This window comes from Actinokineospora auranticolor, from assembly GCF_002934265.1.
Lineage (GTDB): Bacteria > Actinomycetota > Actinomycetes > Mycobacteriales > Pseudonocardiaceae > Actinokineospora > Actinokineospora auranticolor.
In genome coordinates this window covers 1-55114 of sequence record NZ_PTIX01000019.1, presented here as the reverse complement: position 1 = coordinate 55114, position 55114 = coordinate 1, and the positions used below count along the sequence as shown (strand labels likewise).

General features: G+C 70.8%; 57 protein-coding genes, 1 tRNA gene and 1 pseudogene (1 of these 59 cut by a window edge). 35 read left to right on the top strand and 24 right to left on the bottom strand.

Annotated features, from left to right (window positions below):
• Together CLV40_RS27345 and CLV40_RS27340 are read left to right on the top strand one after the other, a co-directional pair.
• A protein-coding gene (locus CLV40_RS27345; protein ID WP_104481873.1) for a L,D-transpeptidase crosses the window boundary here: on the top strand, positions 1–945 show its 3' portion. 276 nt of this gene lie to the left of the window's left edge; the window shows 945 of its 1221 coding nt (coding positions 277–1221); its start codon lies off the left edge, out of view; it ends in the stop codon at positions 943–945.
• A 74-nt stretch (positions 946–1019) separates the two neighbouring features.
• Positions 1020–1826: a helix-turn-helix transcriptional regulator gene (locus CLV40_RS27340; RefSeq protein WP_104481872.1), complete on the top strand. Its 807-nt coding sequence runs from the start codon at positions 1020–1022 to the stop codon at positions 1824–1826.
• On the opposite strand, the gene CLV40_RS27335 is transcribed toward CLV40_RS27340, so the two are convergent.
• Genes CLV40_RS27335 through CLV40_RS27310 form a run of 6 tightly spaced genes read right to left on the bottom strand, consistent with a single transcriptional unit; the run spans position 1823 to position 5260 of the window.
• Positions 1823–2362 carry a hypothetical protein gene (locus tag CLV40_RS27335; RefSeq protein ID WP_104481871.1) on the bottom strand — a complete coding sequence of 180 codons (540 nt, stop codon included), beginning with the start codon at positions 2360–2362 and terminating at the stop codon, positions 1823–1825. The genes CLV40_RS27340 and CLV40_RS27335 overlap by 4 nt on opposite strands.
• Positions 2359–3108 carry a hypothetical protein gene (locus CLV40_RS27330; RefSeq protein WP_104481870.1) on the bottom strand — a complete coding sequence of 250 codons (750 nt, stop codon included), beginning with the start codon at positions 3106–3108 and terminating at the stop codon, positions 2359–2361. The genes CLV40_RS27335 and CLV40_RS27330 overlap by 4 nt, the downstream gene beginning before the upstream one ends.
• The gene (locus CLV40_RS27325) at positions 3105–3287 is read right to left on the bottom strand and encodes a hypothetical protein (RefSeq protein ID WP_104481869.1); all 183 of its coding nucleotides are present in this window, start codon (positions 3285–3287) and stop codon (positions 3105–3107) included. Before CLV40_RS27325 ends, CLV40_RS27330 begins: the two co-directional genes overlap by 4 nt.
• Positions 3284–3559 carry a hypothetical protein gene (locus CLV40_RS27320; RefSeq protein WP_104481868.1) on the bottom strand — a complete coding sequence of 92 codons (276 nt, stop codon included), beginning with the start codon at positions 3557–3559 and terminating at the stop codon, positions 3284–3286. Before CLV40_RS27320 ends, CLV40_RS27325 begins: the two co-directional genes overlap by 4 nt.
• On the bottom strand, positions 3556–4809 hold the full coding sequence (locus CLV40_RS27315) for a WXG100 family type VII secretion target (protein ID WP_104481867.1): 1254 nt from the start codon (positions 4807–4809) through the stop codon (positions 3556–3558). The genes CLV40_RS27320 and CLV40_RS27315 overlap by 4 nt, the downstream gene beginning before the upstream one ends.
• 1 nt (position 4810) lies before the next feature.
• Positions 4811–5260: a type VII secretion target gene (locus CLV40_RS27310; RefSeq protein ID WP_104481866.1), complete on the bottom strand. Its 450-nt coding sequence runs from the start codon at positions 5258–5260 to the stop codon at positions 4811–4813.
• 155 nt (positions 5261–5415) lie between these two features.
• On the opposite strand from CLV40_RS27310, the gene CLV40_RS27305 reads away from it, so the two are divergent.
• Entirely contained in the window at positions 5416–6777 is a 1362-nt protein-coding gene (locus tag CLV40_RS27305) for an MFS transporter (protein ID WP_245931599.1), read from the top strand.
• Here CLV40_RS27305 and CLV40_RS38380 read toward each other — a convergent pair.
• Positions 6737–6904, bottom strand: a complete 168-nt coding sequence (locus CLV40_RS38380; RefSeq protein ID WP_181043767.1) for a hypothetical protein — start codon at positions 6902–6904, stop codon at positions 6737–6739. The genes CLV40_RS27305 and CLV40_RS38380 overlap by 41 nt on opposite strands.
• 127 nt (positions 6905–7031) lie before the next feature.
• Here CLV40_RS38380 and CLV40_RS27295 point away from each other — a divergent pair, with 127 nt between their 5' ends.
• On the top strand, positions 7032–7610 hold the full coding sequence (locus tag CLV40_RS27295; protein WP_245931598.1) for a PaaI family thioesterase: 579 nt from the start codon (positions 7032–7034) through the stop codon (positions 7608–7610).
• Positions 7611–7652: 42 nt separating this feature from the next.
• Here CLV40_RS27295 and CLV40_RS27290 read toward each other — a convergent pair whose 3' ends face one another.
• Both CLV40_RS27290 and CLV40_RS27285 read right to left on the bottom strand, forming a co-directional pair.
• Entirely contained in the window at positions 7653–7844 is a 192-nt protein-coding gene (locus tag CLV40_RS27290; RefSeq protein WP_104481863.1) for a DUF397 domain-containing protein, read from the bottom strand.
• Between the two features lie 13 nt (positions 7845–7857).
• Positions 7858–8688: a helix-turn-helix domain-containing protein gene (locus tag CLV40_RS27285; RefSeq protein WP_146108265.1), complete on the bottom strand. Its 831-nt coding sequence runs from the start codon at positions 8686–8688 to the stop codon at positions 7858–7860.
• 263 nt (positions 8689–8951) lie between these two features.
• On the opposite strand from CLV40_RS27285, the gene CLV40_RS27280 reads away from it, so the two are divergent.
• Positions 8952–10160: a metallophosphoesterase gene (locus tag CLV40_RS27280; protein ID WP_104481861.1), complete on the top strand. Its 1209-nt coding sequence runs from the start codon at positions 8952–8954 to the stop codon at positions 10158–10160.
• On the opposite strand, the gene CLV40_RS27275 is transcribed toward CLV40_RS27280, so the two are convergent.
• The 3 genes from CLV40_RS27275 to CLV40_RS27265 form a co-directional block, all read right to left on the bottom strand.
• Positions 10157–12631, bottom strand: coding sequence for a serine/threonine-protein kinase (locus tag CLV40_RS27275; protein WP_374066619.1), 2475 nt, complete (start codon positions 12629–12631; stop codon positions 10157–10159). The two genes, CLV40_RS27280 and CLV40_RS27275, sit on opposite strands and share 4 nt — an antisense overlap.
• A 1317-nt stretch (positions 12632–13948) precedes the next feature.
• Positions 13949–14950, bottom strand: a complete 1002-nt coding sequence (locus tag CLV40_RS27270) for a glutamate ABC transporter substrate-binding protein (RefSeq protein ID WP_104481860.1) — start codon at positions 14948–14950, stop codon at positions 13949–13951.
• The gene (locus CLV40_RS27265) at positions 14947–16275 is read right to left on the bottom strand and encodes a hypothetical protein (protein ID WP_104481859.1); all 1329 of its coding nucleotides are present in this window, start codon (positions 16273–16275) and stop codon (positions 14947–14949) included. The genes CLV40_RS27270 and CLV40_RS27265 overlap by 4 nt, the downstream gene beginning before the upstream one ends.
• A gap of 194 nt (positions 16276–16469) precedes the next feature.
• Between CLV40_RS27265 and CLV40_RS27260 the strand changes: the two genes are divergently transcribed.
• Entirely contained in the window at positions 16470–16691 is a 222-nt protein-coding gene (locus CLV40_RS27260; protein WP_104481858.1) for a hypothetical protein, read from the top strand.
• Positions 16692–16701: 10 nt separating this feature from the next.
• Complete coding sequence (locus CLV40_RS39900; RefSeq protein ID WP_146108264.1) at positions 16702–17298, top strand: DUF5134 domain-containing protein; 597 nt, start codon at positions 16702–16704, stop codon at positions 17296–17298.
• A 105-nt stretch (positions 17299–17403) separates the two neighbouring features.
• Here CLV40_RS39900 and CLV40_RS27255 read toward each other — a convergent pair.
• A pseudogene (locus CLV40_RS27255) lies at positions 17404–18405 on the bottom strand (MFS transporter); the annotation flags it as partial.
• A gap of 132 nt (positions 18406–18537) precedes the next feature.
• Between CLV40_RS27255 and CLV40_RS27250 the strand changes: the two are divergent.
• The 5 genes from CLV40_RS27250 to CLV40_RS27235 all read left to right on the top strand — a co-directional run bounded on the left by CLV40_RS27250 (position 18538) and on the right by CLV40_RS27235 (position 24426).
• Positions 18538–18918 carry a hypothetical protein gene (locus CLV40_RS27250; RefSeq protein ID WP_104481856.1) on the top strand — a complete coding sequence of 127 codons (381 nt, stop codon included), beginning with the start codon at positions 18538–18540 and terminating at the stop codon, positions 18916–18918.
• On the top strand, positions 18918–19079 hold the full coding sequence (locus CLV40_RS38375; RefSeq protein ID WP_181043766.1) for a hypothetical protein: 162 nt from the start codon (positions 18918–18920) through the stop codon (positions 19077–19079). Before CLV40_RS27250 ends, CLV40_RS38375 begins: the two co-directional genes overlap by 1 nt.
• A gap of 107 nt (positions 19080–19186) precedes the next feature.
• Entirely contained in the window at positions 19187–19864 is a 678-nt protein-coding gene (locus CLV40_RS27245; RefSeq protein WP_104481855.1) for a response regulator transcription factor, read from the top strand.
• A 161-nt stretch (positions 19865–20025) separates the two neighbouring features.
• Positions 20026–21390 (top strand): sensor histidine kinase, encoded by a 1365-nt coding sequence (locus CLV40_RS27240; protein WP_104481854.1) that lies wholly within the window; start codon positions 20026–20028, stop codon positions 21388–21390.
• Positions 21391–22611: 1221 nt separating this feature from the next.
• The gene (locus CLV40_RS27235; protein WP_104481853.1) at positions 22612–24426 is read left to right on the top strand and encodes an AAA family ATPase; all 1815 of its coding nucleotides are present in this window, start codon (positions 22612–22614) and stop codon (positions 24424–24426) included.
• Positions 24427–24474: 48 nt separating this feature from the next.
• Here the strand turns inward: CLV40_RS27235 and CLV40_RS27230 are convergent, their stop codons facing one another.
• Both CLV40_RS27230 and CLV40_RS27225 read right to left on the bottom strand, forming a co-directional pair.
• Positions 24475–24951 (bottom strand): XRE family transcriptional regulator, encoded by a 477-nt coding sequence (locus CLV40_RS27230; RefSeq protein WP_181043765.1) that lies wholly within the window; start codon positions 24949–24951, stop codon positions 24475–24477.
• Between the two features lie 2 nt (positions 24952–24953).
• The gene (locus CLV40_RS27225; RefSeq protein ID WP_104481852.1) at positions 24954–26297 is read right to left on the bottom strand and encodes a helix-turn-helix domain-containing protein; all 1344 of its coding nucleotides are present in this window, start codon (positions 26295–26297) and stop codon (positions 24954–24956) included.
• A 220-nt stretch (positions 26298–26517) separates the two neighbouring features.
• On the opposite strand from CLV40_RS27225, the gene CLV40_RS27220 reads away from it, so the two are divergent.
• Together CLV40_RS27220 and CLV40_RS27215 are read left to right on the top strand one after the other, a co-directional pair.
• Entirely contained in the window at positions 26518–26814 is a 297-nt protein-coding gene (locus tag CLV40_RS27220) for a hypothetical protein (protein ID WP_104481851.1), read from the top strand.
• A gap of 4 nt (positions 26815–26818) precedes the next feature.
• Positions 26819–27091 (top strand): hypothetical protein, encoded by a 273-nt coding sequence (locus CLV40_RS27215; RefSeq protein WP_104481850.1) that lies wholly within the window; start codon positions 26819–26821, stop codon positions 27089–27091.
• A gap of 10 nt (positions 27092–27101) precedes the next feature.
• Here the strand turns inward: CLV40_RS27215 and CLV40_RS27210 are convergent, their stop codons facing one another.
• Positions 27102–27566: an NUDIX hydrolase gene (locus CLV40_RS27210; protein WP_104481849.1), complete on the bottom strand. Its 465-nt coding sequence runs from the start codon at positions 27564–27566 to the stop codon at positions 27102–27104.
• Positions 27567–27574: 8 nt separating this feature from the next.
• Positions 27575–28318, bottom strand: a complete 744-nt coding sequence (locus tag CLV40_RS27205) for a DUF5919 domain-containing protein (protein WP_104481848.1) — start codon at positions 28316–28318, stop codon at positions 27575–27577.
• A gap of 149 nt (positions 28319–28467) precedes the next feature.
• Between CLV40_RS27205 and CLV40_RS27200 the strand changes: the two genes are divergently transcribed.
• From CLV40_RS27200 to CLV40_RS27190, 3 genes are read left to right on the top strand one after another with little or no spacing between them, the layout of a single operon-like run.
• Positions 28468–28887 (top strand): plasmid replication, integration and excision activator, encoded by a 420-nt coding sequence (locus tag CLV40_RS27200; protein WP_104481847.1) that lies wholly within the window; start codon positions 28468–28470, stop codon positions 28885–28887.
• A gap of 16 nt (positions 28888–28903) precedes the next feature.
• Positions 28904–29128: a hypothetical protein gene (locus CLV40_RS27195; RefSeq protein ID WP_104481846.1), complete on the top strand. Its 225-nt coding sequence runs from the start codon at positions 28904–28906 to the stop codon at positions 29126–29128.
• Positions 29128–29451: an AMED_5909 family protein gene (locus CLV40_RS27190; protein WP_104481845.1), complete on the top strand. Its 324-nt coding sequence runs from the start codon at positions 29128–29130 to the stop codon at positions 29449–29451. The genes CLV40_RS27195 and CLV40_RS27190 overlap by 1 nt, the downstream gene beginning before the upstream one ends.
• Before the next feature lie 201 nt (positions 29452–29652).
• Here the strand turns inward: CLV40_RS27190 and CLV40_RS39895 are convergent, their stop codons facing one another.
• Positions 29653–29889 (bottom strand): hypothetical protein, encoded by a 237-nt coding sequence (locus tag CLV40_RS39895; RefSeq protein WP_245931597.1) that lies wholly within the window; start codon positions 29887–29889, stop codon positions 29653–29655.
• 262 nt (positions 29890–30151) lie between these two features.
• Here CLV40_RS39895 and CLV40_RS27185 point away from each other — a divergent pair, with 262 nt between their 5' ends.
• Genes CLV40_RS27185 through CLV40_RS27165 form a run of 6 tightly spaced genes read left to right on the top strand, consistent with a single transcriptional unit; the run spans position 30152 to position 34460 of the window.
• Entirely contained in the window at positions 30152–31123 is a 972-nt protein-coding gene (locus tag CLV40_RS27185) for an FtsK/SpoIIIE domain-containing protein (RefSeq protein WP_245931615.1), read from the top strand.
• Positions 31120–31506 carry a hypothetical protein gene (locus CLV40_RS27180; protein WP_104481844.1) on the top strand — a complete coding sequence of 129 codons (387 nt, stop codon included), beginning with the start codon at positions 31120–31122 and terminating at the stop codon, positions 31504–31506. Before CLV40_RS27185 ends, CLV40_RS27180 begins: the two co-directional genes overlap by 4 nt.
• A complete protein-coding gene (locus CLV40_RS27175) occupies positions 31503–33083 on the top strand; it encodes a replication initiator (RefSeq protein WP_104481843.1) in 1581 nt (526 codons plus the stop codon). Before CLV40_RS27180 ends, CLV40_RS27175 begins: the two co-directional genes overlap by 4 nt.
• Positions 33084–33097: 14 nt before the next feature.
• The gene (locus CLV40_RS27170; RefSeq protein ID WP_104481842.1) at positions 33098–33292 is read left to right on the top strand and encodes a helix-turn-helix transcriptional regulator; all 195 of its coding nucleotides are present in this window, start codon (positions 33098–33100) and stop codon (positions 33290–33292) included.
• A gap of 53 nt (positions 33293–33345) precedes the next feature.
• Entirely contained in the window at positions 33346–34278 is a 933-nt protein-coding gene (locus CLV40_RS39890) for a tyrosine-type recombinase/integrase (RefSeq protein ID WP_245931596.1), read from the top strand.
• Positions 34275–34460, top strand: a complete 186-nt coding sequence (locus tag CLV40_RS27165) for a site-specific integrase (RefSeq protein WP_342752311.1) — start codon at positions 34275–34277, stop codon at positions 34458–34460. The genes CLV40_RS39890 and CLV40_RS27165 overlap by 4 nt, the downstream gene beginning before the upstream one ends.
• A gap of 48 nt (positions 34461–34508) precedes the next feature.
• Here CLV40_RS27165 and CLV40_RS27160 read toward each other — a convergent pair.
• A tRNA-Lys gene (locus CLV40_RS27160) sits at positions 34509–34581 on the bottom strand.
• Positions 34582–35122: 541 nt separating this feature from the next.
• Here CLV40_RS27160 and CLV40_RS27155 point away from each other — a divergent pair.
• The 5 genes from CLV40_RS27155 (at position 35123) to CLV40_RS27135 (ending at position 39681) form a co-directional block, all read left to right on the top strand.
• The gene (locus tag CLV40_RS27155; RefSeq protein WP_104481840.1) at positions 35123–35506 is read left to right on the top strand and encodes a hypothetical protein; all 384 of its coding nucleotides are present in this window, start codon (positions 35123–35125) and stop codon (positions 35504–35506) included.
• Between the two features lie 215 nt (positions 35507–35721).
• Entirely contained in the window at positions 35722–36618 is an 897-nt protein-coding gene (locus CLV40_RS27150; protein WP_104481839.1) for a DMT family transporter, read from the top strand.
• Positions 36619–36707: 89 nt separating this feature from the next.
• Positions 36708–37550 carry an isocitrate lyase/PEP mutase family protein gene (locus CLV40_RS27145; RefSeq protein WP_104481838.1) on the top strand — a complete coding sequence of 281 codons (843 nt, stop codon included), beginning with the start codon at positions 36708–36710 and terminating at the stop codon, positions 37548–37550.
• Entirely contained in the window at positions 37547–38569 is a 1023-nt protein-coding gene (locus CLV40_RS27140) for a saccharopine dehydrogenase (protein WP_104481837.1), read from the top strand. Before CLV40_RS27145 ends, CLV40_RS27140 begins: the two co-directional genes overlap by 4 nt.
• Entirely contained in the window at positions 38566–39681 is a 1116-nt protein-coding gene (locus CLV40_RS27135) for a saccharopine dehydrogenase C-terminal domain-containing protein (RefSeq protein WP_219824126.1), read from the top strand. The genes CLV40_RS27140 and CLV40_RS27135 overlap by 4 nt, the downstream gene beginning before the upstream one ends.
• 304 nt (positions 39682–39985) lie before the next feature.
• Here CLV40_RS27135 and CLV40_RS27130 read toward each other — a convergent pair whose 3' ends face one another.
• Positions 39986–41527, bottom strand: coding sequence for an FAD-dependent oxidoreductase (locus tag CLV40_RS27130; RefSeq protein ID WP_104481835.1), 1542 nt, complete (start codon positions 41525–41527; stop codon positions 39986–39988).
• Between the two features lie 96 nt (positions 41528–41623).
• Between CLV40_RS27130 and CLV40_RS27125 the strand changes: the two genes are divergently transcribed.
• Together CLV40_RS27125 and CLV40_RS27120 are read left to right on the top strand one after the other, a co-directional pair.
• Entirely contained in the window at positions 41624–42232 is a 609-nt protein-coding gene (locus CLV40_RS27125; protein WP_104481834.1) for a TetR/AcrR family transcriptional regulator, read from the top strand.
• An 86-nt stretch (positions 42233–42318) separates the two neighbouring features.
• Positions 42319–43887, top strand: a complete 1569-nt coding sequence (locus CLV40_RS27120) for a methyl-accepting chemotaxis protein (RefSeq protein WP_181043763.1) — start codon at positions 42319–42321, stop codon at positions 43885–43887.
• 48 nt (positions 43888–43935) lie between these two features.
• On the opposite strand, the gene CLV40_RS27115 is transcribed toward CLV40_RS27120, so the two are convergent.
• Positions 43936–44538, bottom strand: coding sequence for a nitroreductase family protein (locus CLV40_RS27115; RefSeq protein ID WP_104481832.1), 603 nt, complete (start codon positions 44536–44538; stop codon positions 43936–43938).
• Between the two features lie 27 nt (positions 44539–44565).
• Between CLV40_RS27115 and CLV40_RS27110 the strand changes: the two genes are divergently transcribed.
• The 4 genes from CLV40_RS27110 to CLV40_RS27095 all read left to right on the top strand — a co-directional run bounded on the left by CLV40_RS27110 (position 44566) and on the right by CLV40_RS27095 (position 48496).
• Positions 44566–45435, top strand: a complete 870-nt coding sequence (locus CLV40_RS27110) for an exodeoxyribonuclease III (protein WP_104481831.1) — start codon at positions 44566–44568, stop codon at positions 45433–45435.
• 168 nt (positions 45436–45603) lie between these two features.
• The gene (locus CLV40_RS27105; protein WP_146108262.1) at positions 45604–46323 is read left to right on the top strand and encodes a Crp/Fnr family transcriptional regulator; all 720 of its coding nucleotides are present in this window, start codon (positions 45604–45606) and stop codon (positions 46321–46323) included.
• Positions 46324–46379: 56 nt separating this feature from the next.
• Positions 46380–47009, top strand: a complete 630-nt coding sequence (locus CLV40_RS38370) for a hypothetical protein (RefSeq protein ID WP_181043761.1) — start codon at positions 46380–46382, stop codon at positions 47007–47009.
• 227 nt (positions 47010–47236) lie between these two features.
• Positions 47237–48496, top strand: a complete 1260-nt coding sequence (locus CLV40_RS27095) for a CHAT domain-containing protein (RefSeq protein ID WP_104481828.1) — start codon at positions 47237–47239, stop codon at positions 48494–48496.
• Here the strand turns inward: CLV40_RS27095 and CLV40_RS27090 are convergent.
• The 3 genes from CLV40_RS27090 to CLV40_RS27080 are packed head-to-tail and all read right to left on the bottom strand — an operon-like array spanning position 48481 to position 50746.
• Positions 48481–49611: a hypothetical protein gene (locus tag CLV40_RS27090; RefSeq protein ID WP_104481827.1), complete on the bottom strand. Its 1131-nt coding sequence runs from the start codon at positions 49609–49611 to the stop codon at positions 48481–48483. The genes CLV40_RS27095 and CLV40_RS27090 overlap by 16 nt on opposite strands.
• 18 nt (positions 49612–49629) lie before the next feature.
• Positions 49630–50322 carry an SMODS-associated NUDIX domain-containing protein gene (locus CLV40_RS27085; protein WP_146108261.1) on the bottom strand — a complete coding sequence of 231 codons (693 nt, stop codon included), beginning with the start codon at positions 50320–50322 and terminating at the stop codon, positions 49630–49632.
• 4 nt (positions 50323–50326) lie between these two features.
• Positions 50327–50746, bottom strand: a complete 420-nt coding sequence (locus CLV40_RS27080; protein ID WP_104481825.1) for a hypothetical protein — start codon at positions 50744–50746, stop codon at positions 50327–50329.
• A 26-nt stretch (positions 50747–50772) separates the two neighbouring features.
• Here CLV40_RS27080 and CLV40_RS27075 point away from each other — a divergent pair, with 26 nt between their 5' ends.
• The gene (locus tag CLV40_RS27075; RefSeq protein WP_104481824.1) at positions 50773–54843 is read left to right on the top strand and encodes a hypothetical protein; all 4071 of its coding nucleotides are present in this window, start codon (positions 50773–50775) and stop codon (positions 54841–54843) included.
• Positions 54844–55114 lie beyond the last annotated feature (271 nt).

Here is a 55114-nt window from a genome sequence, read left to right as displayed (position 1 = left end):
CTGACCAACGCGGAGGGCAAGCAGGTCAAGGGGGAGCTGGCCGCGGACAAGTCCACCTGGACGGTCACCGAGCACCTCGGCTACGGCAAGACCTACACCTGGGCGGGCAGCGCGGTCGGCGCCGACGGCGCGACCAAGCAGCTCAACGGCTCGTTCACCACGGTCAAGCCGAAGCGGCAGATGGGCGCGAGCCTGAACACCGGCGACGGCAAGACCTACGGCATCGCGATGCCGATCGCGGTCGCGTTCGACGCCCCGGTCAAGGACAGGGTCGCCGCGCAGAAGGCGATGAAGGTGGCCACCACGCCGGAGACCGAAGGCGCCTGGGCCTGGCTGGACGACCGCACCGCGCACTGGCGGCCGAAGGAGTACTACAAGCCCGGTACCACCGTCCGGGTCACGGTCGGCATCTACGGGGTGGACCTCGGCGGCGGCACCTACGGCAGCGACGACATCACCTCGTCGTTCACCATCGGCCGCTCGCAGATCGTGCGCGCCGACACCCAGACCCACCGCATGGTCGTGATCACCGACGGCACGCAGACCCAGGACTTCCCGGCGTCGATGGGCCTGGAGTCCGACCCGGGCCGGGTCACCAAGAGCGGCACGCACGTGGTCATGAGCAAGCACGCCACCTACGGCATGACCAACCCGAAGTACAACTACGAGAACGTGATGGTGCCCTGGGCCGTCCGCATCTCGAACAACGGCGAGTTCGTGCACGGCTACGCGAACTCCATCCCGCAGCAGGGCAAGCGCAACGTCTCGCACGGCTGCATCAACCTCTCGCCCGCCAACGCGAAGATCTACTACGACTCGGTGCTGCCGGGCGACCCGGTGGAGATCACCGGCAGCAACCAGCAGCTCAGCTCGGCCGACGGCGACTACTACGACTGGGCCGTGTCCTGGGACAAGTGGACGTCGATGTCGGCCACCTCGAACTGACCGCCGGGCGGGACCCGAGGGTGGCTTCCCCAGTGGAGGCCACCCCCGGTGGCGTTTCGGGGCACGTAAGGTTGATGGCCGTGGACAGCGCGGAGCCCGCGGCCGGGTACCTGGTGGTCCGCGCGTCGGGCGCGGCCGCGGCCCGGCAGGCGATGGACGCGGTGCTGCGCGGCGGACGGGTGCGGTCGGACCCGGACCAGCTGCAGGTCCTGCTGCGCGCCGCGCTCCCCAAGCTCCCCCCGGGCGGGGTGTCGTTGAGCTTCGGCGAGTGCGCGCTGCGGGTGCGCGGCGGCGAGCACCAGCCCGGCGCGGTCCTGCTGAGCGTGGCGACGAGCAAGTTGTCGGTGGGGTTCGCCGAGCTGCGGCCGCTGCTGTTCCAGCCGGTGCCGCTGGCGCGCGGGGTGCAGGCGCTGGTCGCGTCGTCGGTGGCGCACCTGCTGGCCGCCGGTGACGCGGTCGACCCGCACGGCGCCCGCGCGTACGTGATCGGCCTGGTGGAGCTGGTGCTGCGCAGCGCGCTGCGCACGGAACTGGACCGCGCGGACGCGATCGCCACCCGCCGCCGGGCCGCGGTCGACTTCATCCGCGACCACCTGGCCGACCCGGCGCTGACTGCGGCGCGCATCGCCGACGCCCTGTTCATCTCCCGGCGTAGGCTCTACCAGCTCTTCGACGACGGCGACGGCGTGTCCGGCCGGATCCGGGCCATGCGCGTCGAGCGGGCCAAGGAGCTGCTCGCCGACCCGGCACAGGCCGTGCGCGGCATCGGCGAGATCTCCCGCCAGTGCGGCTTCGCCAACGCCGCCCACTTCTCCCGCACCTTCCGCAAGGCCGTCGGCGCGACGCCCCGCGAGTTCCGCGAGCGGGTGCTCACCACCTAGCCGAAGTCCACCGACGAGACGAGTTTCCCCAGCAGGACGGCAAGTTCCAGCCAGCCGCGGCCGGTGGTCGAGTGCAGCGTGAACACGGCGAGGCGGCGGCCGTCGGGCTCGATCACGATCGCCTGGAGCTGGCAGCCGGGGGCGCGACCGGTGTCGGCGGCGGCCAGGCGTTCGGCGATGACGACGGGGTGGCCCCGCTCGGTGCGGGACTCCGTGACGTCCAGGATGTCCGGCCCGGCCGCGGCGAGGTGGCGGCGCAGGGCGTCGGCGGTGGTGGAGCCGTGGGGCTGGTCGGAGGTGGAGACCACGGCGACGAGCACGGCCGGGTCGGCGTCGGGGTGGGTGGCGACGGCGACGAGCCCGGCGCCCTCGGCGTGCGCGAGTTCGGCGGCTTCCCGCGCGGCCTGCCCGACCCCGGGGTCGTGCGCGGACTCGGGCCCGCGCCGGGCGACCATCAGCGCGGCCAGCTCGGCGGCGGTGTCGTCGACCGAGCACAGCGAGACGGGCACGATCCCGTCGACGCCCGCGAGCTTCACCTGGCCCGCTCCACGACCTCGATCACCGGACCGCCGCCCCCGGCACCGGTGGCCACGGCGGCGGCGAAGGTGCCTGCCGCGCCTGTGGACCGGGTGGGCGGTCCGGACGACAGGACCAGGCCCCCCAGGGCGGCGGAGGTCGTGGACACCCGGTCGAGCAGGGCGGCGATCGACGAGGTGGGGGACTTGGCGCGGTGTGCTGGGCGCAGCGCGTCGGCCACCTCGTCCGCCGCGCGTTCGTGGTCGGCGGCGAGGACCCGGGCCCGGCGGACCACGTCCGCCAGCCGGTCGCGCAGCGCGGTCAGCTCGGCCTCGGCCGCCGCGTGGTCCATGCCCGCCTTGGCGGCGGCGACCGGGGTGGCGGCGAGGTCGAGTTCGGTGCGGCGGGCGTGGAGGTCGTCGGTGGCGTCGCTGATCCGGTCGCGCAGCCGCGTCGCCGCGCGCTCCAGGTCGTCGGCGGCGCGCTTGCCCGCCGCCAGGGTCTGCGCCCAGGTGGTGAGCAGGTCGGCGGCCCGGCGCAGGTTCGCCGACCGGGTGTCGAGGTCGGCGGGTACCGCGTCGACGCGCCCGGCGAAGGCGTCGGCGGCGGGGCCGGTCCACCCGTCCGTGGCCGACTCGACCCGCCGCAGGTCCGGCCCGACCGCGGCCAGCGCGGCTGCCGCGGCCCGGTACTCGGCGACCACGGACATCACCGCGTCCGGGTCGCCAGGGGTCGGGTCGAAGCCGAGTCCGGGGTAACCGCTCACCGCCCGCTCCTGTCCGACGCGAGCAGCAGCGCGGCGGGGCGGATGTCGAAGGCGGGACCGATCCACCTGACCGTGGCCGACTCGACCCGCCGCGGCGCGACTGCCCGGTACTCGGCGACCGCGAACATCATCACGCCCCGGTCGCCGGGGGTGGGGTCGAGGCCCGGGTAGGCGCTCACCGCGAGTGGAACCGGTTCGCGGCGTCGGCGTCCACGTCGGCGTAGGCGCGGCCGAGGTGGGTCAGGTCGGTGGCGACGCGGGTCAGCGCCGCGTGCGCGGCGGTGACCGCCGCCTCGGTGTCCACTGTGTACTCGGTGATCGCCTGGGCGAGCCGGGCCGGACCGGTCGCCGGGGTGGTGGTGAGGCGCACGGCTTCGAGGTCGGCCACCGTCCAGCTGAGGACGGTGGCCGCCGCGGCCAGTTCACCGGGGTCGGCGGTGTAGCCGGTCACGCGCCGAAGACCGACGGGTACGCCGGGGGCAGGTCGTCGAAGAGGTCGAGGCCGTCGTCGTACTTGTTCTTGTGCTCCTCGTCCTCTTCGCGGTTCGCGCCCGCGCCGCCCATCGGCGGGTACAGGGACGAGTTGCCCGCGGCGCCGTTGCGGCCCGCCATCGCCTCGGCCGCGAAAGCCGCCGAACCGCGCGCGGCCATGCCGCTACCGGACAGAGCCCCGCCGCCGCGCTGGCCCGCGCCCGAGCCGGGGCCGAAGCCACCGCCCACGCCGTAACCGCCAGAGGCGTAGCCGCCACCCGAACCGCCGGGGCCGTAGTTGGTGCCGGGGTAGTTCGTGGTCGGCTGGTTGGTCCCGGGCACGTACCCCGGCGTGCCGGACGTGCTCGTGCCGTCGCCGGGCGGCGGGTAGGGCGGATCGTACGGGTCGTGCGGGTCGTCATCGGGATCCCGAGGCGGGCCGTCGATGATGATCACCGGCGGACGTGGGGGCCTCGGGTCGTCGCCCCCAGGGGTCTTCTCCGTGGGGGCGGTCGGGGTTTCCCTGAAGGTGACGGGCGCGCCGGGCCGGGTCGTGGTGGGCCCCGAGGAGAACTCGGGCAACCGGTCGTGCACCTGCTGGCTGCTGCTCGCGTACTCGCGCATCACCTCGACGGCCCTGGCCTTGGCCGCCTCGCGCTCGACCACCGTGCCCTGGTGGTCGTCGCTGAGCTGCTTGAGGAAGACCGCGCCGCTGGGCCCGTCGGTGATCTTGACGTCGTAGCCCCGCATGAACCAGGCCTCGCCGTAGGAGAACACCGGCTCTGGCATGTTCCGCTGCGCGTAGGACACCGCTTCGGTGTAGTTGGACAGCCCCTCGCCGACCTGGCCTGCCTTGTGCGCGGCCTCGCCCGCCCACTGGGCGAGCCGGGTGTTGGCCTCGGCGGCGCGCACGGCGGCGGGCCCGCGCCAGGAACCCAACGTGCCCTGCAGGATGTCGCGCACGTCGCTGGTGGTGCCATCGATCCGCTTGGCCAGCTCGCTCCACCGCTGGGCCTGCTGGTCCATGCGGTTCGGGTCGGCCGCCATCACCATGTCGTAGAGCACGCGGTGTTCGTAGGCGTTCCAGTTGATCTGCTCGAACCCGGCGGCCAGGTTCTCCGCGCGGGCCTGCCGGTTGGCCTCGATCTTCCGAGCGGCGCTCGCGCCGGGGTCGTGGTTGTCGGTGAAGAACTCGTGTCTGCGGTTCTGGCTGTAGCGGCGGTCCACCACGTCAGATCCTCCCCGCGCGGTTCAAGGCGTCCTTGGCCGCGTTGTCCACGGTCTCGTAGTCGGCGAGCGTGGCCCGGATCGACTCGCGCACGTCCGCCAGCTCGGTGAGGTACTTCTCGAGCACCGCGCGGACACCGCCCTCGGCGTCCGCGCGGACGCCGAACGCCTGCGCCATGCGCGCGGCGACCGGTCCCGAGCCGTCGCCCATGGGCTGCTCCAACTCGGCCGCCAGGTCGCGCTGCTTGGCCAGTTCGGCGTGCAGGTCCCCCAGCTGCGAGTACGCCTGGGACAGGGCCGCGTAGTCGACCTCCATGCCGTCCATACCGGTACCCGTGAGCCGGAAGTCACCCTGTGGATCGGCACGCACGTCCGAGTCCACATACGCCCGGTCCTGGACCTGTCGGCTCTTGGCCAACTGCTCGACCTGCTGCATGGTGCGAACGCGCGTCATGTTCCCTCTCCGCTCCGTCGCCTACCAGGGTGACCCACGGTGACTCATGGTTCTACCCCTACCCCGATCGTTGTGCACAACCGGGCACCTCACCCGCTCACGTGGACAACTCCTGACCGTAGGCGTCGGTGAAAAGATGACGTTACCCTCCACAAATGAGTGAATCGGCGACCGATACCCGCGACTCCCCAAAGCTTGCCGACAACCACACCGACCCCACCATCAAGCGCGCTGTGGCCGCCTCGGCCATGGGCAACTGCATCGAGTGGTACGACTTCGGCGTCTTCGGGTTCATGCCCGCGGTCCTCGGCGCCGTGTTCTTCGACGCGCAGACCCCGACCGAGAACGTCCTGGGCACCTTCGCGGTGCTCGCGGTGGCGTTCATCGCCCGCCCGTTCGGCGGGTTCGTCTTCGGCCCGCTCGGCGACCGCGTGGGACGGCGCAAGGTGCTGGCCACCACGATCATCCTGATGTCCGGTTCGACCTTCGCGATCGGGTTGTTCCCGTCGCACGCCGCGGTGGGCCTGCTGGCGCCGGTCCTGGTCCTGCTGGCCCGGTTGGTCCAGGGCTTCTCCGCGGGCGGCGAGTACGGCGGGGCGGCGACGTTCATGGCCGAGTACGCCCCGGACCGCAGGCGCGGCTTCCTCGGCAGCTGGCTGGAGTTCGGCTCGCTGGGCGGCTTCCTGCTCGGCGCGGGTGTGGTGACCCTGACCACGATCGCCGTGGGCGACGCGGCGATGGCCGACTGGGGCTGGCGGATCCCGTTCCTGGTCGCGGGCCCGCTCGGACTGGTCGGTCTCTACTTGCGGACGCGGCTGGAGGACACACCGCTGTTCCTGGAGGCCGCGGCGGAGGAGAAGCTGGAGTCCTCGCCGCTGGGCGCGGTGCTGCGCACGCAGTGGCGGTCGATCCTGCACCTGATCGGCTACATCGTGCTGCTCAACATCGCCGACTACGTGGTGCTGACCTACATGGAGTCCTACCTCACCGGCACGCTCGGGCTCACCGGCCGCACACCGCTGCTGGCGATCATGGCCGTGATCGCGGTGATGATGGTCATCATCCCGCCGGTCGGCGCGCTGACCGACCGGATCGGGCGCAAACCGCTGCTGTACGTCTCGTGCGCGGGGTTCCTGGTACTGCCGATCCCCGCGTTCAAGCTGATGGGGACCGGCAACCCGGTCGCGCTCGCGGTCGGCCTGGGGGTGATCGGCGTGCTGCTGACCTTCCTGCTGGCCACCATCCCGTCCGTGCTGCCCGCGATGTTCCCGACCGCCGTGCGCTACGGCGCGTTCGCCATCGGCTACAACCTGTCCACGGCGCTGTTCGCGGGCACCGCGCCGTACGTCGTGACGAAACTCGTGGACAGCACGGGAGACCAGTTGGTCCCGGCGTACTACCTGATGGGCGCCGCGCTGATCGCCGCCGTCCCCATCTACCTGCTGCCGGAGACCGCGGGCCGGTCGCTGCGCGAGGTCACCGGGAGCACCCGCCCGACCTCGGACGCGGCGGTCTGAGCAGCAGGCACGCCAGGGCGGCGGCCAGGTCGGCGACCTGCCGCGCCCGCGCCGCCTGCCGCGCGGCTTCGGCTCCGGGCCCGCGCGGGTGGTCCGGAGCCAGGTCGTCCGGGTGGGACTCGGTCACGCCGTCGAGCATGCGCGACGGCACCGGGTCCCACCCGCCCGCCTGCGCACCCGGGCACGACGGCGGCGCAAGTGGACAACCGGTGCGTGTGCGCGGCCACAACGGGGCGCGTGCTTACTCTTCAGTAGTGAGCCGTACACCCGCGCCGTGGCCGCCGGTCCCGACCGAGCTGCCCGAGCCCCACCCGGACGCCCCCGCCGCCGGCACCGACCTGCCGCCGCACTACGCCTTCTGCTTCGGCTGCGGGGACAAGCAGGGCGACGGGTTGCACCTGCGCGCGAAGGTCGGCGGTGAGCACACCATCCGCTCGCGGTTCACCGTCACCGAGGCGCACCAGGGCGCGCCGGGACTGGCCCACGGCGGCCTCCTCGCGTGCGCCTTCGACGAGGCGCTGGGCACGACCGTCGGCCACCTGCTGCGCAAGCCCGCCGTCACGGGGAAGTTGGAAACCGACTTCCTGCTACCGGTTCCGGTCGGCACCACACTGGTCATCGACGCGCACCTCGACGGCGTCGCGGGCCGGAAGGTCTACGCCAGTGCCGAAGGACGGCTGGGCGCGGACGGTCCGGTCGCGGTGCGGGCGCGGGCGCTGTTCGTTGTGGTGGAGCTCAAGCACTTCCTGGACAACGGCCGGGAAGCCGACCTGCGCGCGGTCGCGGCGGACCCGAGCCTGTTGGGATCGCGACCGGTCGAGCTCAATCCGTAGCGCTTTTACCGTGTTCGGAACCGGTCCAGACCCACATCGCCCTTACCGTGTTCGGAACCGGTCCAGTCGCACATCGGCCAAAAAGGACCGATAAGCGCTACCCCCCAGCGCCAACACCCGGTCCGGGTTCTTGCTGTCCCGCACGGCTTCGCCGAAAGCGAGCTCAACGCACTGCTGCGCCTGGGAGCGCGACGACTTCCGCCACCTAGCGGCCGGAAGGTCGAAGTCGGTCATCCGGGTCCATCTCCTACTCAAGTCGACTTTCCACCAACTCCCGGGTGGCGTCCGGGCTCATCGCCGCGGCGGTCAGACTCTCGAAGGCAAGGGAGTAGGTGGAAACGTGCTCTCTCACGAGGTAGTCCGCTGCGGTCAGACCCTCCACATAGACCAAACGGGCACGACCGTCCAACAGTTCTACGACGGTGAACGCCACACCGGCGGACGCGTGTGCGCCACCGGACAACGGTAGCGCTTGGACAGTCACGTGCGGCAGCTGCGCCACGGATAGCAGGAAAGTTAGTTGCGCTCGCATTACCTCGGGCCCGCCGACGGGCCTGCGGATGGCCTCCTCGCCGACGATCAACCGGACCCGGCAGCGCTCGTCGGTGCGGAACCGGTCGGCCCGCCGGGCGCGGTCGCGGGCCATCACATCAACCGACGACCTCGGGATGGTCACCGAGCGGGTGAGCACCGCGCGGGCGTACTCCTCGGTCTGCATCGCGCCGGGGAACATGTCGAACTGGACCATGTCCAACCGCGTCGCGCTGCGCTCCAGGTTGACGTACTTGGCCGCCCACTCGCGGACCCGGCTCGGCGGCAGCTTGCGGCGCGCCTCGGTCGCCAGCTCCTGCAACCGCTCGCCGTGGTCGGCGTCGATCCGGTAGACCGCCACGGCCCGCTCCAGGTCGCGGTCGCTGAGCTTGGCGTCACCGTGTTCGATCTTGGAGAGCTTGCCCGCCGACCACCCGAGGTCACGTGCCGCCTCCGCCTGCGACATCCCCAGTCCATCACGGACCGTCGTCAGCTCGATACCCAGCAGGATGCGTTGGACGATGGGGCCGGGGTCCGAGGAAGTCATGCCGGGCAGTCTGCCGGATACGACGACTCTCCGTATCTCTTCGTACTCCGAACGGGGCCACCTGCTCGTGCAACTGGAAATCTCCGTGTAGATTTCCACGTGCTGGTCTCGCACTGGTCGAGACAGTTCCCCTCCCAACCGCGCCGAGTGGTGGGCACCTCAGCGGCGGGGCCCGGGAGGGGTCAGCCTGCCGGGTCGCGCGTCTCCCCACTGCCCCGTGGCGGCCCGGCAGGCGACCAGCGGAAACTCCGTAGGCTTGGCGCATGTTCATGGTCGTGGTGGGGCTCGGCGTCCTGCTCCTGCACTGGTACCTCTGGCGTCGGCTCGTGCACGACACCACCCGGACGCCGCGGGCCCGGCGCGCGGGGACGGTGGTGCTGGCCGTGCTCGCCGGGCTGACCGTGGCCGGACTGGTGCTGCCGCAGGTGGTCGGGGTCGAGGTCGGGGCGTGGTTCGCCTGGCCGGGTTACCTGTGGTTCGCGGTGTTCTTCTACCTGCTGCTCATCCTGGCGGTCCTGGAACTGCCCCGGCTGGCGTTGAGGCGCTGGATGCGCAAACCCGCCGCCGCGCCGGAACCGGCGCTGGTCCCGGCCGCGGCCCCCGCCCCGGAACCGGCGCCGGAACCCGCGCCGGTCGACCTGGGCAGGCGGTTGTTCGTCGCGCGGGCGGCGGCGGTCGTGGCCGGGGCGGGCGCGTCGACCATCGTGGGCGCGGGTGTCGTGTCGGCGCTCGGGCCGCCCGAGGTGAAGCGGCTGACGGTGCCGATCACCGGCCTGGCCGAGGAACTGCGCGGGTTCCGGATCGCCGTGGTCAGCGACATCCACCTGGGGCCGCTGCTGGGCCGGGCGCACACCGAGCGCGTCGTCCGGATGCTCAACGAGACCGCGCCGGACCTGGTCGCCATGGTCGGCGACCTCGCCGACGGCACGGTCGCGGAGCTGGGCCACGCGGCGGAACCGTTGCGGGACTTGGTTTCCCGGCACGGCACGTACTTCGTGACCGGGAACCACGAGTACTACTCGGGCCACCAGCAGTGGGTCACCGAGCTGGAACGCCTCGGCCTGCACTACCTGCACAACAGCAACACCCCGATCACCCAGGGCGACAACGGTTTCACCCTGGCGGGCGTCACCGACCTCAACGGCCGCAAGTACGACGACGCGCCGAACATGATCCGCGCGCTGTCCACAAGGGACACCTCGAAGCCGACCGTGCTCCTGGCCCATCAACCGGTCCAGGTCGAGGACGCGGCCAAGCACAGCGTCGACCTCCAGCTGTCCGGCCACACCCACGGCGGCCAGCTGTGGCCGTTCCACTACGCGGTGCGCCTCTCCCAGCCCGCCGTGTCCGGCTTGTCCAAAGTGGACAAGACCTGGCTCTACGTCACCAACGGCGTCGGCAGCTGGGGCCCGCCGGTGCGGGTGGGCGCCGCACCGGACATCTCCGTCATCGAGCTGGTGCCGGACGCCTAGGTCAGCGTCCTGGGGCGGATGGCGTTCGCCTTGTCCACCAACGCGTGCCGCTGCTGCGGGCTGCCCGCCAGGCGGGCGAGCGCCCGGTAGCAGCGCTCCAACCCGAAGCGCAGCTCGCGCTCCGAGAGCTCGCAGCCGAGGACGGTGCGCTGCGGGTGGGCCGGGTTCGCCCCCGGCTTGCCCGCCTTGACCCAGCCGTACGCGGCTTCCAGCACTTCCGCCGACAGCTGGGTGCGGCGCTCGGCGTCGAGCGCGAGGCGTTCCAGGCGCTTGGCCGCGTCGTGCAGCTCGTGCTCGACGACCCTGGCCACCTCGTGCGCCCTGGCCTTGATCTTGATGGCCGCGACCTGGGCGGCGACGTGGTGGCTGGAGGTGTCCGGGACGGCCTCCAGCACCTCGATCGCACCCGCGCGACCGTCCTGCGCCAGGTACACCCGGGCCAGACCGAACGCGGCGCTGACGAACGAGCGGTCCGTGCGCCAGACCAGTTCGTAGTAGCGGGCGGCGGCGAAGTTGTCGCCCGCCAGCTCGTAGCTGACCGCGAGCGCCAGCTTCGGCGCCAGCTCGCCCGGGACCGCGTCGTAGACCCGGTCGAAGGCCTCCCGCGCGACCTGGGACGCGCGGTTGGCCAGGGCCAGCAGGCCGTGGAACCAGTCGGTGCGCCAGTCCGCCGGGGTGGCGACCAGCCTGCGGGCCGCGTCCAGCTCGGCCGCCGCCGCGCGCAGGTCGCCCAGCTCCATCCGGGCCTTCACCAGCCGCAGCCGGACCTCGATGGAGTCCTGCGGCGCGGCCAGCAGCGCGGTGACCAGTTCCGCCGGTTCGGTCGCGGTGATGCTGGCCAGCACGGCGGCGGCCGGGTCGTCGGTGTCGACCAGCGGCAGCGGCAGCACCGTGGCCACCTCGAGCGGGTCCGGGGTGGGCAGCGAGTCCGACACCACCAGGCCCGCGCCGAACGTGCGCGCCTCCAGACCGAACACAGTGGACAGTCCGGGGCGGGGCCGGTTGGTGCCCAGCGCCATGACCTCGCGCAGCACACCAGTGAGCTGGTCGGCCATCTCCTCGGCGGAGGTGAACCGGCGCGCCGGGTCGCCGTGCGTGGCCCGCTTGAGCACCCGGTGGTAGCTGCCGAACAACGCGAACAGCGGCTCGACGTCCGGGCCGGGCAGCGTGTGCTTGTAGCGGGTGGTGTAGCCGGCGAACTCGATGGAGAGCACGGCCAGGGTGCGGCCGACGGTGTAGATGTCGGAGGCGATGCTGGCGCCCTCGGTGGCGAGCTCGGGGGCGGCGTAGCCCGCGGTGAAGAACAGCGGGCTCTCGTAGTCGTCGGTCTTGCGGACCGCGCCGAGGTCGATGAGCTTGAGCTGCTCGCCCGCCTGGATCACGTTGTCCGGCTTGAGGTCGCAGTACAGCATGTCGACGCTGTGCAGGTAGCCGAGCGCGGGCAGCATCTCCAGCCCGTAGGCGATCACCTGCCCGATCGGCAGCGGCTCGGCCCGGCCCGCCTCGCGGTGGTGCTCGAGGGCGAGCTGGCGCAGCGACTGGCCGCCGACGTACTCCATCACGATGTAGCCGACCATCGAGCCGGTCTTGGGGTCCGGGTGCTCGACGAAGTTGTAGATCTTGACCACGTTCGGGTGCTCGACCTCGGCGAGGAAGCGCCGCTCGGCGACCACGGAGGCCATCGAGGTGGCGTCACCGGTGTCGATCATGCCCTTGAGCACGACCCAGCGGTCGCTGACGTTGTGGTCCTTGGCCAGGTAGATCCAGCCGAGGCCGCCGTAGGCGATGCTGCCGAGCACCTCGTACTGGCCGCCGACGAGGTCGTCGCGGAAGAGCCGGGGCCGGAAGTTGAACGCCTGGCCGCAGGTCGGGCACTCGCCCTCGGGCTCGCCCGGTGCACCGTTGGCGCCGCGGCCGACCGCGGCGCCGCAGCTGTTGCAGAACCGCTTGTTCTCCGCGACGACCGGGTTGTCCAGCACGGCGCTGGACGGGTCCTTGATCGGCACCACCGGCACCTCGACCAGCCCGGCGCCCAACCGGCCGCGACCGGACGAGCGCGACCCGGTCCGCCTGCCGGTGCCGGGGAACGCCCCGGACCCGGTGCTCGGACCGCTGTCGGTCCGGGTGAGCAGCTGCGTCTCGGGGGCGGCCTGCTCCTCGTCCTCCGGCCGCGGCGGCACGATGCTCTGCGTCAACGTGGTCTCGTTGAGCACGCTGGTCGGCTGCGGCTCGTCGTCCGCGAGCGCGGTGTCCGGCAACACCCCGGGCCGCCGGGGCGCCACGGGTGGGTACTCGACGGGGGCGAACTGCGCGGTGGCCTGGCTGTCCGGGGTCGGCCGCACGGGCTGGGAGTCCCGCCCACCGTGCCGACCGGACTGTCCACCCGGGCCGGACCGGTGCTGCCCACCGGCGGGCTGCCCCGACCGGCGCCCACCGGGGCCCGGTCGCTGCGGACCGGCCGGGAACGGCACGGCCGTGGTCGGTGCCGCGCTCGGCCCACCCACCCGGTGCTGCCCCGTGGCCTGCGCCCCACCCGGCCGCTGCCCACCGTGCGGCGACTGCCCACCGACCGGCGGACCGGCGGCTCCCCACCCCGCACCCGACGGGCCCCCGATGCCTTGCCCGGGGCCACCCGGCTGACCGGCGGACGCCTGGTCTCCAGCCTGGCCACCCGAACCCACCGGGCGATGCTGCCCAGCCGCGCTCTGCTGGCCTGGGCCATGCCCGAAAGCCGGGTGCCCGCCCTGCTGACTCGCGGGTACCTGGTCGCCTGCCCCCTGCGGCCCGCCGGATCCGCCCGGGCCATTCCGGCCTGCCGCGTTCTGCTGACCGACACCGTGCCCGGCAGACGGATGCCCGCTCTGGTCACCGGTCGCTTGCCCGCCCGGTCCCCCTGGGCGGTGCTGGCCCGGTGCGACCGGACGGTGTTGCCCGGTGCCGCCCTGCTGGCCGACGCCCTGCCCGGCGAGCGCTTGGTCCCCGGCGGGCTGCGGGCCTGCCGGACGGCGAGGGCCCGGCTGCGGTGGCCTGCCCGGGTTCGGCTGCCACCCCGGGGGCGGCTGCTCACCCGGCGGCTGCACCCGGTGCGGTCCCGACCGCACGCCCGGGGGTGGGTACTGCCCCGGTGGCGGCACCGGGAACTGGCCCGTTCCCGGCGGCGGCGGGTACGGCCCGGGAGCCGCGCCCGACCTCGGCGCGTTCGGGTGCGGGTGCGGGCCGGACGACGTCCCCGGCCCCTGCGGGCACCCCGGCACCGGGAACTGCCCCGTGGCCTGCGCGTGCCGCCCGGGTGGGGACTCCGGGGCGGGCTTGGGTTTGGGCGCCCACGGCGAGTTCTGCTGCGGCACCGGTCCACCGTTCGCCGGGACCACCGGCATGCTCTGCGAGGTCAGCCCCGGCCCCTTCGGTCCACGGGGGACCGGGCTCGGGCGGGGCGGCGCGGGCGGCGGCTCCTCGTCGGGGATGGTCACCGCCTGGGTCACGTCCGCGGCGGGTTCCTCGTCCGGAGGGGACAGTGCCGCCGAGACCGCGTCGGCCGGGGTCTCGGCCACCGGGGCCTCGACCACAGCGGGCGCGGCCACCGGAGACGCGGCCACCGGAGGAGCGGGCACCGGCGGCGTGTCGACCGGCGGCTCGACGGGAGCCGGGGCCTGCTCCGCGTCTTCCTCCAGCGTCGGCGGAGGCGGCGAGTCGAAGTGCCAGCGGGCGGGCTTCGGGGTCAGCTCGGGTTCGTCCGACTTCGGGTCGGGTCCGCCCGGCGGCGGGGTCCAGTGCGTCATGGGGCCACCTCAGTCCCGGTACCTGGCCGCCGGGGGCGCGGCGGCGGGCCCGCCCGCCTGCCCCAGCCACTTGGCGTAGCTGGCCGCCCACGAGCCGCGCGCGACCGACTGCTCCAGCACGCCGTTGACGAACCGCACCATGTCCTCGTTCTGCTTGGGGATGCCGATGCCGTAGGGCTCCTCGGTGAACCGGGGTCCCACCAGTTTGACGTTCGGGTCCTGGGCGACCATTCCCGAGAGGATGGTGTCGTCGGTCGACACGGCCGCGACCTGGCCCTGCTGCAGCATCACCAGGCAGTCCGACCAGTTGTCCACCGCCACCACCTCGGGCGGCGCGGGCGCCTCGCGCAGCTTCTGGATCGAGGTCGAGCCCTTGGCGGCGCACACCCGCTTGCCGCCGAGCTGGTCGACGCCGGTGATCGGGGACGAGCGGTCGACCACGACCCGCTGGCCCGCCACGTAGTAGGTGGCGGAGAAGTTGATGTCGACCCAGCGCGCGCAGGTGGCGGTCATGGTGCGCACGACGATGTCGACCTCGCCCTTCTTCAGCGCGTCGATGCGCTCGGCGGAGGTGATGACCTTGTACTGCACCTTGCCCGGGTCGCCGAAGATCGCCGCGGCGACGTCGCGCACGCGGTCGATGTCGAAGCCCTCCAGCGCGTTGCTGGTCGGGTTGCGGAAGCCGAACAGGAAGGTGTTCTGGTCGACGCCCGCGATGAGCCTGCCGCGGTCCTGGATGGTCTTCATGGTCGTGCCGCCCGGCATGGCGCCGGGGGCGGGCAGCGGACCGGCCGGGCGCAGGCTGGCGGCGGGGTCGCACGGCGGTACGGCCGCGGCGCTGCCGGTGGTCGTCGGCGGGTTGACCTCGACGCCCGCGGGCTGCGGCCGGTCCAGGGAGGTCACGGTGGCCAGGTCGACGGGCTTGCCGCTGACCGAGCAGGCGGTGAGCAGCAGGGCGGGTACGGCCAGCGCGACGGCCGCGAGCGCGCGCACCCGGTGTCCGGTGATCATCGGTACTCCCGCAGTCGTTCCCGGATGCCCAGGGTGATGCCCGCCGCCGCGACCAGGGCGAGCACGGCGACACCGGGCACCAGGCCGGTCAGCGCCCCGCCCGCCTTGGTGGTCTTGGTGAAGAACTCCTCGCGGCCCGCGTTCAGCGCCGTGAGCAGGTTCTTGTCGAGCTTGCCGAACGCGGTGGCGGAGCTGTTCGGCTCGGCGCCGATGGCGGTCTTGACCGCGTCCTCGTACTGGCCGCCCTCGTCCAGCTCGCGGATCCGGCGGTGCGCGTCCGCCCAGGCCGCGGCGTTGTCCACGGCCTGCTGCACCTCGCCGGTCGCGGCGTCGCCGGAGGCCAGGGCCTTGGCCTGGCGCAGCAGGTTCTGCTCGCCGTCGCCGACCAGGGTCGCGGCCAGCTGCTGCCACTCCTGCTCGTAGCCGGGGCCGTCGCCGCGGGCGACCAGGGTCAGCGTCTCGTCGGCGCGGCACTTGAGCGAGTTGATCCTGGCCTGGACCAGCACGTCCACCTGCTGCGAGCCGTTGCGCTCGGCGTCGGCGACGTGCCCGGACATCAGCAGCAGCGCGGTCGCGCCCCAGACCAGCGACACGAGCACGGCGGCGCTGGCCACGACCAGCCCGACGTTGAGCAGCCGGTTGGTTTTGCGGGTCAGGTAGCGCTGGGTCGCCACCAGGGCCGCGACCAGCAGGACCACCAGCGCGATCACCACCCACGGCACCGAGCGGGCGGACTCCTGCTCGGTCTGCAGCCGGTCGTAGTCGATCTCGTACAGCTTCTCCGCGGCGGGCAGCAGCTTGGACCGCATCAGCGCGGACGCCTCGCGCAGGTAGGCGGCACCGGCCGGGAAGCCCTGGCGGTTGTTGGCCCGGGCGGTCTCGACCAGCCCCGAGTACACCGGCAGCTGCTGGCTCAGCACCTCGACCTGGGCGCTGGCCAGCGGGTCGCCGCCGACGTCGGTGGACGCCTTGGCCAGCGCGCTGCCCGCCTGGGCGATGTCGAACTCGTAGCGGGTGCGCAGCTCGGCGGGCTCGACGCCACCGGAGAGGAAGGCGCTGGCCGCGGTCGCGTCCGCGTCGGAGAGCGATCGGAAGATCTGCTGCGCGGCGGCGGCCAGCGGCTCGCGGTGCGCGACCAGGTCGTCGAGGGTGTCGCGCTTGGCCTGCAGGGTCAGCGCGGCCACGATGCCGGTGACCGCGGTGACCAGCAGCAGGGCGACCGCGACCAGCGACAGCCTGCCCGGGGTCGTCACCGCGGACCTGGTGACCCGGCCGACGGGCCCGGTCCGGGCGTCGGCAGGCCGTTCCGGCGTGACCGTCACCACGGGGTTCTCCCCAACCGCACGAGCACGCCCGCCCTCCACCTCCGCTGCCTGGTCGGACCTGAACTTAGTGGAGTAGGTTCGACCGGACCACCATGTCCGACACAGCCGGTCACCAGCACTGTCCCACTTGTGCGCGGTGTAGTCGCTCGGTTGCTGTCTGGTTCCAGGGGACCCCGGTTTGAGACCGTGGTCACATGAACAGTGAGCACAGCATGCAGCGGATCGCGACGTTCTGCGGACAGTGCGACTGTGGCTGCCCGGAACTGTGGGTGGACCCGGACGCGCCGGAAGAGCGCCGGGTGGTGATCACCGATGACCACGGTCAGCGGATCCAGATGAGCATGGGGCAACTCGGCGACCTCGTGGGCGACGTGAAGGGCGGCGTCCTCGACGGACTGCTGGCGGGCAGCAGGTAACCGGGGCGCGGTGGCGGTACCGACATGGCTCGGCTGGGTGCTCACGGCGGCGTTCCTCGGGATCGCCGGGTACAGCGCCGCCCGGCTCGTCGCCGCCAACCGGCGATCCGATTACACCGGCCGCGAGCGGGCGGTGGACCTCGCGCACGCGCTGATGGCCCTCGGTATGGCGGTGATGTGCTCGCCGATCGGCGGCCCACTGCCCCCGGCCGGGTGGCAGGCGGTGTTCGCACTGGTCACTGCCTGGTTCCTGGGTGCCGCGCTGCTCGGTGGCAGGGGCGGGGCGAGCTGGCACGGGGGTGACTGGCAGCACGCCGTCGCGGGACTGGCCATGCTCTACATGCTCACCGCCGGGTCGCACACGGCGCACGCCATGTCCTCGGCTTGGTTCGAGCCCCATTTCGAGCCGCACGGCAACGAGGTAGCGCTACCGCTGCTCGGTTGGCTGTTCGTGGCGTTCTTCGCGTTCCAGGCCCTCTGGCTCGGCCGGGCGCTCGTCGCCGGTCGGACCGCCGACCAGGGGATCCTCGCCGACCGGCGAGTCGCCGCTGTGTGCCAGCTCGTCATGGCCCTCGGCACCGGCTACCTGATCCTGGTGATGCTGTAGCCGACCGGCCAGCAGCATCGCGCCCACCCCCAGCACGGCCAGCAGCGCGAACGCGGCCCTCGGCGCGTCGAGCAGGGTCCCGACGAGCGCCGACGCGGCGATGCCGCCCGCGTTGCCCGCGGTCCACACCAGCGCGGTGATCGGCCCGGCGGCCGGTGACCCGTCGCGCTCGACCAGTGCCAGGGCGACCGGGAGCGCGGCGAGCAGCAGGAAACCCAGCGGGACGGACGCGGCGAAGCCCGTGGCCATCGGCGCGAGGCCGAACAGCAGGCAGGCGACGGCGGTCACCGCGCCGGTCGCCTGGATGACGCGGGCCTCCAACGCCTTCCGAACGGCGAACGGCGGTACCACGATCGAGCCGACGACACCCGCCACCAGCATGACGAGCAGCAGCAGGCCCGTGGTGTCGGCGCGCAGGCCTGCCGGGGCGAGCAGCGGCTCCAGCCAGGTGGCCAACGCGACGAAGATGCCCATACCGAGGAAGACGACGCCGGAGAGCGTAAGAACGCCTGGTCGACGCCACACCTCACGTAGTTGTGGCGCGGTGGCGACGGTGTGCGGTGGTGGGACTCGTAGTGCGACGAGGGCGGCTATTCCGGCGACGACGGAGATGGCGGTACCGATGACTACGGCGGTGTTGACGTCGTTGGCGGCCGTACCGATCCCGATCGCCACGATCATGCCCAGGTAGGTGGCGCCCGCCCCGATGGCGATGCCGAGCGGCCGGTCTCGCGGGTCGAGGTACGCGGCGGCCACGCGCGTGATGGCGTTGGCCAGGATCGGTTGGGCGACGGCGGCGAGGGTCTGGCCGACGAGCGCGGCCCAGTAGGCGTCGTCGACCAGGCGCACCGCGGCGCCGACCGCGACCAGCGCGGCACCGACGGCGAGGGTGGGTCGGAAGCGGTGGTCGAGTGCGCGGCCCGCGGGGACCGACAGGAGCACGAAGAGCAGGGGGAACAGGTTCGCCAGCCAGCCGACGGCCTGCTCGTCGACCCCGAAGTGGACGGCGGCGGCGGTGGTCAGCGGGGTGTAGCCCAGCCAGCAGACCTGTGTGGCCACGCCGACCCCGGCGAAAGCGGCCACGACCGGCCAGCGGCTCCGAGACATGCGGAGCAGTCTGAATCCGATTCACGTCCGCGTCAACGATGGTCCTTACACAACCCGAACACCGGGGCAGGCAACACCTTTACCCCCGTCGGCCAGGGTGGTCACCAGAACACCCGAACGAGGAGGTAGGCGATGTTCGCGAGGTCGGCAGCGGTGGTCGCGGCGGTCGTGGGACTGGGGATCACGGGAGCCGGGGTCGCCGCGGCGCAGCCCAGCACGCCGGTCACCATCACGCTGAGCCCGGAGCAGGTGGGCAAGATCTGCCAGCAGCGGATCCCGCGGATCGAGCAGCGGGTCACGAAGCTGACGGAGCGGATCAACGGCGGAGCCGAGGTGCGGGGCTCGGTGGCGTGGCTCAAGGCACGCGCCGAGAAGGAGCGCGCGGCGGGGCGGGAGACCACCGCGCAGGTGTTGGAGGAGCGCGCGGAGAAGCGGGCCGGGCGCGTGGACCAGCTGAACCAGGCCAAGCAGCGGGCGGCGGACTTCAAGACCAAGTACTGCGGCGGCAAGTGATGCGGCGCGCGTTGCTGGTCGCGGTGGCGCTGCTGGCCTGCGTCGGCTGCCAGGGGCGGGCCGAGCCGTCGCCCGCGCCGTCCCCGGACAGCGGGTCGGTGGAGATCGGGCAGATCGAGTCTACTTTGGACAGCGTGGAGACGGAGCTGTCCGGGGACTGAGTTGTCCACATGCGCCGGAGTTGTCCACAGGGATCCGGTCCTGGTTGTTCCGGGCCCGCCGGGTCGGCAGGATTCAGGTTGCCGCCCAGGCGAAGGAGGTTCGGACGATGGAGGCAGGGCGCGGGCTCGTGCTGGTCGTGGAGGACGACCGCGCGATCACCGAACTCGTGGCGCTGTACCTGCGCCGCGACGGCTTCGGCGTGCACCTGGAGGCCGACGGCCCGGGCGCGCTGTCCGCGCTGCGGCGGCTGCGCCCGGTCGCGGTCGTCCTGGACATCGGCCTACCGGGCATGGACGGCGTCGAGGTGTGCAAGCGCATGCGCGCCGAAGGCGACTGGACACCGGTCCTGTTCGTCACGGCCCGGGACGACGAGGTGGACCGCGTACTGGGGCTCGAACTGGGCGCGGACGACTACGTCACCAAGCCGTTCAGCCCGCGTGAGCTCGTCGCCCGGGTCCGCACGGTGCTGCGCCGCGCCGCCAACCCGGCGGGCGGGGAGGTGCTGCGCGCGGGTGACACCCGGGTCGACCTGGGCAGCCGCCGGGTGTGGACGGAGACGGGCGAGGTCCACCTGACGTCCACCGAGTTCGACCTGCTGGCCCACCTCCTGCGCCGCCCGGGCCAGGTCTACGACCGGGCCCAACTCCTCAGCGCCGTGTGGGGGTACGAGGCCGCGGCGGGCACCCGCACGGTCGACGTCCACATCGCCCAACTCCGCGCCAAACTGGGCCCGACGAACCCCATCCGCACCATCCGCGGCATCGGCTACGCCGCCGACCTGTGACATGGCCGAGGCTCAGCGTGAACCGCACAGTCGGCGAGACCGGCGCGATCTCGCGGTGGAGGTGAGGGTGGTGTCCTCCAACCACGGGTAGCGTCCGGTATCGCGACATCCGCTGCGGTTGAACGCTCCTTCACCTGGTCCGAGCAGCAGAGGAGGCGGGTGTGAAGAACTCGCTGACGGCGCGGATCACCGTGTTGTGCCTGGTGGTCGCCGGGGTGGTGGCGGTGCTCGGCGGGCTGATCTCGGCGCGGCTGGTGATCAGCACGGCGCAGCAGGTCAGCCAGCAGACGCTGGCCGACCAGGCCGACGTGTTCGCGGGCCAGTTCGCCGACCAGCGCCTCGGCCTGCGGCGGATGATCGAGGTGCTGCACGGGCAGGGGGTCGCCGTCGTGCAGGCCCGGGTCAACGGGGTGGTGGTCAGCGGCGACGCCACGGCCGAGCGGGCGGCCCGGCAGGCGGGGCTGCTCGACGTCACCGGCGCCGCCCACCGCACGGTCGAGCTGAACGGTCGGACGCTGCTGGTCGAGCTGCGACCCGTCGACCAGCGCGGGGCGATCGCGCTGGTGCGGGAGGCGGAGACGGCGAAGGGCGCGGGCCGCAAGCTGATCGCCAACATCGTCGTCGCGCTCGGCATCGGCCTGCTGGTCGCGGCCGTCGCAGGCACCTTCCTGGCCCGGCTCCTGGCCCGACCACTGCGGCGGACGGCCACCGTCGCGTACTCGATGACCCACGGCCGACGGGACCTGCGGGTGCCGGTCGAGGGCCCGCGCGAGGTCGCGGAGGTGGCCACGGCGGTCAACGACCTCTCCGACGCCTTGCGGCGCAGCGAGTCCCGACAACGCGAGTTCCTGCTCTCGATCTCACACGAGCTGCGCACCCCCCTGACCGCCGTGAAGGGCTTCGCCGAGTCCCTCTCCGACAGCGTGGTCACCGGCGACGCCGTCCCGGCTGCGGCCCGCACCATCGAACGCGAAGCCGACCGCCTCGACCGCCTCGTCAGCGACCTCCTGGACCTGGCCCGCCTGGGCGCGGACGACTTCCGCCTGGACATGGTCCCCACCGACCTGGTCGCCTTCGCCAAGGAGTGCGCCGAGGTCTGGGCACCCCGCTGTGAGAGCGCGGGCGTCACCTTCCGACTGGAGACACCGCCCGCCCCCATCCACGTCTCCGCCGACCCCCGCCGCCTCCGCCAGGTGATCGATGGCCTGGCCGCCAACGCCCTCCGCGCCACCCCACCGAACCGCCCCATCGTCCTGGCCCTGACCACCACCCCCACCCACGCCACCCTCGCCCTCCGCGACGGCGGCCCGGGCCTGGCCCCGGACGAGTACGCGATGGCCTTCGAGAAGGGGCTCCTCAACACCCGCTACTCGGGCTCCCGCCCCGTCGGCACGGGTATCGGCCTGGCCCTGGTCCACGGGCTGGTCACCAGGATGGGCGGCACCATCACCGCGGGCCCCGCCCCCGAAGGCGGCGCGGCCTTCACAGTCCAGCTACCGCACTCCGTCCCCCAGCCACCCCCATGACCGCGCCGCCCCTCTCCCGCACTCCCCCTCTCCCCCTCTCCCGCACTCCCGCACTCCCGCACTCCCGCACTCCCGCACTCCGAAGGTGTAGGTGCCGTTGGGCCCCGGCGCCAGGGAGCAACCCGCCGACTCCCCGACCGCACCGCGATCCGGTGACAGACCAGGCACCCACGGCAACGCCGGATTTCGGCTCCGACGTACCTGGGCGGGGAAGACACGACGGCATGAACCAGACCGGCGACCAGCTCGCACACCTGCGGCGCCGGGATCGAGGACAGCTGATTTCAGCGCTCAGCAGACGAGGCGCGGGGCCGGTCTGACGGCGGTGCCCACGCCAGCCCGGACCGAGCTGACCGTGAGGTGCCAAACCAGGTGGCGCGGTGCGGTGGCGGACTCGAAGCAGCTGCGGCTGTTGTTGCTGACGATCAACACCGGTCGCCCGGGATCAGATCAAGCCGATATCGGCTCGTGTGCGCTGTTGTCAGCCCGGCGTGCTGACCTCGGCCACGCCCGTCCCCCACGCCCAAGACGTCGCCGTGGGCCGCGGTGCGGGGAGTTGGGGAGCCTTGTGGCCTGGTCACAGCCGTGACCAGGCCACACGGTGGGCCGCCTGGGGCTCGAACCCAGAACCTACGGTTCCAGCCTCCACCTCTACGAACGTCTTTTGTGGACTATCCATACCTGTCTTCACCTGCATAAACGACCACCCGATCTGAGGCATTGCCCCTCGCCTCCGGTGGTCGTTTGCTGTCGTTTCCGGTGGATAAGCGGTGGTGTCGATCATGCCCTCCCGCCTCCCGAAACCCACCCGCTGACGCCCCCGGGGTGCGATCCGCGGTACGCCCAGTACCCCCACCAAACGCCTCCGCGGATCGTGCCACGGGCACCAGGGGTCCAGGGGCGCGGCGCCCCTGGTACCACCTGGCTCAGCTACGCATAGCCATGCACCCAGGCTTCCTCGTCGGCCTGCCGACTCGCTACGGCTCTCGACCTCCTCCGCGTCGCCTGTGCGGCGCGGCGCATCCCGTTGCCCCGGGGAGCCGCGCCGCGCGCCCGCGCGGGCGGAGCGAAGCGGGAGCCCGCGCTGTGGCGCGACGGATGTGGACCACCTACTCAGGCGACTGGCCCGGGCGCCGCGCCGCGCAGGCGGCGCGGCCTTGATCCCATAGAGCTAGATTCAGCAAAGATGCACACGAACTGCGCACGGTCTATCGTGCGGGAATGTCCGAACGTATCCCCTTGACTGATCGGTCCTCGGCTGATCTCCCCCAGGTGCCGATCCGAATTAAGAGCATCACTGTAGCGGGTGGGCACCCTATCCCTATAGCACCACGTGGAGTCACAGCGATAGTTGGCGGAAACAATACTGGAAAAACAACTCTAATCGAGCAGATTTTTCGTCACATAAATGGCCAGCCGGGGCACATTGTGCATCCGCGAGAGCATCGACTGTTGGCCAGCCTTGAATTGGAGGTGGTCCAGGATCGCAACGAATTTCTAAGATGGCTCGACCTGAATGCAACCTGGGTTGCCGCTACGCCCGAGAACCCCAATTCCGGCTACTCGCGAGCCGGGATTGGCCCTTTTGACAAAAATACGATGGAAAATGCTTGGTCTAACGCGCGCAATTCTGGCACATTGACGATGCCATATGCTTCCCTTTTCGTGTACAAGTCGTCGGCGGGTAACGGCCCAGGCTTCGGAGCCAACAAGCGTTCCTACCCGGGCGCGGCCCCAGCGCATCCAGTTCATTACCTCGAAGACAACCCAGATGTCTTCGTGAAGATTAGTTCCCTCTATCGCGAGGTATTCGGCGAAAATCTGACACTAGACACCATTCGGGAGAATGTAATCCTCAGGATCGGAGACCCGCCATTGTCGTTGCAGGAATTGCGATACGATAGCACTGTTCAGGTTCGAATACAGGCTATGCAAGACCTTGATAAACTCTTTAAGGTTGACGAGCAAGGAAGCGGCATTCTTTCGTTTTTGAATACACTTCTGACTGTCTCATCGGCGGCATACCCGATCGTTCTTCTGGATGAGCCAGAAGCGTTTCTGCACCCGCCTCAAGCGGTGAAACTTGGCAGGATGTTGGGCGAATTGGCCAGCTCTGCTGGCGTGCAAGTTATCTTGGCTACGCACGACAAAAATATCCTTCTCGGATTGCTGCAAAGCGATGTAGAACTTGCGGTGGTACGACTTGTGCGAAGGCGGAATGAAACACGAGCCCACACTCTAGAGCCCTATCGAATCAAAGAAGTCTGGTCTGACCCAGTTCTCAGGTACTCTAATGTCCTGGATGGCCTGTTTCACGGCCTCGTCGTCTTGGCCGAGAATGAACGCGACTGCACGTTCTACGCCGCAGCTCTTGATGCGGCTCATCAAGAGGCCGATTTGGCGCTTTCTCCCAGTGACGTCCTATTCATTCCAACCGGTGGTGTGGACGGCCAGGCGCCAGTAGTGCGCACATTGGCTAGCCTTAGAGTTCCGATAGTGTGCTGTGTCGATATTGACATCCTGCGAGAGAGGGCAAAGCTAAAGAATCTCATCGAGGCACTTGGAGGCGACTGGGGAGACTACGAGAAAGAATATGGCGTGTGTACAAATGAATTGAACCAGCCTAAAGGGTCTGCGCTCGTCGCCAATGTTGTAGCGAGTATTCGAAGCTACCTAGAAGAACTGGTACGTGATCAAAGTACGGAAAAGTGGTCACCTGAGATGAAGGAGCAGTTGCTCACTCTTACGCGAACGGAGGCTTCTAAGTGGGATGCAATCAAAGATCTAGGAGTTGTAGCGTTCCCTCAAAATTTGGGAGGCCGCCCCAAAGAGTTTATCGAAAACTTGCGATCTATTGGTCTGGTCATCGTCGAACAAGGCGAACTAGAGTCATTCGGGCGTAGTTATCCTGGCATGCCCAGAAAGGGCCCCGCTTGGATACGTTGGGCTCTAGCCAACAGGGTTCACGCCAGCGAGAACGCAATTCGGCACGCGCGCAATCTAGTTGCTTCCTATACATCCCTTGTGTTGGAGTAGTTTGCGATGAGTAACAGACCTCCGGGCGAGTCCGTTAGTGGCGGAAGCTCATTGCGGTCGTACCACGATAAGGGCGGGCAGCACACCTTCGCACTCGCAGTCCGGCGACAAGTGCCTATGCACCTCCGCCACGAAGGTCGACCTAGGGTCAGCGAAGGCGCTCGTCAGCATCGTCGAGATGTTGGCCAAGCGCTGTTCCAAGTCCGCGAGGCGCGTCAAGATGGTGTCTTCGCGTTCTTCTTGGGCCTCGTCCACTCGCAGGGGTGGTGGGATCTCTCCACGGGCTACTGCGCAGAGGTGTTGAGGGTGTAGTTCCAGAGCTGCCGACAGGGCTTCGAGGGTGCGGACGCTGCGGCGGCGTTCGTGGGTGTTGAGTTGCAGTTCGCGGACGATCGCGAGGGACACTCTCGCGCGCTTGGCGAGTTGCACCTGCAAGAGGCGCAGTTCGCTGGCCCGCGTGGTGATGGTTTGCGCCACCAGGTCCCAGCGGCCCGTCTCGATGTCTGTCGGTTCGGTGCTGGTCATGATCAGGTAAGGGCGGCGATCCGCTGGTCGAGGTCGCGCGCGTCGGACAGGGTTGAGTGGCTGCGGGCGGCTACGCGCACGGTGTTGAGGTGTTCGGTCAAGCCATGGGAGCGGATCCCGCCTGCCATGTCGATGACCTGGTGGCCGATGCGGATGCCGGTGTCCGGGTCTCCGCCGTGGAGGTGGCAGGCGGCTAGGTCGGCGAGGCGGAATGCCTGGCGCTTGACGTGGACCGTTGCGGTGGGGGCGGTGGATGCCGTGAGGGCGGTGATGGCTTGGTCGGCGTATGCGTGGTCATGCACGGCCAGGTCGGCGTAGACGCGGGCGTGGTCGCTGGCGAGACGGGCCTGACTGAAGCCGCGGGGATCGGGGAGCGTTGGCTCGCTGACGTTCGACAGGGTGTCCTGTGCGCGGTGGATGCAGTCGAGTGCGCGGGTGGGGTCTCCGGACTCGGCGTAGGCGCGGGCTTGGCCGGATAGCAAGAGCGCGGTCGTGTCGGCGGAGCGAGTGCGTTCTGCGGTGAGGGTGCCGAACGCGAACACCTCGCGGGCCTCGCTGGTGTCGCCTTCGTGTAGGTAGGTGCGGCCGATCTGCTCCAACGCGAGTGCGGAGCGCACGGGGTCCTCGGCTTCTTGGGCCATGGCCAGCGCCTGACCGGTGTAGCGGAGAGCCAAGCCGGTCATGCCGACGTCGTAGGAGGCCCACCCGGCCAATGCAAGCAGGTCCGAGAGGACGACCCGCAGTTCCCGCCCGACCTCGTCGGTGTGGTTGGCGTCCAACATCCCCTGTGCCCACTTGAGCTGCGCCACGACCGCGTCCCGGACCGCTCCGCCACCGAGGCGCTTCTCCTGGGTCCACAGCACCCGGGTCAGTTCCCGTAGTTGCCCCACCTCGGTGGCCCCCACCGTGGCGGGCGTCGGAGTGGCCATCGCCGGGTTGCTCAGCAGTGCGAAATCAGCGCTTGTCAGCGCTGCCCCCATGGCGATCTTGGCCAACAAGCCCATGAACTCGCGTCGATCAGGCACAGCCACCACCTCACCGGTTGGGGATCCGTTCTCGCTTCCGGGCTCGTTGTAGGCCAACCCCATGTATCCGCGCGGGATGCCCAACCCGTCGGCGATCCGTGACAACACGTCGTAGGTCACCACCTGCCGACCACGGGCAATGGCGGAGATTTCCGGCTGGGCCTGGCCGGTCAACACGCCGATGTGGCGTTGCGACATCCCCAGGCGACCCAGCAGCCGGTACACCTCCACGATGTCCCGATCGGCCAACGCCGCGCGCATGGCTGGTCGCTCCCACACCACAGGGGCGGGCCGCTCATGGGGGTCGCCCCAGATGCTCATCCCCACACTTCCACCAGCCCATACCGCCGGGACCTGCCCAGGTAGCAGGTCAGGCACCCACGGTAACAATGGAATGCCGAGCGGGGTAGCGCCAAGTAGCGCGTTATATAGGCTGCACTTATCGCGACTGCGGCACTACCCGATCAGCGTAAAGGCAGATAGTGCTTCAAGTGGTCAATGGCCTCGCCTCTGCCAAACGACAGGGGCACGCTCACAACACATGACGACGTCTCTCGCTGCCAACTCCGCCACGAACTCCACTGTCGACGCGGGCAGGGCAGCTGATATCAGCTCTCGGTATCTGCACTGGGACCACTACGTCCGCAGTCGGCAAAAACCCACCGAGCAGGCCAGGACCCTGCAAGGGTTCGCCTCCGAATTCGACGCGCTCCCCCCACTCGCCCGGCCCTTCCACGAGTGGGGAGCCGAGATGGCGAACCTGTGTCGACGCATGGCGCGGTCTGCGGTCGGCCTGGAGAACCCGCCGCTCTACGGCTTCGGCACCACCGCGGGCTGACGCCATGACCGCAGACGAGTCGGCCACGAAGTACCGGGACACCTTGTACAACCGCCCGCAGACGACACGGGACGTGCTCCACTGTGCCGACCGGACCGAGAGTTGGCCCCACGGCGTGCCTTCCCTGGTCGATGACCTCAAACTTGTGATCAAGTGCGCTAACGACGTGCTCAGCAGCATCATCGACGAAGATCTTGACGACTCGGCAGTCGACAGCCTCGATTCCGTGTCCTACCGCGTCATAGAGTCGTGCCGCTGGCTCCAGATCCACAGGTAGCCCGGCGGGGTCACGTAAAGAACGGTTCTCCGTTTGCTTGCGCATGTTCGACGCGCATACGAATTGACGGGTGCATGCGCAGGTCGTCGAGTTTGTCCGGGGCGACCCACAGGACTTCTTTGCTCTCGTCGCTTTCCCTGAGTTCCCCACCGGTCGCTCGGGCGCGGAAGCAGATGGAGAACTCTTGCCTGACCTCGCCGTCGGTGTAGGCGATAACGTGTGCCGGGTCGCTGTAGATCCCGATCAAGCCGGTGACCTCGATGTCGACGCCGGTTTCTTCCTTGACCTCCCGCACAACCGTTTGCGTCATCGTCTCCCCAAGTTCGTGAGTGCCGCCGGGGATCGCGTACAGGTCGTTGTCGGTCCGTCGGATCATCAGGATCTGGCCGTCGCGCTCGATGTAGGCGCTGCATGCGATGACGATGTTGGTAGGCGTGGGCGCGTCGGGGTCGTTGAGGTAGTCCTTGCGGGCCAAGAGTCCTCCTAGAAGTCGGCGGGCTTGGACAGGTTCCACACGGTGTCGAAGCTTTCGGAGTAGGTCTCGAAGAGGTCCCCGGTCGCCAGTCGGCGAAGGTGGAGGCTGGGGGCGTGCGCGCCCTGGAACCCGTACACGTGGGTGTTGACGATCATCTCGTCGTCGAACCGGAAGATGCTGTTGTAAAGCGTCGTGCGGTGAAACCGCATCTCCACACCGGGTACCCCGATCAGCGGCCGGTAGAACGCCAGGGCGTTGCGGATGCGGGCCGCGAGCGTGCCATCCCCCAGCTGCTCCTCGTCGCTGCGGGTCGCGACCTCGGGGCTGTCCGGCTCGCCGAACAGCAACCGGATGCGAGCACCAGCGGCGGCCTTGGCGGCCAGCTGCTTGATGAAGCGCGGCCGCTCGACCAGGAAAAGGGCGGCGTGCATGAGCAGTTCGACGTGCTCGGACGCGTCCCCGATGAGTCGGTCCCACAGCTCCACCGGGATCGAGTTCCGGTGCGGGTAGACCTTCACGACCTCGGACCCGGCGATCTCGGCCTTGCGCTCGGGCGCCACCGCGTCCGGCCACAGGTAGTTCTCGCTCTCCCGAACCATGGAAGCGATCGTGTGTCGATGACGCGGATACGGCGTCCGCCCCTGCGTGATCCAACGCTCGACGGTCTTGGGGTCGACGTTGGTCGCCTTGGCTACGTGTTCGAGGTCCAAGCCGTTGCGGAGCAGGGCGTCTCGAAGGCGTTCGTTGGCCATGCTGCCCTCCACTGTGACGTCTAGGGACGTCTTAACCTAGCACGAGACGTCCTCAGACGTCCCACTGTGTGGTGCTCGCGTCCTCCAAATTGGACGAAAGTTGGACATGCCGGGGAGATTCCCGGGCGGTTCGACCAGAGGAGTGACACATGCCGGTGATTCCGACGCGGTTCGCGGTGGAGTTCGGGGAGGTGTTCCCGCTGGGTGCGTTCGTGCTGGGCGTGGAGCCCGCCATGGCGTTCTCGGAGACGGCCGGGGCGCCGAAGCAGCAGGAGCGGGACAAGGAGTCGGGGCGGCTGGTGTGGGTTGTTCGCGCGCTGGACGCGAATGAGGAGGCGGCGAGGTTCGGCGCCGAGTTCAAGGTGAAGATCGTGGCTGATCACCAGCCGGTTCCGCCGCCGAAGGCGGGTGGGTTCCCGTTCGCGGCTGTGGAGTTCGAGGGGTTGACGGTCACCCCGTACGCCAACAGCAAGGGGCGGATCGCGCACAGCTTCCGAGCTGCGGGTATGAGGACTCCCGCCGGTGCGCGGGCGAGCAAACCTGCTGGGGAACAGAAGTCTGCCGCCTGACCCAGGAGCCACGGACATGCGCGACGTGGTCCACGTCCACGTGACGAAAGACCTGCCCATCCGGGCCAGGGCGCTCCCCTTCGCGGACAGGGTGGAAATCCGCTTCGGCAAGGCGTTCCCCGTAGTGCTGATCGCCGACCGCTTGGCCTTGGACTCCCTCGCCGAGGCCATCGAGACCGGCCGGAGGGAACTGGACGCGGCCAACCGTCCGGGCGAGAACCGACAACCCGAGGACAAGTGATGCCGGGGCCGCTCGACAACCTGGAGCCGGACACCGAACCTCCGGTGATCTCTCAACGGCCGCAGTGGCGGTCAACCAAGCCAGCCCCGATGACGTTGGCAGCGGGACGCGAGTACGTCTCTCCCGGCCCGGCCTCCGACGCTTCGCGACGTGAGTGGATCGAGTACTACCAGTGGTGCGTTGAGGTCTTCCGAACGATTGCGCTCGCCGATGCTCGTCACCGAAACGAGGCCATGGCTGAGGTCCTGATCGCAGCCAGGTGGGCGGAAACGCTAAGCCAGGGAATCGAGGAGGTTGCGCCGGAAAACTACTACAAGCCGTAAGTCCACAAGAGACATAATGCGCCTGAATCGCGTGGCGATGACGCACGCCTTCTGTGGGCGTGTTTGGGTTCTAGGCACAGAAGCGGATCATGGTTGGTCGCCCGTTCCGCTTCCGTGCTGTCCACACCAGACATCGGAGTAGACAAGTGATGAAGCTACGGGATGGCGCTGTGTTGGCGCTAGGTGGGTCCCTCCCTCGGTCTAGTGGGGGTGGGCTGTGAGCAGCGAGGGTGGGCGGTGGGTTGATCCGGCGCCGTTGGAGGTGGCGCGGCCGAGGTTGCCGTGGTGGACGTTGCTGCCGAATGGGGCGAAGGTGGCGTTGTTGCCGTTCGCCACTGCGTATGTGACGTGCTGGCTGGTGTGCCAGGTGGTTCGGGTGGTGGTGCGGTATCCGGTGACGGTGTTGGTGTGCTCGTTGGTGGCGTGGGGGTGGATCACCTGGGGTGAGTGGGCTACCGCAGTCGCCGGTGGTGTGGTGTTGGTGGGGTTGTCGGCGTGGTGGTTCTGGCACCCGGAGAGCTTCGGCCGGTGGGTGGCGCCGGTGGGGTGGTCGGAGGTGCGCCGTTTCTGTGTCTACGCCTGTCAATGGCGTTCGGTGGTGCGGCTATCGGAGCTGACCAAGGACAAGCGCGGTAGGGAGTTCCGGCCGAGGTTGGGCAGGGTGCGGGCACAGAGTTGGCGGGACTGCGTCCGGGTCCGGATGGTGAAAGGCCAAGCGCCGGAACAGTGGGAGACACGGGCCTCGGGCCTGGCGCACTCGTTCGGCGCTCGCTCCTGCCGGGTGCGGGTGATCCGTCCTGGTGTCATCGAGTTGGACCTGGTCCGGTTCGATCCGCTGACGGTTCCGCTCCCGGCCCCTGCTCTGAATGATGACCCCGCGTCGGTTGACCTGCGGCGTCTGGTGGTGGGGCGCACCGAGACCGGCAGGCCGTTGCGGCTTCGCTTGCGTGGGACTCAGGTCCTGGTGGTGGGTGTCTCGGGGGCCGGTAAGGGGTCGTTGTTGTGGTCGGTGGTGCGGGCGTTGGCTCCGGCGATCAAGGCGGGGCAGGTGCGGCTGTATGGGGTTGATCCCAAGGGCGGGATGGAGTTGGGGCAGGCCCAGGAGGTGTTCCACCGGGTCGTGTTCGACAACGGAGAAGCCGCGGTGACCCTGCTCGAAGAACTCGCCGCAGAGGTCAAACGTCGCGCCACCACGTATCGGGGTGTGCGGCGGTCGTGGTCGCCGGAGTCCGGGGACCCGTTCCTGCTCCTGGTGGTCGACGAGCTGGCGGACGTCATCGCCTACCAGAGCGACAAGCAGCTCCGGGAACGCGCGGCACGAGCGGTGCAGACCATCACCAGCCAAGGTCGGGCGCCCGGAGTGTGCGTGTTGGGGTTGTTGCAGGACCCGCGCAAGGAGGTCGTGGGGTTTCGGCACCTGTTCTCCACCCGGATTGCGATGCGCTTGGACGAGCCCGCGCAGGTGGACATGGTTCTCGGCGACGGTGTCCGCCAGCGCGGGGCGGCGGCGCACGAGATCAGCGAACACACACCCGGCGTGGCGTGGGTGAAGGAAGACGGCCGACGCGAACCGGTACGTGCCAGGGCGTTCCATGTCACCGATGGCGACTTGGCGGAGCTGGTGACCTTCGTGACCGGCGGCCTGGTGCTCGTTGAGGGTGGTGTGCGATGACCGCGCTCATCGAGGCCCTGACGGTCGTGGCGAAGCATCTGGACGCGCACCCACGGTTGGACGCGGTGCTGGTGTCGACCTACGCCCTCGGCGACGCGGACACATCGGTCCAGCTCACCGGCGGTCCGCTCCCGGCTGTGGCCAATGCGTTGCTGACCTGGGCCGCGACGCTGACCGACACCACCGCCACGGCGTGGCGGCCCCCGGCATCGGACTCGGTCCACCTCGACCTGACCGGCACCCTCCCCGCCGGCGACCCGATCCGGATCTACGGCGCCGTCGGCTACGACCCGACCCGCTTCCTCGACCTCGAACCCGGCGGCAAGCAGAGCGTGGGCCTGTCCACACTGCGGGCCTGGGCGGCAGAGGCGGTGGCGGCATGAGCACCCGCGCCGAACGCCTCGCCCAGCCCCTCGCGGCCGATGTCGTCACCGCGACGGCGGAGAAGTACGGAGTCTGTGTCCGCCCGTTCACCATGGAGGTCGGCGACCTCGACACCGGAGAACTCCGCCACGTCCCGGTCCCCTGCGGGGCAACCGTCGAGAGCGTGTGCGGCCCGTGTGCCCGCAAGGCGCGGGCGTTGCGGATGGTCCAGTGCCGGGAAGGCTGGCACCTCACGACCGAACCGGCCTTCGAGAAGACCCCACCGACCCGGGATCACACGGACCTGATGGAGTTCCGGGCCGACCTCGTCGGCGCTTACCGGGGCGCGGTGGAGGAGGGCCAGGCGGGCGAGGCCGATGACCTCCGCGAGGAGATCCGCTCGGTCGATGAGGAGCTGCGCGGCCTCGGGGTACGGGGTCGGTTGCCGTCGCCGGACGGGCCTGGAACGCGGGCGCCGCACCGGTCGACTCGGCGGCGGCAGGACGCGCCGAACCTGCCTCGGCGGCGAGTGGAGAAACGCACCCTCGGCCGCGAGTTCGCCGGTGGATACCGGCCGTCGATGTTCGTCACCCTCACCTGCGACACCTACGGACCCGTCCACGCGGACGGCTCCCCGGTGAACCCTGGCCGCTACGACTACCGACGGGCCGCTCGGGACGCGGTGCACTTCGCCTCCCTGGTCGACCGGTGGTGGCAGAACCTGCGCCGCGTAGTCGGCTGGGACGTCCAGTACTTCGCGACCGTCGAACCTCAGCGGCGGGCCGCGCCGCACCTGCACACCGCGATCCGCGGTTCCATCCCGCACGAGGTCATCCGGCAAGTCACCGCAGCCACCTACCTCCAAGTCTGGTGGCCATCCCACGACGAACTCGTCTACCTCGACCGGCATCCCGTGTGGGACGGGGAACGGTTCGTCGACCCCGACACCCGTCAACCGCTCACGGCCTGGGCGGACGCGGTTGAACTGGTCGAGGCACCCGCGCACGTGTCGACCTTCGGGGCACAGGTGCACTCCAAGGGCATCCTCGGCGGCACCGACGAGGCCGGGCGGGACATCGGGTACCTGACCAAGTACCTCACCAAGTCCACCGGTGAAGTGGTCACCGCCACCAGCGACCGGCAACGGGCACACCACGACCGGCTCCACGAAGAGTTGGCGATCACGCCCTGCTCACCTCGCTGCGCGGTGTGGCTGCTCTACGGCATCCAGCCCCACGGCGCCACCAGCCGCACCACCCCCGGCCACTGCAAAGGCCGCGCCCACCGCCGCACCACCCTCGGCCTGCCCGGTCGGCGGGTGTTGGTCTCGCGGAAGTGGTCCGGCAAAACCCTCGCCGACCACAGAGCCGACCGCAAGGCGTTCGTCGTTCAGGCCCTCGCGGCGGTCGGGATCGTCAAACCCGAACCCAACCGGGCACGCCAGACCTGGCACAAGGTCAAACCCGGCGACCCCACCGTGCCCCCACGGGCGCACCTGCTCATGCACGCCATCAGCGAACGCATCCGATGGAGAGCCGAATACGACGCCGCACTCCTCGCGGCCGATGTTTCAGCAACTCCACCACTAGCCGCCTGACCTCGGGAGATTAGATGACCGGCCAATCTATCAGGGCAGGACTGTGGGGCATTCCCGAGGTAGCCGCCTACCTGGGGGTTCCCGAGCAAACGATCTATCAGTGGCGAACCAAGGGCTACGGGCCGCGTGGTCGGCGAGTCGGGAAGTACGTGCGGTTTCGACCGGAGGACGTCGTCTCCTGGGTGGATGAGCAACCGGAGGCTGCCTGATGGGTCGTCCGCCGATACCCATCGGGACCCACGGCAAGATCAATACAACGAAGGTGGGCAAGAACTACCGGTCGCGGTGCCGCTATCGCCACTACGACGGGAGGGTCTACCTCGTCGAACGGATCGGTTCGACCGAAGGGAAAGCCGAAAGTAACCTCAAGGTCGCGATACGTGACTTCTCGCCATCGGCGGGCGGTGATCAGTTCGGTAGGGACTCCAAGTTCGCCGTTCTGGCAGCTGCCTGGATGGCCGAGTTGGAGCGCTTGGCGGGTCGGGGTGTCGGCTCCTGGGGCACGATCGACACGTATCGGAGCCGCTTGCAGGGGATCATCTTGCCTGCTCTGGGCGAGCTTCGAGCACGTGAGCTGACCGCGCTGGCGCTGGACAAGGTCGTCCAGGACGTGCGGGACAAGTCCAGCGCCAGCTCGGCCAAGACCGTGCGGGCGATCATCTCCGGAGTCACGGGCTTCGCGGTTCGACATGGCGCGCTTGAGCGGAACCTGGCGCGGGATATCGGGCGGATCGACTCGCGCCAGGCGCGGCACCAGCAGACAAAGTCGCGGGCGATGTCGCGAGATGAGGTCTTCGAGCTGCTGGCCAAGCTCGATGCCGACCCTAAGGCCGTGGAAGACGACCTTCCCGATCTCGTCCGCTTCTTCCTCGCCACGGGCGAACGGACCGGCGAGGCGCTGGCCGCGCATTGGGAGCACTTCGACGCGGCCGAGAGGGTCATCAGGGTGCACGCGAACGTCATCCGGGCCAAGGGGCGGGGGAAGCTGCTCAACCCCGGTAAGACGGCCAACTCGCAGCGGCCGGTGCCGTTGGCGGACTGGTGTGCCGCCATGCTGGTGGGCCGTCAGCGGGCCACAGGGGCCACTGCGGGGCCGATCTTCCCCAGCACCACAGGCACCCCATCCGGGAGGCGAGCAACGTCCGCAACCGGGCCTGGAAGCCGTTCCTCGTCCGAGCCGGGTTCGACTGGGTGACGTTCCGGACATTCCGGCGAACGGTGGCCACGCTCCTCGACGAGTCCGGCTTGACCGCTCGGCAGATCGCGGACGTCCTCGGCCACGCCCGCCCCTCGATGACCCAGGACGTCTACATGGGCCGTGGCGCGGTGAGCCGGGTCGCGGCCGACGCGCTGGGGAAAGTGATGGGTAAGCGGTGAGTTGGGGGAGCCTTGTGGCCTGGTCACAGCCGTGACCAGGCCACACGGTGGGCCGCCTGGGGCTCGAACCCAGAACCTACGGATTAAAAGTCCGCAGCTCTGCCAATTGAGCTAACGGCCCTTGGCTCCGAGCACCGAGTGTAGCGGGAGGGGCGGGGGCGACGGGCAGAGGTTCACGAGGCGCGTCGGGGTGGGGTGTGCGGGTGGCGGGGAGGGCCGGTGGGGGTTGTGGGAGTTTTGCGTTGTTTCTTTGTCAGGGGAACAGGTTGTTGGCACTCCAAGAATGTTGCCGGGGTGTTGTCCTGGCATTTCGTCGACCATCCGACCGTCGGGCGGGTGGTTGTGCGTCCGAGTGGCGGCGGGGTTGACGGCCGGTCGGACGCGCCTGTTCAGCGGGGTCGAAAGTGATCGAGGTCACAGGAATGACGGTCGGTGGCGTTTGGCGGTCGCGACCCAAGTGGATTCAACGAAGTCCGCCGGGGTTGGGGAAGTGCGAAAAGGACCCCCAAACCCCGATGTCCGAATTGTTCCCCGGTCACTTCCGGTGCCCTTCCAACACAGGCAAAGAGTCCATTGTGGCTGATCAACTGACGGTAGCGTCCCGACCCGGCGATCCCACCCGTTCGCCCGCGTCAAATCCGTCCACCACAATGGAGGCAGTCATGTCCAAGTGGAAGAGAAACGTTGCCGTCGTGCTCGGGGCCAGCGCGGCGGCAGTCGCGTTGAGCGCGGCACCCGCGCAGGCGTTCGTGGGTCGGTTCATCTACACCACCACCAACGCCGACTGCACCTTCGCGGGCGGGAACGGCGTCTCCAACGGCGTCTTCGCCAGCTACTCCTGCGACAGCGGGATCGCGGGCTACAGCCTGCACGTGCTGCCCACCACGACTTCGTTCAACGACGTCTACATCAACACCTTCGCCTCCGACACCGACTGCAACTGGGCCGGGACCAACGGCAAGCCCGCGGCGGGCCAGCCGACCATCTGGTACTCGTACCGCTGCATCTCGGGTGTCGCGGGCTGGAGCCTGCACGTCACGGGCTGACCCCGAGCGGGTCGGCGCGGTCCGTGTCCAGGCTGGACGAACCGCGCCGACCCGTGCCCGGCCAATCCGAATCCGCCATCCTTCCCCCATTTCCTGCCATCTCCCGGGAACGTCGACCCGACCTCCGGTTATCCGGTTGACGATTGGGTTCCCGGGTGTGAGGCTCGCGAAATCCGCACCCTTTCCGGCGGAATTCGATCAAGGGGGAATGGCGCATGGTCGATCGGCGGGCGCTGGCCGCCGTCGTGGTCACCGCGGTGTTGTGGGCCTCGTCGTTCGTGGTGATCCGGGATGCCGGGCCGCACTTCCGCCCCGGGGCGCTGGCCGAGGGGCGGTTGCTCTCCGGTGCCGTCGCGCTGGTGGCGATCCTGCTGCTCCGCCGGGAAGGGCTGCCCGGGCGCGGCGCTTGGCCCGGGATCACCTGCTCCGGCCTGCTGTGGTTCGGCGCCTACATGGTGATGCTCAACTGGGGCGAGGAGCAGGTCGACGCGGGTACCGCCGCGCTGTTGGTCAACGTCGGGCCGATCCTCATCGCCCTGCTCGGCGGCTGGCTGCTCAAGGAAGGCTTCCCGCCCCGGCTGATGGCCGGGTTGGCGGTGTCCTTCGCCGGGGCGGCCGTAGTGGCGTTCGCGGGCGCGGGTGACGGCCATTCGACGTTGTTGGGCATCTTGCTGTGCCTGTTCGCCGCGATCACCTACGCGGCGGGGGTCGTCGCGCAGAAACCCGCCCTGCGCCACGGGTCCGCGTTGCAGGTGACGACGTTCGGCTGCGTGATCGGCGCCGTCGCGACCCTGCCGTTCACCGGACAGCTGATCGCCGACGTGCGCGACGCGCCCCTCGGGTCGACGCTGGGCATGGTCTACCTCGGGCTGTTCCCCACCGCGCTGGCCTTCTACACCTGGGCCTACGCGCTCTCCCGCACCACCGCCGGGCGGATGGGGGCCACCAGCTACGCCGTGCCCGCGCTGGTCGTGCTCATGTCGTGGCTCTTCCTCGACGAGGTGCCCGGCCCGTTCGCGCTGCTCGGCGGTCTCCTCTGCCTCACCGGTGTGGCCGTCTCCCGCACCGGGAAACGCCCGGAACCGGCGCCTGCGGCCATCGAACGCGGATAACTCCTCACTCTTTCGGAGCCACGGAGGGCGCGCGCCCCCGCCTCGGTGATCTAGCTTGAGCTACCCACCGAGCAGAGAAAGGGGCCACCATGCCCATCTCGGCAGCCGACCAGGAGCGGCGGGCGCACGCGTTCGCCGAACTCCACCAGGGGCCGGGCGCCTTCGTCATCGCGAACCCGTGGGACGCGGGCACCGCGCGGGTGCTCACCGGGCTCGGCTTCCGCGCGCTGGCGACCACCAGCGGCGGGCTCGCCTTCGCCCTGGGCCGCGCGGACGGCGCCAACCTCGTCACCCGCGAGGAGACGCTGGCGAACGCGGGCGACATCGTCGCCGCGACCACCCTGCCGGTGTCCGCCGACCTGGAGAGCGGCTTCGGCGACCGCCCGGAGGACGTCGCCGAGACCATCGCGCTGGCCGCCGCGGCCGGGTTGGTCGGCGGTTCGATCGAGGACGCCACCGGCCGCCTCGACGACCCCATCCGCGACCTGGCCGAGGCCGTCGAGCGGGTCACCGCCGCGGTCGAGGCGGCCAGGGCGCTGCCGTTCCCGTTCACCCTGACCGCCCGCGCCGAGAACTTCCTGCACGGCAGGCCGGACCTCGACGACACGATCACCCGCCTGCGCGCCTACGCCGCAGCGGGAGCCGACGTCCTCTACGCCCCCGGCCTGCCCGACGCGGACGCGATCCGCGCTGTCTGCGCCGCCGTCGACAAGCCGGTGAACGTGTTGGCCGGTGGTCCGGCCGCGCGCTGCTCGGTCACCAAGCTCGGTGAGTTGGGCGTGCGCCGGATCAGCCTCGGTTCCGCGCTGCCCCGGGCCGCGCTCACCGCCGCCGTGCTGGCCGCGCAGGAGATCGCCGAGTCCGGCACCTTCACCCTCACCACCGGCGCGATGAGCTACGCGCAGGCCGAGGAACTCGTGGAGGGCGCGTGAGCGCGCTGTGGCTGCGGCACGAGGTCCGCGCGACCGAGCGCCGCGCGGCGCTGGTGCCCGAGGACGCGCGAACCCTTGTGGCGTCCGGGATCCCGGTCACGGTCGAGGAGTCGCCGCAACGCGTCTTCCCGATCGCGGACTACGCCGACGCGGGCTGCGCGGTCGCGCCCGCGGGTAGCTGGGTGGACGCGCCGGACGACGTCTTCGTGTTGGGCCTCAAGGAACTCCCCGACGAGCCCCCGCGGTTGCGGCACCGCCATGTCTACTTCGGACACACGTACAAGGAGCAGCGGGGCGCGGCCGAGTTGTTGCGCCGCTTCGCCGACGGCGGCGGCGCGTTGCTGGACCTGGAGTACCTGACCGACGCCACCGGCCGCAGGCTCGCCGCGTTCGGCTACTGGGCGGGCTACGTCGGCGCCGCGCTGGCCGTCCTGCACCTGCGGGACGCGCTGACCACGCCGCTCGTCCCGACGAGCAGGGCCGACCTGGACGCCGCGCTCAAGGGCGCCGACGACCTGCGGGCGCTGGTCATCGGCGCGCTGGGCCGGTGCGGTCGGGGCGCGCGGGACGCGCTCACCGCCGCGGGCGTCACGCCGACCGAGTGGGACCTGGCCGAGACGCGCGACCTCGACAAGGCCGCGCTGATCCGGCACGACCTGCTGGTCAACGCCGTGCTCACGGTCGACCCGGTGCCGCCGTTCGTCACCGACGCCGACCTCGACGACCCGGACCGGCGGCTGCGCGTGGTCGCGGACGTGACCTGCGACGTCACCTCCGACCGCAACGTGCTGCCGATCTACGACCGGATCACCGACTGGGACGCGCCCGCCCGGCGGCTGCGCGACGACCGACCGGTCGACGTCATCGCCATCGACAACCTGCCGTCGCTGCTCCCGCTGGAGGCCAGTGTCAGCTTCTCCGCCGACCTCACGCCCCACCTGCGCACCCTCGCCGACGGCGACGCGTGGACCAGGGCGCTGGCGCGGTTCCACGACGCAGTGACGGGAGTGCGGTCGTGATCCACTGGGTGGGCACCGGCCTGTCGACGGGCAGCGGCGTCGGGGTGCTGGCGGAGCGGTACGAGGTAGCGCTCTACGGTCGGACACGGGAGAAAGCGGCCGCGTGCGTCGCCCGGCTCGGGCTGACCGGCCGGGTCGAGCCGCGGTCCTGGGACGACCTCCGACCGACGCGCGGAGACGTGGTGGTGTCGATGCTGCCCGCCACGGAACACGTGCGGTTGCTGCGGTTGAGCATCGACGCGGGCGCGCACTACGCCAACACCAGCTACGTCTCCGACGAGATCGCCGCGTACGCCGACGCCGCACGGGAGGCCGGGGTCGTGCTGCTGACCGAGGCCGGTCTGGACCCGGGTCTGGACCACCTGCTCGCCCACGACCTGGTTGAACGCGCCCGTGCCGCCGTCCAGGGCCCGGCGACGGCGACCTTCACCTCGTACTGCGGCGGCATCCCCGCGGAGCCCAACGAGTTCCGCTACCGGTTCTCATGGGCCCCGCGCGGCGTTCTGACGGCACTGCTGTCCCCCGCCCGGTATGTCTTTTCGGGCAAGGAAACCGTCACCGAACACCCGTGGGACGCCACCACCGACCACACCCTCGACGGCGAGCGTTTCGAGGCGTACCCCAACCGCGACAGCCTCCCTTTCGTGAGCCAGTACGGCTTCCCGGGATCCTGGCGCCTCGACACGTTCATCCGCGGCACCCTCCGCCTCGACGGGTGGCTGACGACGTGGCAACCGGTCTTCGCCGCCCTGCGCGACCCCGACCCGGACCACATCACCGCCCTGGCCGCGGACCTGGCCGCCAAGTACCCGACCACGGAAACCGACCTGGACCGCGTGGTCCTGTCCGTCGCGCTGACGGTCCGACCGAACAACGGCCCCGAGTGGTCCGGCAGCTACCTGCTGGACCAAACCGGCACCCAGACCGACAGCGCCATGTCCCGCCTGGTCACCGTTCCCCTGGCGGCGGGCATCACCGACATACTGGAAGGCCGCCTGACCCCGGGCCTGCACCGAGCCGCCGCGGACCCCACCTCAGCCCAGCGCTGGCTGGCCTTCCTCGCCGACCACGGGGTCAAGCCGACCTACTCGAACCCAGAAATCACGGAGTAGAAGTCCGCTGCTGGATTGACCGGTGCGCACTCCGCAGGTCTGGCTCGGGATCGGGCGAGGTCTGCGGGGTGCTTGACATGGCGTTGGCAGGAGGTCACGGCCGCCTCACACGAACGTGTACCTATCGATAACGCGTTCCTCGGCCATGCGATACCTCGTGCACAGGCTCCACCTGGGTCGTTGGGAGGCGTCATGATCGAAGCGAGGTTGTACGGCAGGGATTGGGAAGGGCCCGCAACTTTCCCTGTCGTGCCTGCCATCGGGCAGGGAATCGAGTACGCCGCGAAGGTGCACAAGGTTGACCTCACCAGGAGAGGATCGACTGGAGCGCACTCCGGAGGTCTTGCTCGGGATCGGGCGAGACCGGCGGGGTGCGCCAGGCGATGAAGCCGTCAGGGCGGATGAGCGTGGCGGTGGTCGGGGTGAGGTCGTAGGTCTTGAGGAAGTCGGGGGCGGTGAAGTCGACGTCCAGTTGGTGGGCCGTCAGGCCGAGTGCGCGGGCGCCGGTGGTCCACGGGGTGGCGTCCGGGCCCGCCAACAGCACGAAATCGCCGGTGAACAGGTCGATCGTGGAGAGCCGGATGCCGTCTCGGGTCAGCCAGGTGTGCGGGGCGCGGCTGCCGGGGCGGGCGCTCGGGGTTCGGGGGTCTTCGACCAGCGCGGACGGCGGCGCGCCCAGCACGGCGGCGGAGTCGTAGCAGTAGCCGAGGGTGAGCATGAGGTCCTCGGCCCGGGTGGCCTCGTCGCCGTCCGCGTGGTGGCGGTCGTGGAGTAGGCGGAGGCTGGTCTCCAAGGTCGACTGGGCGACCGGGCGCCGCTCGTCCTCGTAGGTGTCGAGCAGGGCGTCGCCCGCTTCACCCTTGACGACAGCCGCCAGCTTCCAAGCCAAGTTGTGCGCATCGGCGATCCCCGTGCTCGCGCCATAAGAGCCCGCGGGCGGGACGACGTGCGCGGCGTCGCCCGCGAAGAACACGCGGCCCGCGCGGTACCGCTGGGCGACCCACGCGCCGCTGGTGCTGTGCGAGATCTTGTGCGGCCACCCGGGGACCGGCGGGACGAGCCGCACGTCCAGATCCGGCACCCCGATCGCGGCGCGGGCCAGCTCGACGCAGTCCTGTTCGGTGTAGTCGTGCGCCTGCGGGCAAGGCATGCCCATCATCCAGCGGCCCGCCTGACGCAGCGGCACCAGCACGGTTCCGACGGTCGGTTCGTCGAGGTAGGCCAGCAGGAAACGGCGGTCGCGCAGCACCGGGGTCAGGTCCGCGTCGAAGACGAAGTACACGCCGTGCGAGGTCTCGCCGACCTGGTCGACGCCGATGCCCAGCCCGCGCCGGATGCCTGCGCGGTGTCCGTCGGCGGCGATCAGGTAGGACGCCTCGATCTCGTACTCGTCCCGCGCGTCGCGGACCACCGCCCGTCCGTCCGCCTGCGCGTACGACACCAACTCGGTCCCGAACCGCACGTCCGCGCCCGCTTCCTCGGCGTGCGCGCGCAGAACCTGCTCCAACTCGTCCTGGTCGACCATGCCCCAGTCGGTCGGGCTCACGGTCTCGGCGGGCCGCAGCCGCGCGCCGAGGTCGACGCGGAACCGCTCCTCGCCCGCCAGGGTCGCGGCGCCGATCATCTCGGGCAGGTCGGCCAGGATCGACGCGCGGGCGCGGATGTCCGGTTCCAGCCCGTACGCGCGGTAGATCTCCATGGTGCGCGGGTTGAACGCCCGGGCCTGCGGCAGCATCGCCGTGCCCGGGTGCCGTTCCACCAGCGTCGCGCGGATCCCCTGACGGGCCAGGAACAGCGCCGCGGACAAGCCGGTGACGCCGCCTCCCGCGATCAGGACGTCGGTCATCGTGCACCCCCTCCGGTGTTGGTGGGACCACGTTATCAAGTGTCTACTTGATTAGAGCAAGAGTTGAGTTGATCAGGTGTCGCCTAAACTCCGCCCGTGCCACCACCGCGCAGGTCACCCAAGCCCCAGGAGCGCCGCCGCGACCCCGAGCGCACCCGCGCGCTGATCCTGGCGGCGGCCGCCGCCGAGTTCGCCGCGCACGGGTTCGCGGGTGCCCGGACCAGCGCGATCGCCGAGCGGGCCGGGGTGAACCAGCAGCTCATCTGGTACTACTTCGACAGCAAGGACGGCCTCTACCGGGCGCTGGCCGAGGTGTGGCAGCGGCGGCAGCGGGAGTTGGTGCCACCCGGAACTCCCTTGCCCGAGCAGCTGCGCCGCTACGCGCTCGAAGCGCTGGACAACCCCGACGGCGTCCGGCTGTTCGCCTGGGCCGGGCTGGAGTACACCGGCACCGACGTCGACCACGATGGCCGCGCGGAGCGGATGCGGCCGACCGTCGAGGAGATCCGCGAGCGGGTCGGCCCCGAGGTGGACCCGGCCTGCCTCACCGTCATGCTCACCGCCGCCGCCATGGCGACGACCACGTTGCCGCACGTCATCGAGAGCGTGTGCGGCGTCGACCCGCGCACACCGGAGTTCGCCCGCCACTACGCCGACCAGGTCGCCACCGTCGCCCGCCTCTTGGGGCTCGCCGATCACCCCTGATCGGGCGACTTCGCGGCGAAATGCCTCAGCTCACCGGCTCGGGTGCCAAAGCCCCCGGCAACACGGCGGGCGAGCAGGGAGTCGGGATGGCGCTGACCACGCGGGGACGGCTGCTGGTCATGACGGGTGTCGGCGTGGCCGCGCTCGGGATCATGGCCGGGGTGGCCGGGTACGCGACCGGCGCGCAGGCCGACGCCACCGACGACCTGGCGCGGGTCAGCGCGGCGATGAGCGCCCAGTGGAACGCCGACATGATGCACGACGGCATCCGCGCCGACGTGATGGCCGCGCTGGCCGCGGGCTCCGAACGGGAGCGCGCGGACTTCGGCACCGACGAGGTCGCCGAGCACGCCGAGACCATGATCACCAAGTTCGACGCGGCCGCCGCGCTGGCGCCCGCCGCCATCCAGGCAGGCTTCGCCAAGACCCGAGCCGCTGTGGTCGACTACGGCGACCGCGCCACGAAGATCGTCGCGGGCGCCGCGCAGGACCGCGAGGCGGCCAAGTCCCGGGTGCCCGACTTCCTGACCGTGTTCGGCGCGTTGGAGGAGAGCCTCGGCGGGCTCGACGACCAGCTGTCCGCCGCGGTCGAGGACCGCAAGGCCGAGGCGTCCGGGATCGGCACCGACAACCTCGTGCTGATCATCCTCTGCGGGCTGGTCGCGGCCGCGGCGTTCGTCGCCATCTCGATCTGGAGCATCACCACCATCCGCAGGCCGCTACTGGCCATGGTGCGCGGCCTCAAGGCGATCGCCGCCCGCGACCTGACCGCCCGGGTGCGCGTCGACCGCACCGACGAGCTCGGCGAGATGGCCGCCGCGATCAACGCCACCGCCGAGTCCATGAGCGAGGTCCTCACCTCGATGGGCGCGGGCACCAAGACCCTCCTCGACGCGGGCGACGACCTGGGCCGCGTGTCCGGCACCCTCGGCGCCGCGGCCGAGGAGACCCTGGCCCGCACCGCCGAGGTCGCCGCCTCCGCGGGCACGGTCTCCACCACCGTCGCCACCATCTCCGACGCGTCGCGGCAGATCGGGTCGTCGGTGCACAGCGTGTCCCAGGCCAGTTCGACCGCGGTGTCGGTCGGCGACCAGGCCGTGCGGGCCGCCGAGGCGACCACCGAGGGCGTGCACCGGTTGCAGGACGCCAGCCGGGAGATCGACGAGATCGTCCGCACCATCACCTCCATCGCCGAGCAGACGAACCTGCTGGCGCTCAACGCCACCATCGAGGCCGCCCGCGCGGGCGCGGCCGGGCGCGGGTTCGCCGTGGTCGCCAGCGAGGTGAAGGACCTGGCGCAGGAGACGTCGCAGGCCACGGAGGACGTGAAGGCCAAGATCGGCGTCATCCAGGCGCTCACCGGCGAGACCGTGGATTCCATCGGCGGGATCCGGTCGGTCATCGGGCAGATCAACGAGGGGCAGCACCGCATCGCGGGGGAGGTCGACGAGCAGACCCGGACCACGGAGGGCATCGCGGCCAGCGTCGGCGAGGTCGGCCGCACCACCGACCTGATCCGCGGCAGCCTCGACGGCATCACCGCCTCCGCCACCGCCACCGCGGAAGGCGCCGCGGCGACCCAGACCTCGGCGGCGACCCTCATCGCCACGGTCCGCCAGGTCGACGACCTGATCGCCACCTTCACCTACCGCTGACGCCCAGGTAGTCGGCCTGGCCTGCGGCGGGAACCCGCGCGGCTGGATTCAGCCGCGGGTGCCCCACTGGCCCCGGTGGATCAACTCGGCCGGGTCGCGGCGGCGCTGGTTGACCCGGTCCGGTTGCGGCGGCGTGTCCGGCGCCCGGTAGCCGACCGTGATCCCGCCGATCGGGGTGTACTCCGCAGGCACGCCGAACTCCGCTCGGAACCCGTCCGTGTGCTCCGGGGGGATGCCGAACAGGCAGGCGTCCAAGCCCTCGTCGACGGCGGTCAGCAGGATCAGCAGGGCCGACATCCCCGTGTCCACGTACCAGTACGGCACCGGCCACCGGCTCTCCGCGCGGTCTTCCCACCCCTTGTCCGGCTCCGCGTACCGCTCCAGGTACGTCAGCTTGTGCGCCAAGGGGACCACGACGAGCGGGGCGTCCTGCATAGTCGGTGTCTGTTCCACGCGGGTCGGCACGAAGGGCCAGAACCGGGCCCGGTCCGCCGCCGCCGTCAGCGCCAGGAAGGCCCAGCCCTGGGAGAACCCGGCGGACGGGGCGCGGAGGGCGTTGGCCAGCAGGCGGTCGACCACCTCGGGGGTCAGGGGCCGGTCGGTGTAGTGCCGCACCATCCGGCGGCGGCGCACCACCTCGGAGAACTCCACGGGTCGACCGTAGCCGAAGCGGCTACCGTGGGGCGAGTGCGTGTCGCGACGTGGAACGTCAACTCGGTGAAGCAGCGGAAGGCGCGGTTCCTGCCGTGGCTGGACGAGCGCCTGCCGGACGTGGTTTGCCTGCAGGAGACCAAACTCGCCGACGACGCCTTCACGGCGCTGCTCGGCGACGACCTCGCCGAGCGCGGCTACCAGGTCGCGCTCAACGGCGAGGTGCAGTGGAACGGTGTCGCGCTGCTGTCCCGCGTGGGACTCGACGACGTGGTGCGCGGCCTGCCCGGTGGCCCCGGCTTCCCGCACCAGGAGGCGCGGGCCGTGTCGGCGACCTGCGGCGGTGTCCGTGTCCACTCCGTCTACGTGCCCAACGGGCGGGAGCCCGATTCGGACCACTACCGCTACAAGTTGGACTGGTTGGCCGCGCTGCGCGACGCCGTCCACCGCGGCCCCGAGGCGGTCGTCGTGTGCGGTGACATCAACATCGCGCCGACCGACGCCGACGTGTTCGACCCCGCCGCCTTCGCGGGCCACACCCACGTCACCGAGCCGGAACGGGCCGCGCTCACCGCGCTGCTCGACCTCGGGTTGCGGGACGTGGTCCGCGACCGCTGGCCGGACGAGCGCGTGTTCAGCTACTGGGACTACCGCGCGGGCATGTTCCACCAGGACCTCGGCATGCGCATCGACCTCGTGCTCGCGGGTGCCCCGGTCGCGGACCGGGTCGCCGCGGCCTGGGTGGACCGCAAGGCCCGCAAGGGAACCGGGCCCAGCGACCACGCGCCGGTCGTCGTCGACCTGGACACCGCGCCGGACGGCGACATCGGGCCCGTGGTGCCGCCGCCCTCGGCGCGGGGGCGCACGGGTAAGCTCCCGCAGTCCCGGGGCCGGTAGCCCGAAGAGCCCAGCGGTCTACGCAAAGTAGAGCGTGGTCGGTACCGCGGTGTGGGCTGAACCGGGTCAACGCGTCGGCATCGGGGTGATTGGGCCGCCGTCCCCGCTGCGCGCGACGGTGCGGGCGGCAGGCTGACGGGCGTGGCGCACCATCGGGCGGGAGACGACGTGACCGGCGCTGATTCGCAGTGGCCTACAACAACCCTGCTCGGCAGCCTCGCCGAGCGGACCAGGACCGTCCTGCTCGCGGCGGGCGCCGAGAACCGCTACGACCGCAACCACTTCCTGCTGCGCCAGGACGAGGAAGGCGACCTCGCCCACCTCATCGTGGACGGTGCGGTGAAGGTGTTCGTGGAGACCTCCTCCGGTGGCAAGAGCGTGTTCGGCATCCGCATGGCCGGGGAGATGGTCGGCGAGATGAGCGCGCTGGACCCGCGGTCGCGGCGGTCGGCGAGCGTGCAGGCCTCCACCCCGGTGGTGGTGCGGTCGCTGCGCCGCAGCCGGTTCCGCCAGCTCATGGCCGAGTACCCGGACCTGTCGCTGGAGGTCACCCGGATGATCAGCGCCCGGCTGCGCTGGGCCAATCGGCGCCGGGTGGACGCGACCATCAAGGACGGCCGGGTCAAGCTGAGCAGGCTGCTGGTGGAGGTGGCCGCGCACTACGGCGAGCAGGTGGGCGACCACTGGGAACTGCGCGTACCACTCACCCAGCACGAACTCGGCTACGTCGCGGGCCTGGCCAACCGGACGGTGGAGAAGGCGCTGCACGACCTGGAGCACGAGGGCGTCATCAGCAAGAGCTACCGGCGGATCCGCATCGTGGACATGGAGAAGCTGCGGCTGATCGCGGGGTGGGGCGAGAATCCGCCGCCGTGCGTAGTGCGGTGACCGGAAGTGTCGGACAGTGTCGGTCATCCCCCTGATCGACACGGAAGGCTCAACTGATGGCACCGAACGGCGCAGCGCCACCCCGGCTCTGCGTTGCCGTGGCCGCCGACGGCCCCGGCCCGACCTGCGACCGCCTGCTCCGCGCCACCGAGGTGTTCGCCGACGCCGCGCGGCGCGCCGACCTCGGCGAACCGGTGTGGCGGACGGTGGGCGCGCACCAGGTCGGCCTGTTGCCGGTGACCGACCCGGTGCCCGCCGCGGTCGACCGGTTCACCCAGGCCCTGGACCTGGCGCTGGGCCTGCACAACGCCGACCGCGACCGGCTGCGGCTGCGGGTCGCGCTGCACCGCGGCCTGGTCGATGACCCGGACACCTGCCTCGGACCCGGTGTGGCGCAGGCGATCCGGCTGCTCGGCAGCCGCGCGCTGCGCGACGCGCTCGACGAGGCTCCGGACACCACGCTCGCACTGCTGCTGTCCGACCGGGTGCCGACCTGCCCGTGGTGGGTCGACGGGCTGCGGGAGATCCTGTTGTGGCACAGCAACTCCCAGGACGACTGCGGTTCCGGTGAACACCCGTTCACCGGCGACGCGCACACCGACTTCTGCGACCGCGCGTGGCTGTGGACGCCCGGCTGGCAACCGGTCGCGACCGCCCTGGCCGCCGCGGACCAGACCGTCCACTGAGGACCAATCCGGATTCGTGCCGGAAAGTGGTCGCCCACCTGACATTTCGTGGTCATTTCCCGTCTGCGGGCGCGGTCGCGGCAGCCGGTTCTGCACACTGGGTCCCACCGCAGGTGACCGCGCTCGAAGAAGCCCCCGAGGAACGCCTTGTCCGAACCCCGCGACGCCGGGTCCCGACCGCACCGCCGGGACCACCGCGCCCCAGTCGGTGCCGAGCCGGTGGCCACGTGATCGAGGTGGCGCTGGAGCCCGCCGGGCTGGCCGTGGGGCGGGAGACCGAGCTGTTCGTGCGGCTGCGCAACCCCGGACCGGGCACCTGCACCAACGTCCTGGTGAAACTCCGGTTCCCGCACCAGGTCCAGCTGCTGCGCGGGCCGGCGTGGGTGGAGGAGTTCCGGCTCGGCCCCGGGCAGGAGGTGGTGCGCAAGGTGCTGGTACGCGCGACCGAACCCGGCCGGTGGCACGCCCGCGCGGTCAACTTCACCTACCGCGACCGCTTCGGCGACTCCCGGTACGTCGACGACCTCAGCCTCGAGCTGCGGGCCACCGAACCGGAACCCGCGGCCGCCGAACCGGCCTGGCGCGCGACACTGCGCACCGAGGCCGTTCGCGTGTCCACTTGGGACAATCTCTGCGGGCGGGTGGACAACGTCGGCGACTGCGCGCTCGACGGGGTCGAGGTGCGCGTCGAGGGACCGTTCCGGCACGACGGCCCGCAGTGGCGGCGGTTGCCGCCGATCGAGGTCGGCGGGCACGGCTCGTTCGAGGTGCCCGTGCACGTCACCGACACCGGCGCGCTGCCGGTCCGGGTGCGGACCCGGGTGGCCGCGGCGGGCCGGGTCTGGCGCGACGAGCAGGAGTTCAAGGTCAACGCCGGGCAGCCGCGGGCGGAGACCGCCGACGAGCCGGTGCGGATCCTGTTCCTCAACGCCAGCCCGGACAACGACGACGTGCCCGTGCTGGACTGGGAGGGCGAGTACAACGCGATCCGCCACGAGCTGCGGCTGTCCCGGCAGCGGGACCGGTTCGCGCTGGACTCCCGGGTGGCGGTGACCAGCGTCGAGCTGATGCGCGCCGTGCGGGACGCGCGGCCGTCGCTGGTGCACTTCAGCGGGCACGGCTACGCCGACGGCGACCTGCTGCTGGAGAACCCGTCGGGCGGCGCGGTCCGGGTGCCCGCCGAGGGGGTGGCCCGGTTGTTCCGCGCCCACGCCGACGTGATCGGCGGCGTGGTGGTCAACGCCTGCCACAGCGAACCGCTGGCGCGGGCGGTGTCCACGCGCATCGGGTTCGCCGTCGGGCTCGCGGGCCGGGTCAACGACCGGCTGGCCATCGACTTCAGCACCGGCTTCTACATGGCCTACGCGGCGGGTGACGGCGTCGAGGCGGCCTTCGAGAGCGGGCTCACGCTGATGGCCATGCACCCCTACCACTCGGCGGAGAGCGACCTGCCGCGGCTGTACGTCGGCGGTCAGCGCGCCAGGTGAATCCAGGCATGGTCGCTGAACTCCTTGGCGGGCACCGTGGCCTGCACCGGGCTGAACTCCGCCGGGTCCAGCGAGCCGTAGCGCGGCCGCACGATCTCCCGGTAGAGCACGTCCGGCACGATCAGCGCGAACTGCGCGTCCTGGGCACCCGCCAGGGCCGCGCGCAGCTCGTGGCTGTCGAGCAGCCGGTGGATGGCGATCGGCACGTCACCGGACGCGCCGCCGTCGCTGGGCACCAGGTGGCCGCGGTGCAGCGCGACCCGCAGCCGCAGCCGGGCGTGGTCGTTGAGGTCAGCGTTGAGCTCGCGCAGCGCGGACCGCAGCCCCTCCACGAACGCGGGCACCACCACCGACTCGTCCACCCCGGGGGCCAGCACCGCGAACTGGCCGTCGCCGCTGCCCTGCAGCTCCACCGACCGGTCGTCCACACCCGCCCGCCGCCGCGCCTCGGCCAGGACGGCGAAGAACCGCGTCTGCGCGCGCTCGGCGGCCGTGCCGCTGAACCGGCGGAACCGCTCGATGTCGGCGGCGTAGCAGAGCCGGACCGCGGGTCTGCCCGGTCGGCGCCTGCCCTGCTCGGGGGCCACCGCGACCGGGCGGGCGACGTCGTCCCAGCCCGGGGGCAGCGGGACGGCGAAGCGGTGGCCCGCCGCGGAGCTGGCGTGCTCGCGGCGCGGGCCGCCGAGGGGGACACCGGTCGGCGCGGTCGTCGAGACGTCCACCCGCAACACCCCGGAGAGGACCTCCGCGCCGAGGGGGACCTGGAGCACGGCGTGCGCCAGGCACTCGGCGGGGATCGGCCGGTCGCCCTCCGGTTGGCCGACCAGCCAGCTGATCGCCCCGGTGGACAGGGTGGACACCGCGGCCGTCCCACCGGTCGCGGGGATCGTCTCCGCCCACAGCTCCGCCGCGGTGATCCCGGGGTCGTCCAGTGCGGCCCGCAGGTAGGCCGCGACGAACCGGGACCGCCGGGTGGCGCCGTCGAGGCGGAAGCCGAAGCACACCCGCACCAGCCCGTACCCCGGTGCCGCGGGCCGCGGGTCGGGTACGGCGGCGACCTCGGGGGTGCGGTGCTCGACGTTGCCGAGCAGCCTGGGCGACACCAGGTCCACCATGCCCGAATCCCCTCTCCGTCAGCGCATCGGCGGCACGTCCGGCAGGATCCGCCGGGCGCCGACCAGCAACGCGCTCTGCGGCGCGACCAGCACCGGGCCGTGCCGCCCGTGCACGATGCTGTCCCGGCCGGTGGTCACCACCAGCGACTGCCCGGGGTCGTCGCCCGCGGCCACCAGCTCGCGCACCAACCGCAGCGCGGTGGCGTTCGCGGCGACCGCGTCGTGCACGACGAACCGCCGGTACTGGCGGTAGGGCTTGCCGGGCACCTCGTGCGGGCCTTCCGAGACGGTCCGGACGTACCGGTGGTCCAGGCTGGTCACCCCGGGCACCAGCCGCCGCAGGTCGACCTCGGTGAGCTCCTCGACCAGCTCCCGCTCCAGGCACTCCTCGGCGGTCTCCCGGTAGGCGCCGGAGTCGAACCAGTGCAGGAAGTCCCGCAGGCACGTGGTCGGCAGGAAGCCCCGCAGGTCCGCGCGCTTGGTGTCGCGGTCGCCGTCGTGCCGGGGCCGTTCCTCCTGGAACCCCAGGGCGTCGAGCACGGCGGCGGCGGGCGGGAAGTACTTGACCACCCCGCCGGGCGGCCCGAAGGACCCGGGCCGCGACGCGGCGTGGAACAGCACGAACCGCTCGTCCTCGCGGATGCGCAGGAGCACGCTCATGGACACCCGCACCAGCCGCCGGGGATCGAGGGCGTGCGGGGAATCGGGCACCCGGTCAGCCTGGCACAGGCCCACCGCCGAGGCGGACCGACCGCATCGCTTTGTCCTGCAATTGACAACGGGGCGCCGGAGTGGACACCGCGCCCGCTATCCGGTCGCACCGCGCCACGGGGCAGGCGAACTGCTCGGGAACCGGTGCCCGTGCGGCCGTTCCGGGCTCGACCGCCCGGGAATCCGCTGCGGGGAAAGGTTTCCCCGTGGGCTGCCTGCCGACGTAACGTGTTTCCTCGGCATGGAGTTGGCCGAGTTCATCGGCCAGCTCCCGCCACTCCCACACCGAGACCGCGTCCCCCGCCCGGGTCCGCGCCAGCAACTCGGTGAACCGCCGCCACCGCCCGAAGTGCCGCGCCCGCTCGTCGAGGGTCGGCACCTCGGCGCACACCGCGCCCCACTGGCGCTCGTCATCACGCGTCACCCGAACCTCCGAGAGGAGCCGCCACCGTGGCCACCGAGGTTACCTTCGACGGCATCGCCCTACCGGTGCGCAAATCCGCCGAGATCCGCTCGGTGGTGCGGCGCATCCGGTGGCCGCACCAGGTCGACCTCGTGGAGTTCGTGCGCCCGCTGGGCGGCGGTCTGAGCGGCGCGTTCGTGGCGCAGGTGCGCGCGCACGGGGACACGAGCGCGATCACGCACGTGGTGAAGGTGGACGCGGCCCGGGTGCTGCGCGCCGAGTGGGAGGCGTACGACCGCCTGGTCCGGCCCTTCACCAACGCCTTCTGCGCGCCGATAGAGGCGACTTCCCTGACCGGCGAGGAAGCCGACGACGACCTGGCGGCGGTGGTCTACGCGCACGTCGGCCAGTTCGCCGGGAACGTCGGTGACGTGCGGGTGCTGGAGGAGGTCGTGGCGGAGGCCGTCCGCACCGGCGACCACACCGCGGTCGAGGTGCTGGACCAGGTGCTGCGCGGCGCGGTGAACGTGTTCCAGCACCGGTACGCGGTGGTCGAGCACGCGTCCTCCCTGCGGGAGCTGAACACCGGGCTGGGTCCCAACCTGACGGTCGAGGTGGACGACCTCCCGCGCGCGGAGCACGTCCCGGACGACGAGATCCTGCTCCGCTCCTGCGGCGGCCCGGACGACCTGGCGGTCGGGGAGCGGATCGGCCTGTCCCGGCTGCGCATGGCGGTGCGCGGCGACCGCGTGCTCGGCGTGGGCGAGCACATCCGGGTGCGGCTCCTCGGCGAGCACACGCTCAACACCGGTCACATCACGGCCGTGCGCGGCGCGGCCACCCGCGCGCGGGTGGCCGAGACCGAACTGGTCTACGCCGACCCCTTCACCCCGCTGGCCAGGATCCTCACCGAAGAGCTGCCGGGTCGGGTCTACGCCAACTCCCACGGTGACCTCAACCCGCGCAACATCATGCTTTCCGGTACCAAGTCCTACCTGATCGACTACGCCCGGGCCCGCGAGCGGCGCCCGCAGCAGTCGGACTTCGCCTGGCTGGAGATCGGTCTCACCCGGGACGTCCTGGCCGACCACGACCCGCGGGCGCTGCTGCGGCTGCACCGGGTCCTCGGCCTGGCCACCGCGCTGCTCGACCTCGGGCTGGAAGCGGACGGGTTGTGCGCGGACCTGGTCGGCGAGGAGCTGGCCACGGCGTTCCGGGTGCTGTTCACCGTGCGCCGCAACGGTCACCGCTGCCACCCGGACAAGTCCGCCCAGCGCTGGCGCGACGAGTACCACCGGGCCCTGTTCCTGGCCGCGCACCGGACGATGAAGTGGGCGGAACCGGTCCAGACGGCGCGGAAGCTGCGGCTGTCCGCGGCCGTGGCGGGGGCGTCCGCCGAGTGGTTGGACGGGGACAACCCGTTCCGCCACTGGGATCCGGAGGACCTGGGGACGGCGCTGGACGGACTCGGGGAGTTGCTCCCGTTCACCGACGACGAGGCCGTCCGACTGGTGGTCCGGTTGACCGACGCCCTGCGGCTGCGGCGGACACCGCACCCGCACGAGGCGAAGGTCCTCGTCCGGATCGCGGGCAGGCTCGTCTTCGAGCGCTGCGGCGCCTACGCCCGGTCGAGGGTGCTGGAGCTGCGCAACGCGCACGACGGGTTCGTCAACAAGCTCAACGTCAACCCGGACAAGGTCCTGCCCCAACGGGACGTCCAACTGGTCGGTCCTTCGGGCAGCGGGAAGACGGCCGTGGCCACCGAACTGGCCTACCAGACCGCGTACTCGGTCCTCGACAGCCGGATCGCCCGGTACCTGCCGGTGTCGCTGGCCCCCGGCGAACTCGGCCTGGCGCCCGCCGCGCTGCTCGCCGGGACCGGGCTGGAGTCGGTGGCCGAGCAGGCGTTCGCCCTGGGCGCGGTCCGGCTGATCGTCGACGAGGTGACCAAGTCGGACGTGCCGGTGCTCACCGGCTACCGCGCCAGGTACCCGGCGCTGGGGTGGGTGCTGTGCACCCAGACCGCGCTGGACGACCTGGGCGAGGTGCACGAGCTGCACGAGCTGGACGCGGCGACGATCCTGGAGTTCCTGTCGAGCCTGCTGCGCGGCAGCCGCTACACCCGCGACGAGATAGCGCGGCTCGTCGGCAGGCTGCTCAAGCGGGCGCAGTGGCGGTCCATCGGCGTCGGCCGACCGGTGTGGCTGGTGCGGTTGGCGGGGTACGTGCGCAACTCCGGGATGCCGCAGCCGCTGCCCGTGCCGATGGCCGTCCTCGACTCCACCGACGAGGAGCACTGGCTCTACGACGCGGCCAAGTCGCTGGTCGGCGCCGACCAGCGGACCCTGCGGGAGTACCTGGCCAAGGAGCCGGAGCGCGACGTGCTGCAACTGCTGGCGATCATGCCGGACGTGCCCGCGGTCACCATCGGCACCGTCGTCGACTTCTGCACCGACCACGACCCGGTCTTCGCCGCCAACCTGATCACCCTCTCCCGCGCCGACGGAACCGCGTTCACCCACGCCGTGGAACGCGTCCTCAGGGACGCCGACGCCTCACCGACCCAACGCCGCCAAGCCGCGGAGGCGCTGACCGAACTGCCGGAGCCGCAGGTGGCGGTGCTGCTCGGGGTGGCGACTGATACCGAGGTCGACGCCACCGGCCGGTGCGCCGCCCTCCAGGCGTTGAGCGCGGTCGGTGGTGAGCTGGACAGTGCCGTGCACAAGGTGTTGATGGAGCCCGCGTCCGAGGTCACGGAGGTGGCCATCAGCGTGGTCGCGACCGGGCGCCTGCGCGGGTACGAGTTGTACCTGGCGGAACTGGTCACGTCCGCGAAGTCGTGGTCCCTGGTTTCCCTCGCCTTCGACACGCTCCTCGACCTCGGCGTGAAACCCCCGCCGGAGTTCAGCGACGCCTACGCGCACGCGGGGGAACGGCGCTTGGCGGAGGTGGAGGCCGCGCTGCCCACCCTCTGCACGGTTCCGGAGATCCGCGCGGCCCGGAAGGAACGCGCGCGGTTGGTGGAGGGGTTGGTCGACCGCAAGTCGACCGGCTGGCGTCTGCGGAAGTGCTTCGCCTTCGACCTCACCGTCGGCGGTGTACCGGAGCGGTTCCTGCCCATGGGGCGCGATCCGTTCAGCGTCGCCTACCGCCTTTTCCGCTCGGAGCCGGGGAGGTTGGTCCGCGAAACCCCGCCCGACGCCCCGGATGACTGGCTGCTGGTGGCCGCGGCGGCGATCCACGAGACGTCGCTCGACGCGGGCCGGAAGCTGTTCCTGCGGGTGCTCGCCGAGGTGCGGTCGAACCAGATGGAGGGGCTGTCGGCGTTGCTGGTGGCGATCTACGAGCTCGATCACCGGGAGGGGGTCGAACTCGCTGCCCGGGCGACGGATGCCTTGGCTGCTCGTGGTGTTCCGGAACGCCATAGGTGGCCGTGGTTGTCGGCCATCACCCGGGTTCAGGGGGCGTACCGGGAACTGGACGAACTGCTCTGCCTGGACGACGAATCGGCCTATGCCGCCATGGTCTCCCTCGCTACACGTGGCTTCCTGCACACAGCTTCTCCGGGCCCTCGTCACCACTTCAGCCCACCGGCGCGCGCCCGCCTCTTGGGCATGCCCGCCACCCCCGAGTGGGCGCGAGCGGTTGCCACTGCCGGTCTGCACGAAGCTTTGCCGCGGATCCTGGACTTGGCGGAGGAAACCGAAGTCGCCCCGGTCCCGCGCGTTGACGCGGCCCGGGGGCCGGTCGCCAACTCGCCGCGGGCGGATGTGCTGCTGGTGCTGGGCCACCTTGCTCGTCGGGCTCGGGAGACGGGGGCCGACATCGGTGAGGTCCGGTACTACCTGGCGGTTCCGGACCGACACCCGGATGTGGAACGGGCAAGGCTCCTGGCCCTGGCCTACCTGGGCGACTGGCAGCTCATCCGGACGGCGGACCTCACCGCGGACCCGTACCGAACGGCCGCGTACAACCTGCTGGACCACTGGCTGACCACCCCACCCACTCCCGTCGCGGACTGGCTGAAGAACCGGCTCCACGACCGATCCCTGCCCAAACTTGCTCGGTGGGCCTACACGGACCTACTGCACCACGCCCTCAACCCCCGCACGCCCTGACCCGCTCCCAGCCCTCGCACCACTCTCGACTCCCGCGCCGCCTGTGCGCGCATGCCCTGGTCCTCTGCACCTCCCGACCTCACGCGCCTCCATCTGTGCCCAGCCGATTTCGGGTTGTCCACAGAGGCTTATTCAGCGGCGTAGAAGTAGAGTCCTATAACGGCCGAGATGGTGTTGGCGAAGGTGTTGATGGGTCGCCGGTAGTCGGTGTGGAGAACACGCCAGGTCTTGAGTTGGGCGATGGCGCGTTCGACCACGACACGGATGGAGT

What these genes read in the sequence shown, in the direction of transcription:
- CLV40_RS27340 (WP_104481872.1), top strand. Translation starts at nt 1,020, where the DNA reads ATGGCCGTGGACAGCGCGGAGCCCGCGGCCGGGTACCTGGTGGTCCGC.
- CLV40_RS27310 (WP_104481866.1), bottom strand. Translation starts at nt 5,260, where the DNA reads ATGACGCGCGTTCGCACCATGCAGCAGGTCGAGCAGTTGGCCAAGAGC.
- CLV40_RS27305 (WP_245931599.1), top strand. Translation starts at nt 5,416, where the DNA reads ATGAGTGAATCGGCGACCGATACCCGCGACTCCCCAAAGCTTGCCGAC.
- CLV40_RS27290 (WP_104481863.1), bottom strand. Translation starts at nt 7,844, where the DNA reads ATGACCGACTTCGACCTTCCGGCCGCTAGGTGGCGGAAGTCGTCGCGC.
- CLV40_RS27285 (WP_146108265.1), bottom strand. Translation starts at nt 8,688, where the DNA reads ATGACTTCCTCGGACCCCGGCCCCATCGTCCAACGCATCCTGCTGGGT.
- CLV40_RS27280 (WP_104481861.1), top strand. Translation starts at nt 8,952, where the DNA reads ATGTTCATGGTCGTGGTGGGGCTCGGCGTCCTGCTCCTGCACTGGTAC.
- CLV40_RS27270 (WP_104481860.1), bottom strand. Translation starts at nt 14,950, where the DNA reads ATGATCACCGGACACCGGGTGCGCGCGCTCGCGGCCGTCGCGCTGGCC.
- CLV40_RS27260 (WP_104481858.1), top strand. Translation starts at nt 16,470, where the DNA reads ATGAACAGTGAGCACAGCATGCAGCGGATCGCGACGTTCTGCGGACAG.
- CLV40_RS27250 (WP_104481856.1), top strand. Translation starts at nt 18,538, where the DNA reads ATGTTCGCGAGGTCGGCAGCGGTGGTCGCGGCGGTCGTGGGACTGGGG.
- CLV40_RS38375 (WP_181043766.1), top strand. Translation starts at nt 18,918, where the DNA reads ATGCGGCGCGCGTTGCTGGTCGCGGTGGCGCTGCTGGCCTGCGTCGGC.
- CLV40_RS27245 (WP_104481855.1), top strand. Translation starts at nt 19,187, where the DNA reads ATGGAGGCAGGGCGCGGGCTCGTGCTGGTCGTGGAGGACGACCGCGCG.
- CLV40_RS27235 (WP_104481853.1), top strand. Translation starts at nt 22,612, where the DNA reads ATGTCCGAACGTATCCCCTTGACTGATCGGTCCTCGGCTGATCTCCCC.
- CLV40_RS27230 (WP_181043765.1), bottom strand. Translation starts at nt 24,951, where the DNA reads ATGACCAGCACCGAACCGACAGACATCGAGACGGGCCGCTGGGACCTG.
- CLV40_RS27225 (WP_104481852.1), bottom strand. Translation starts at nt 26,297, where the DNA reads ATGAGCATCTGGGGCGACCCCCATGAGCGGCCCGCCCCTGTGGTGTGG.
- CLV40_RS27220 (WP_104481851.1), top strand. Translation starts at nt 26,518, where the DNA reads ATGACGACGTCTCTCGCTGCCAACTCCGCCACGAACTCCACTGTCGAC.
- CLV40_RS27215 (WP_104481850.1), top strand. Translation starts at nt 26,819, where the DNA reads ATGACCGCAGACGAGTCGGCCACGAAGTACCGGGACACCTTGTACAAC.
- CLV40_RS27205 (WP_104481848.1), bottom strand. Translation starts at nt 28,318, where the DNA reads ATGGCCAACGAACGCCTTCGAGACGCCCTGCTCCGCAACGGCTTGGAC.
- CLV40_RS27200 (WP_104481847.1), top strand. Translation starts at nt 28,468, where the DNA reads ATGCCGGTGATTCCGACGCGGTTCGCGGTGGAGTTCGGGGAGGTGTTC.
- CLV40_RS27195 (WP_104481846.1), top strand. Translation starts at nt 28,904, where the DNA reads ATGCGCGACGTGGTCCACGTCCACGTGACGAAAGACCTGCCCATCCGG.
- CLV40_RS27190 (WP_104481845.1), top strand. Translation starts at nt 29,128, where the DNA reads ATGCCGGGGCCGCTCGACAACCTGGAGCCGGACACCGAACCTCCGGTG.
- CLV40_RS27185 (WP_245931615.1), top strand. Translation starts at nt 30,152, where the DNA reads ATGGTGAAAGGCCAAGCGCCGGAACAGTGGGAGACACGGGCCTCGGGC.
- CLV40_RS27180 (WP_104481844.1), top strand. Translation starts at nt 31,120, where the DNA reads ATGACCGCGCTCATCGAGGCCCTGACGGTCGTGGCGAAGCATCTGGAC.
- CLV40_RS27175 (WP_104481843.1), top strand. Translation starts at nt 31,503, where the DNA reads ATGAGCACCCGCGCCGAACGCCTCGCCCAGCCCCTCGCGGCCGATGTC.
- CLV40_RS27170 (WP_104481842.1), top strand. Translation starts at nt 33,098, where the DNA reads ATGACCGGCCAATCTATCAGGGCAGGACTGTGGGGCATTCCCGAGGTA.
- CLV40_RS27155 (WP_104481840.1), top strand. Translation starts at nt 35,123, where the DNA reads ATGTCCAAGTGGAAGAGAAACGTTGCCGTCGTGCTCGGGGCCAGCGCG.
- CLV40_RS27150 (WP_104481839.1), top strand. Translation starts at nt 35,722, where the DNA reads ATGGTCGATCGGCGGGCGCTGGCCGCCGTCGTGGTCACCGCGGTGTTG.
- CLV40_RS27145 (WP_104481838.1), top strand. Translation starts at nt 36,708, where the DNA reads ATGCCCATCTCGGCAGCCGACCAGGAGCGGCGGGCGCACGCGTTCGCC.
- CLV40_RS27130 (WP_104481835.1), bottom strand. Translation starts at nt 41,527, where the DNA reads ATGACCGACGTCCTGATCGCGGGAGGCGGCGTCACCGGCTTGTCCGCG.
- CLV40_RS27120 (WP_181043763.1), top strand. Translation starts at nt 42,319, where the DNA reads ATGGCGCTGACCACGCGGGGACGGCTGCTGGTCATGACGGGTGTCGGC.
- CLV40_RS38370 (WP_181043761.1), top strand. Translation starts at nt 46,380, where the DNA reads ATGGCACCGAACGGCGCAGCGCCACCCCGGCTCTGCGTTGCCGTGGCC.
- CLV40_RS27090 (WP_104481827.1), bottom strand. Translation starts at nt 49,611, where the DNA reads ATGGTGGACCTGGTGTCGCCCAGGCTGCTCGGCAACGTCGAGCACCGC.